The organism is Herbidospora sakaeratensis (genome assembly GCF_001570525.1).
GTDB classification, from domain to species: domain Bacteria; phylum Actinomycetota; class Actinomycetes; order Streptosporangiales; family Streptosporangiaceae; genus Herbidospora; species Herbidospora sakaeratensis.
In genome coordinates this window covers 56,747-101,893 of record NZ_BBXC01000025.1, presented here as the reverse complement: position 1 = coordinate 101,893, position 45,147 = coordinate 56,747, and the positions used below count along the sequence as shown (strand labels likewise).

General features: G+C 70.0%; 38 protein-coding genes (1 of these 38 running past the window's edge). 18 read left to right on the top strand and 20 right to left on the bottom strand.

Going from position 1 to position 45,147, the window contains the following annotated elements; all coding sequences use genetic code 11:
* Positions 1-366 precede the first annotated feature (366 nt).
* Both AW271_RS35125 and AW271_RS35120 read left to right on the top strand, forming a co-directional pair.
* Positions 367-1,398: an MBL fold metallo-hydrolase gene (locus AW271_RS35125; RefSeq protein ID WP_062342127.1), complete on the top strand. Its 1,032-nt coding sequence runs from the start codon at positions 367-369 to the stop codon at positions 1,396-1,398.
* A gap of 21 nt (positions 1,399-1,419) precedes the next feature.
* Complete coding sequence (locus tag AW271_RS35120; protein WP_369408512.1) at positions 1,420-2,100, top strand: FadR/GntR family transcriptional regulator; 681 nt, start codon at positions 1,420-1,422, stop codon at positions 2,098-2,100.
* 668 nt (positions 2,101-2,768) lie between these two features.
* On the opposite strand, the gene AW271_RS41750 is transcribed toward AW271_RS35120, so the two are convergent.
* The 6 genes from AW271_RS41750 to AW271_RS35090 form a co-directional block, all read right to left on the bottom strand.
* The gene (locus tag AW271_RS41750; protein ID WP_062342125.1) at positions 2,769-3,998 is read right to left on the bottom strand and encodes a C40 family peptidase; all 1,230 of its coding nucleotides are present in this window, start codon (positions 3,996-3,998) and stop codon (positions 2,769-2,771) included.
* Between the two features lie 94 nt (positions 3,999-4,092).
* Positions 4,093-4,926, bottom strand: a complete 834-nt coding sequence (locus tag AW271_RS35110; RefSeq protein ID WP_062342123.1) for an amidohydrolase family protein — start codon at positions 4,924-4,926, stop codon at positions 4,093-4,095.
* 2 nt (positions 4,927-4,928) lie between these two features.
* Positions 4,929-6,185 (bottom strand): aldo/keto reductase, encoded by a 1,257-nt coding sequence (locus AW271_RS35105; protein ID WP_083977688.1) that lies wholly within the window; start codon positions 6,183-6,185, stop codon positions 4,929-4,931.
* A gap of 3 nt (positions 6,186-6,188) precedes the next feature.
* Positions 6,189-6,935: an SDR family NAD(P)-dependent oxidoreductase gene (locus tag AW271_RS35100; RefSeq protein ID WP_062342121.1), complete on the bottom strand. Its 747-nt coding sequence runs from the start codon at positions 6,933-6,935 to the stop codon at positions 6,189-6,191.
* Positions 6,932-8,233, bottom strand: a complete 1,302-nt coding sequence (locus AW271_RS35095) for an L-fuconate dehydratase (RefSeq protein ID WP_245653352.1) — start codon at positions 8,231-8,233, stop codon at positions 6,932-6,934. Before AW271_RS35095 ends, AW271_RS35100 begins: the two co-directional genes overlap by 4 nt.
* Positions 8,230-9,039 (bottom strand): fumarylacetoacetate hydrolase family protein, encoded by an 810-nt coding sequence (locus AW271_RS35090; RefSeq protein ID WP_439649022.1) that lies wholly within the window; start codon positions 9,037-9,039, stop codon positions 8,230-8,232. The genes AW271_RS35095 and AW271_RS35090 overlap by 4 nt, the downstream gene beginning before the upstream one ends.
* Before the next feature lie 202 nt (positions 9,040-9,241).
* Between AW271_RS35090 and AW271_RS35085 the strand changes: the two genes are divergently transcribed.
* On the top strand, positions 9,242-10,444 hold the full coding sequence (locus AW271_RS35085; RefSeq protein ID WP_062342118.1) for a cytochrome P450: 1,203 nt from the start codon (positions 9,242-9,244) through the stop codon (positions 10,442-10,444).
* A 211-nt stretch (positions 10,445-10,655) separates the two neighbouring features.
* Here AW271_RS35085 and AW271_RS35080 read toward each other — a convergent pair whose 3' ends face one another.
* On the bottom strand, positions 10,656-11,108 hold the full coding sequence (locus AW271_RS35080) for a hypothetical protein (protein ID WP_062342116.1): 453 nt from the start codon (positions 11,106-11,108) through the stop codon (positions 10,656-10,658).
* A gap of 285 nt (positions 11,109-11,393) precedes the next feature.
* On the bottom strand, positions 11,394-12,386 hold the full coding sequence (locus AW271_RS35075) for a GDP-mannose 4,6-dehydratase (RefSeq protein WP_062342212.1): 993 nt from the start codon (positions 12,384-12,386) through the stop codon (positions 11,394-11,396).
* A 165-nt stretch (positions 12,387-12,551) separates the two neighbouring features.
* Between AW271_RS35075 and AW271_RS35070 the strand changes: the two genes are divergently transcribed.
* Genes AW271_RS35070 through AW271_RS35060 form a run of 3 tightly spaced genes read left to right on the top strand, consistent with a single transcriptional unit; the run spans position 12,552 to position 15,552 of the window.
* Complete coding sequence (locus tag AW271_RS35070) at positions 12,552-13,769, top strand: glycosyltransferase family 4 protein (protein WP_062342210.1); 1,218 nt, start codon at positions 12,552-12,554, stop codon at positions 13,767-13,769.
* 20 nt (positions 13,770-13,789) lie between these two features.
* On the top strand, positions 13,790-14,503 hold the full coding sequence (locus AW271_RS35065) for a class I SAM-dependent methyltransferase (RefSeq protein WP_062342114.1): 714 nt from the start codon (positions 13,790-13,792) through the stop codon (positions 14,501-14,503).
* Positions 14,500-15,552 (top strand): prenyltransferase, encoded by a 1,053-nt coding sequence (locus AW271_RS35060; protein WP_062342112.1) that lies wholly within the window; start codon positions 14,500-14,502, stop codon positions 15,550-15,552. Before AW271_RS35065 ends, AW271_RS35060 begins: the two co-directional genes overlap by 4 nt.
* On the opposite strand, the gene AW271_RS35055 is transcribed toward AW271_RS35060, so the two are convergent.
* Positions 15,549-16,163, bottom strand: a complete 615-nt coding sequence (locus AW271_RS35055) for a class I SAM-dependent methyltransferase (RefSeq protein WP_062342110.1) — start codon at positions 16,161-16,163, stop codon at positions 15,549-15,551. The two genes, AW271_RS35060 and AW271_RS35055, sit on opposite strands and share 4 nt — an antisense overlap.
* Positions 16,164-16,230: 67 nt before the next feature.
* On the opposite strand from AW271_RS35055, the gene AW271_RS35050 reads away from it, so the two are divergent.
* Genes AW271_RS35050 through AW271_RS35030 form a run of 5 tightly spaced genes read left to right on the top strand, consistent with a single transcriptional unit; the run spans position 16,231 to position 18,945 of the window.
* Positions 16,231-16,683: a pyridoxamine 5'-phosphate oxidase family protein gene (locus AW271_RS35050; protein ID WP_062342108.1), complete on the top strand. Its 453-nt coding sequence runs from the start codon at positions 16,231-16,233 to the stop codon at positions 16,681-16,683.
* A complete protein-coding gene (locus AW271_RS35045) occupies positions 16,683-16,880 on the top strand; it encodes a ferredoxin (RefSeq protein ID WP_062342106.1) in 198 nt (65 codons plus the stop codon). Before AW271_RS35050 ends, AW271_RS35045 begins: the two co-directional genes overlap by 1 nt.
* Before the next feature lie 18 nt (positions 16,881-16,898).
* Complete coding sequence (locus tag AW271_RS35040; protein WP_062342104.1) at positions 16,899-17,981, top strand: Zn-dependent alcohol dehydrogenase; 1,083 nt, start codon at positions 16,899-16,901, stop codon at positions 17,979-17,981.
* A gap of 26 nt (positions 17,982-18,007) precedes the next feature.
* The gene (locus AW271_RS35035; protein WP_062342102.1) at positions 18,008-18,349 is read left to right on the top strand and encodes an ArsR/SmtB family transcription factor; all 342 of its coding nucleotides are present in this window, start codon (positions 18,008-18,010) and stop codon (positions 18,347-18,349) included.
* On the top strand, positions 18,346-18,945 hold the full coding sequence (locus tag AW271_RS35030) for a cation efflux transmembrane domain-containing protein (protein WP_062342100.1): 600 nt from the start codon (positions 18,346-18,348) through the stop codon (positions 18,943-18,945). The genes AW271_RS35035 and AW271_RS35030 overlap by 4 nt, the downstream gene beginning before the upstream one ends.
* Here the strand turns inward: AW271_RS35030 and AW271_RS35025 are convergent.
* The gene (locus tag AW271_RS35025; protein ID WP_245653351.1) at positions 18,942-19,424 is read right to left on the bottom strand and encodes a GNAT family N-acetyltransferase; all 483 of its coding nucleotides are present in this window, start codon (positions 19,422-19,424) and stop codon (positions 18,942-18,944) included. The genes AW271_RS35030 and AW271_RS35025 overlap by 4 nt on opposite strands.
* 149 nt (positions 19,425-19,573) lie before the next feature.
* Here AW271_RS35025 and AW271_RS35020 point away from each other — a divergent pair, with 149 nt between their 5' ends.
* The gene (locus AW271_RS35020; protein WP_062342096.1) at positions 19,574-19,960 is read left to right on the top strand and encodes a nuclear transport factor 2 family protein; all 387 of its coding nucleotides are present in this window, start codon (positions 19,574-19,576) and stop codon (positions 19,958-19,960) included.
* On the opposite strand, the gene AW271_RS35015 is transcribed toward AW271_RS35020, so the two are convergent.
* From AW271_RS35015 to AW271_RS34975, 7 genes are all read right to left on the bottom strand, one after another.
* The gene (locus AW271_RS35015; RefSeq protein WP_062342094.1) at positions 19,957-20,784 is read right to left on the bottom strand and encodes an aldo/keto reductase; all 828 of its coding nucleotides are present in this window, start codon (positions 20,782-20,784) and stop codon (positions 19,957-19,959) included. The genes AW271_RS35020 and AW271_RS35015 overlap by 4 nt on opposite strands.
* Before the next feature lie 225 nt (positions 20,785-21,009).
* On the bottom strand, positions 21,010-22,995 hold the full coding sequence (locus AW271_RS39165; protein WP_083977684.1) for a PQQ-dependent sugar dehydrogenase: 1,986 nt from the start codon (positions 22,993-22,995) through the stop codon (positions 21,010-21,012).
* A gap of 225 nt (positions 22,996-23,220) precedes the next feature.
* Complete coding sequence (locus tag AW271_RS34995; RefSeq protein WP_062342087.1) at positions 23,221-24,225, bottom strand: sugar phosphate isomerase/epimerase family protein; 1,005 nt, start codon at positions 24,223-24,225, stop codon at positions 23,221-23,223.
* 177 nt (positions 24,226-24,402) lie between these two features.
* Complete coding sequence (locus tag AW271_RS34990; protein WP_062342208.1) at positions 24,403-25,542, bottom strand: Gfo/Idh/MocA family protein; 1,140 nt, start codon at positions 25,540-25,542, stop codon at positions 24,403-24,405.
* Between the two features lie 20 nt (positions 25,543-25,562).
* Positions 25,563-26,630 (bottom strand): substrate-binding domain-containing protein, encoded by a 1,068-nt coding sequence (locus tag AW271_RS34985; RefSeq protein WP_062342085.1) that lies wholly within the window; start codon positions 26,628-26,630, stop codon positions 25,563-25,565.
* Positions 26,631-26,721: 91 nt separating this feature from the next.
* Positions 26,722-27,777 (bottom strand): ABC transporter permease, encoded by a 1,056-nt coding sequence (locus tag AW271_RS34980; protein ID WP_062342083.1) that lies wholly within the window; start codon positions 27,775-27,777, stop codon positions 26,722-26,724.
* A 19-nt stretch (positions 27,778-27,796) separates the two neighbouring features.
* Positions 27,797-29,296: a sugar ABC transporter ATP-binding protein gene (locus AW271_RS34975; RefSeq protein WP_245653349.1), complete on the bottom strand. Its 1,500-nt coding sequence runs from the start codon at positions 29,294-29,296 to the stop codon at positions 27,797-27,799.
* Between the two features lie 165 nt (positions 29,297-29,461).
* On the opposite strand from AW271_RS34975, the gene AW271_RS34970 reads away from it, so the two are divergent.
* Complete coding sequence (locus AW271_RS34970) at positions 29,462-30,631, top strand: ROK family protein (protein WP_245653348.1); 1,170 nt, start codon at positions 29,462-29,464, stop codon at positions 30,629-30,631.
* 182 nt (positions 30,632-30,813) lie between these two features.
* Positions 30,814-34,689 carry a ThuA domain-containing protein gene (locus tag AW271_RS34965; protein ID WP_218008254.1) on the top strand — a complete coding sequence of 1,292 codons (3,876 nt, stop codon included), beginning with the start codon at positions 30,814-30,816 and terminating at the stop codon, positions 34,687-34,689.
* A gap of 66 nt (positions 34,690-34,755) precedes the next feature.
* Here the strand turns inward: AW271_RS34965 and AW271_RS34960 are convergent, their stop codons facing one another.
* Complete coding sequence (locus AW271_RS34960) at positions 34,756-35,667, bottom strand: SDR family oxidoreductase (RefSeq protein WP_062342079.1); 912 nt, start codon at positions 35,665-35,667, stop codon at positions 34,756-34,758.
* Positions 35,668-35,806: 139 nt separating this feature from the next.
* Here AW271_RS34960 and AW271_RS34955 point away from each other — a divergent pair, with 139 nt between their 5' ends.
* Positions 35,807-36,856, top strand: a complete 1,050-nt coding sequence (locus tag AW271_RS34955) for an NAD(P)H-dependent amine dehydrogenase family protein (protein WP_062342077.1) — start codon at positions 35,807-35,809, stop codon at positions 36,854-36,856.
* On the opposite strand, the gene AW271_RS34950 is transcribed toward AW271_RS34955, so the two are convergent.
* Both AW271_RS34950 and AW271_RS34945 read right to left on the bottom strand, forming a co-directional pair.
* On the bottom strand, positions 36,853-37,344 hold the full coding sequence (locus tag AW271_RS34950) for an NADPH-dependent FMN reductase (RefSeq protein WP_062342075.1): 492 nt from the start codon (positions 37,342-37,344) through the stop codon (positions 36,853-36,855). The genes AW271_RS34955 and AW271_RS34950 overlap by 4 nt on opposite strands.
* A 104-nt stretch (positions 37,345-37,448) precedes the next feature.
* Positions 37,449-38,480, bottom strand: coding sequence for an MBL fold metallo-hydrolase (locus tag AW271_RS34945; protein ID WP_062342073.1), 1,032 nt, complete (start codon positions 38,478-38,480; stop codon positions 37,449-37,451).
* Between the two features lie 187 nt (positions 38,481-38,667).
* On the opposite strand from AW271_RS34945, the gene AW271_RS34940 reads away from it, so the two are divergent.
* The 3 genes from AW271_RS34940 to AW271_RS34930 all read left to right on the top strand — a co-directional run.
* The gene (locus AW271_RS34940) at positions 38,668-41,205 is read left to right on the top strand and encodes a glycoside hydrolase family 9 protein (RefSeq protein ID WP_245653347.1); all 2,538 of its coding nucleotides are present in this window, start codon (positions 38,668-38,670) and stop codon (positions 41,203-41,205) included.
* Positions 41,206-41,261: 56 nt separating this feature from the next.
* A complete protein-coding gene (locus tag AW271_RS34935; RefSeq protein WP_062342200.1) occupies positions 41,262-41,903 on the top strand; it encodes a B3/B4 domain-containing protein in 642 nt (213 codons plus the stop codon).
* Between the two features lie 219 nt (positions 41,904-42,122).
* Positions 42,123-45,147, top strand: the 5' portion of a protein-coding gene (locus AW271_RS34930; protein WP_062342198.1) for a multifunctional oxoglutarate decarboxylase/oxoglutarate dehydrogenase thiamine pyrophosphate-binding subunit/dihydrolipoyllysine-residue succinyltransferase subunit. It continues 650 nt past the right edge of the window; only the first 3,025 of its 3,675 coding nucleotides appear in the window; the start codon lies at positions 42,123-42,125; its stop codon lies off the right edge, out of view.

Here is a 45,147-nt window from a genome sequence, read left to right as displayed (position 1 = left end):
ACACGAGTCACCCCGGTGCTCTACCGCCGGTACGGATCCAAAGCCATGTCCGCGCCCGGAGGCGCGCGACACACCTCGGCATTCTGCGGTTGGCATGGCTTCAAAGCCGTGTCCACATTCGGAGTCGCCTCGACGCTTGTCTGCCGTTGCCGTTCCGCGGCCGCGTCTGTCCTCAGCAGCGCGCAACTCACTCCGGCATTCGGCTTCGATTCCGAAGCCGTGACGCCAACCGTGTGTCGGACCACTTCGGTCGCCCTCTCGGAGGCGTGGTGACGTGGGGCGATGGCGTGAAAGGGGAGGGCGGAATGTGGTGGTCGTCTGGGTTTGGGACCATGGTCACGGTAACAAGCGCTTGATGGGGGCCGGATGAGTGAGCGGGATGTGCGGACGCGGCGTGCCTACTCGGCCCAGAAGGTCACCGATCTCGGTGACGGGGTGTGGAGCGTGCCGGTGCCCATACCGGGCAATCCGCTCGGGTACACGCTCGTCTACGCCGTCGAGTCGCCCACCGGGCCGGTCCTGATCGACGCCGGGTGGAACCACCCCGAGGCGTTCCAGGCGCTCGAGAGCGGGCTCGGGCAGGCGGGCATCGCGCTCGCCGACGTGCGCGGGGTCGTCGTGACGCACTACCACCCCGACCACGCCGGGCTCGCCGGGCAGGTCAGGGAGGCGTCCGGCGGGTGGATCGCGATGCACGAGGCCGACGCCGAGATGGTGCGCATGTTCCACGACATGGCGGCCGCCGAGGATCGTCCACGGATGCAGACCGACATGCTGCGCCGGGCGGGCGCCTCGCCCGAGGAACTGCCGGCCGCCATCATGGACGCCCCCACGCCCCCCGCGATCCCCGACGTCCACCTGGCCGACGGCGCGCTCGTCGACGTGCCGGGGCGGCGGTTGCGGACCGTCTGGACCCCCGGGCACTCCCCCGGGCACATCTGTCTCCATCTCGAAGACGGTGATCGGGTCTTCACCGGTGACCACGTGCTGCCGGGCATCACTCCCCATATCGGGATGTATCCCTACGATCGCACCGATATCGACCCACTCGGCGAGTTCCTGGCCTCCCTCGACAAGATCGCCATGTTCGGCCCGTTGGAGGCCCTCCCCGCCCACGAGTGGACGTTCGCCGACGTCGCCGCCCGCGCCGGAGAGATCGCCGATCACCACGAGGACAAGCTGACCAAGCTGCTGGCCTCGATGGTCGAGGCCGACCGGCCGCTGACGATCTGGACCGCCGCGTCGCTCATGACCTGGAACCGGCGCTGGGAGGACCTGGCCCCGATGTTGCGCGGGATGGCCGCCGGGGAGGCCGCGGCGCACCTGCGGACACTGGAGGTGCGGGGATTGGTCAGGCGCACGGGAGGTGATCCGGTCACGTTCGTCGTACACTCCTAGACATCGGATGTCTGAGGGTGGGTGCGAGGCGTGGCGGTAACCGATACGGCGATAGACCGGATCAAAGACATGATCCTCAACGGAGAGCTGGCGCCGGGAGCCCGGCTCCCCAAAGAGGCCGACCTCGCCGAACGGCTCGGACTCTCCCGGAACTCCCTGCGTGAGGCGGTGCGCGCGCTCGCGCTGATCAACGTCCTCGACGTGCGCCAGGGCGACGGCACCTACGTCACCAGCCTCGAACCCCGCCTGCTCCTCGACGCCCTCTCGTTCGTGGTCGACTTCCACCGCGACGACACCGTGCTTCAGTTCTTCGAGGTCCGCCGCATCCTCGAACCCGCCGCCACCTCCAAGGCCGCCGTCAACATGACCGACGCCGGCATCGAGGAACTCCGCAAGATCCTCGACTCCCTCCCCGAGAACCCCACGGTCGAACAGCTGGTCGCCAACGACCTCGAGTTCCACCAGCGCATCGCCGAGGGCTCCGGCAACGCGGTCCTCTGCTCCCTGATCGAGAGCCTGTCGGGCCCGACGACCCGGGCCCGCATCTGGCGCGGCCTGACCCAGTCGAACGCCCCGAGCAAGACCCTCGACCAGCACTACGCCATCTACGGCGCGATAGCGGCCCGCCAGCCCGAGGTGGCCCACTCGTGGGCGACGGTCCACATCGCCGACGTGGAGTCGTGGCTGCGTCAGGCACTCTGACGTTCAGCGAGTCCCACGAAGCGCGCCCGCCCTCTTGAAACGGGCGCGCTTCCGCCTTGTACGCCCCGTCTCTTGCGAACAGGTGCGCTTTCGCCTGGCACGCCCTCGTCAGGTCGCGCCCAGCCCTTACACACGGGCGCGCTTCCGTTTTGCACACCCCGGGGCGCGCCCGCCCCTCGCGAACGGGCACGTTTCCGTCTCACACACCCCAGATCGCACACCTCTCACGAACCGGACGCGCTTCCACTTGAACGCGGTCGCCAAATCACGCAACCCCTCACGAACGGGCACGCTTCCGTCGCGCACAGCCCTATGAGCGGGCGCCCTTTCGTCTTGCACGCTCTTCCGTGTCGCGCCCCATCTCTTGAGAGAGATAGCGCTCTCGTGCACGCTTGGGCCTGCCCTCGAAGGCTGTGCGCCCTCCGGCCAGCCGAGGGCGCTCATTTCTCGTGCGCAGCCGTCCCCTCCTACGCGCCCTCGGTTTGCACACCACCGTTCTCGTATTCAGGCAAAGCGTGGAGCCACCCGATGCGCGCGATGTCCGCAGACTCACGTCATATGCCGCGCCCGCCACAGGATCGGGCCAGCGAGAGCAGCCACCCGGCAGGGCCTGTCGTGCCGGGCATCTGCCCGTGATCGGAGACTCCACGACAGCCCGACGCCGGGCCTCACACCTTCGACGACGGCCGTTGGGGGCGGACCGCGCCCTGGAAGCGTTTCATCCAGACCGGGGCTGCCAGGACCTCGACGCGTTTGACGACGTCTCCCGTCTTGGGAGCGTGGATCATGTCGCCATCCCCCGCGTAGAGGCCGACGTGGGACGGGTCGGTCTTCGTCGCGCCGAAGAACAGCAGGTCGCCGGGGAGCAGGTCCTTGGTCTGCACGGATTTGCCCTGTTTGATCTGGGTGCCCGTGTAATGCCCCAGGGTCACGCCGGCCTTGGCCCAGGCCGCGAGGGTCAGACCCGAACAGTCGAAGCCGACCCGGCCCGCCCCCTTGCCGACGCCCCGGCTCGGCCCGTTGGCGTTGCCGCCGCCCCACACGTAGGGAATGCCGAGCCACTTGGTCGCGGCCCGCAACGCGATCGCTCCGGGGGTGGCGTCGCGGGGGGTGGTGTTCTCACCGTCCTTGCGCGGCTCGCGGTCATCCCGCTTCTTTCGGGGCTCGACGTCGACGCCGGGAGGCTCCTCCGACTTGCTCCGGGGACCGCGATCGTCAGACCTCGGTTTCCCGCCCTCGGGCTGCGAGCTGGTTTCCTCCTGCGGAGAACGCACCTCCGGGTCGAGAGTGACCACGCCGTCCTGCCCCGGACGCGCGACCCCGTCGAGGACGGCCCCACGATCCTGACCCGGTCGCGCACCCCCGTCCACGAGGGCGCCGCCAGCCTGACGCGGGCGCGCACCCCCGTCCACAAGAGCGCCGCCGTTCTGGGGCGGACGCGCGCCTCCGTCCACCAGCGCCCCGCCGTCTTGGAGCGGGCGCACACCCCCGTCTGCGGCTGACCCGCGCTCCTGACCCGGCCAGGTACGACCGTCGAGGATGGGCCAGCCGTCCTGCAGCGGGCGCCCTCCCCACGTCGAGGGGCGAGGGCCTCGGTCGGACGGGCCGAAGACGCCCCCGACGGTCTCACCGGGCTCGGCGAAGGGCTCGGCGAAGGCGAAGTCGTCCCAGGCTTCGGCCCACGGCCCATCGGCGGCCCACGGGTCGAAGCCGTCCCACTCCGGCGGCGGCCACGTGTGGCCCCAGCGTTCGGCCAGTTCGGCCAGGTCGATCAGTTCGTCCAGCTCGTCAGGTTCGTCCAGGTTGACGTACCGGAAGGAGGCCGGTGCCGGGCACGGCAGCGGCTCCGCGCCCGGGTGGGGGGTGCAGAGGATGGCGGTGAGGAGCGTTGTGAGCATCCGGAACTCCTGGGTCGGGAAAGACAGGGCGACCCAAGAGTCCGGGGGGTAACGCTGAGCGCGCGTCCTTGAACGCCGTTCTGTGGATAACCGCTTATGGCTTCAGGCGGTACACCTTCTGTGCCGTCGACTCGTAGATGTACGACTGTTCGTCTCCGCTCAGCCCACTGGTGAAATCCTTAGTTGTCTCCACTACCTCGCCATACGTCGCGGCAAGGAGGCAGACGGGCCAGTCTGAGCCGAACATGACCCTTTCCGCGCCGAAATATTCCAGCACGTGCTCCACGTAGGGCTGGAGCTGACCGGGGGTCCAGTCGGTCCAGCTGGCTTCGGTCACCAGGCCGGAGATCTTGCACGTCACGTTGTCGAGTTCGGCCAGGCCCTCGATCTCGGTCGCCCACGGTTCCATCAGCCCGCTGGCGACGGGCGGTTTGGCGGCGTGGTCGAGCACGAACCGGGCGTCGGGCAGGTCGGCCACGACCTGGCGGGCCGTCTTGAGCTGGTGGACGAGCACCAGCAGGTCGTACGCCAGCCCGGCCGACGCGACCGCGCGCAGGCCGCGCACGACGTCGGGGCGGGCCAGCCACTCGGGGTCGGGTTCGTCCTGGACCTGGTGGCGGATGCCGACCAGCAGGTGGCCTCCCGGGCCCTCCCGCAGTTCGGCCAGGACGTCGGCGACGTCGGGGGCGGTCAGGTCGACCCAGCCCACGACGCCCTTGATGAGTCCGTCGGACTCCAGCGCCGTCCGCAGGAACTCGCGGGTCTCCTCGACCGAGGAGACGGTCTGCACGAGCACGGTGCCGGTGGCGCCGGTGGCCCGCAGTTCGGGCAGGCCGAAGGGGCGCCTGATCGGCGCGAGCGCCGCGCCGGACATCCACGGGTAGTCGCGGCGGGACGGGTCCCAAAGGTGGTGATGCGCGTCGATCATGGTCAGAACCCCAGCTCCTCCCACAGAGCCTCGGGAACGGGCCGGGCGGCCAGTTCCATGTTCCCCCGAACCTCCTGCACGGATCTCATGCCCATGACGACCGTCGTCACCGCCGGGTGACGCAGCGGGAACGCCATGGCGGCCTGCGGCAGGGTCACGCCGTGCTTCTCGCACAGGTCGGCGATCTCCCGGGCGCGGGCGAGCACGTCGTCGGGGGCGGGCGCGTAGTTGAACGTGCCCCCGACGAGGTCGTGGCGGGCCAGCAGGCCGCTGTTGAAGACGCCTCCGGCGACCACCGACACGCCGCGCCGGACGCACAGCGGAAGCAGTTCGGCGGCGGCCGACTGGTCGAGCAGCGTGTGGCGGCCGGCCAGCAGGACAGTGTCGATGTCGGTCTCGCGGACGAAGTCGGCCAGCATCGGCCACTGGTTCATGCCGACGCCGACGGCCTTCACGACACCCTGGTCGCGGAGCTCCGCCAGGGCGGGGAACGCCTCCCCGACGGCTTGCGCCCAGTGGTGGTCGGGGTCGTGGATGAGGGCGACGTCGATGGAGTCGAGGCCGAGCCGTTCGAGCGACTCCTCCAGCGAGCGCAGCACGCCGTCGCGGGAGAAGTCCCAGACCCGGGTGTGGGTCTTCGGCACGTCGAAGCCGTCGTCGTCCTTGCCCACGCCGTCGGCCGGCACGAGCAGCCGGCCGACCTTCGTGGAGAGCACGAACTCGCCGCGCGGCTTGCCCGCCAGCACCTTCCCGAGCCGGCGCTCCGACAGGCCGAGCCCGTAGTGGGGCGCGGTGTCGAAGTAGCGGATCCCCGCGTCCCACGCCGCCTCGATCGTCGCCGACGCGTCGTCGTCGGTGAGGGCGGTGAAGAGGTTGCCTATCGGGGCGGCACCGAAGCCGTAGGTCGTCGTCACGCCGAAAACCGTAGAGAACGGAGCCCTCGGACGTACAGCCCCCGACATCTCCCACACTTTGTGCAGAGGCCCGGCGGACGGGTCGAAGTCGCCGTCGAGGTGGCGGTTCATCTGTTTCTGCCAGGCTTGGTTGATCGGGTCGCCGGCCAGCCGCGCCTGGAAGCCGGCGTAGTCGACGACCTCGACGTAGTGGAACAGGTCGAGGCCGTCGCGCCAGATCCGCCACACGCGGGCGCCGGCCTCGCGCATCGCCCGGTCGAGGCCGGGCAGCAGCCGCGCGTGCTCGGCGTCGTAGGCGGCCTCGCTGCCGGGCTTGAGCCGGGTGCGCAGGGCGATGCGCTGCATGTGTCAGCTCCTCGGCCGCAGGCGCAGGCCCTGCATGCCGCCGTCGACCGCCAGCGAGGTGCCGGTGGTGGCGGAGGCGAGCGGGCTGGCCAGGTAGGCCACCGCGTGGGCGACCTCCTCGGCGGAGACCAGGCGGCCCATCGGCTGGCGGGCGTTCAGCGCGGCCCGCTCGGCGGCCGGGTCGGCGGCGGCGTCGAGCAGCCGGCCGACCCACGGGGTGTCGGCGGTGCCCGGGTTGACGCAGTTGACCCTGATCCCGTCCTGTACGTGGTCGGCCGCCATCGCCAGCGTCAGCGAGTAGACGGCGCCCTTCGTCGCGCTGTAGAGCGCCCGCTGGGGCAACCCGGCCGTGGCCGCGATCGAGCAGGTGTTGACGATCGCGGCGTGGCCCGACTCGCGCAGGTGGGGCAGGGCGGCCCGGGTGACCCGGACCATGCCGACGACGTTGACGTCGTACACCCGCAACCATTCGGCGTCGTCGTTGTCGGCGACCGTGCCGGCCGCGCCGATCCCGGCGTTGTTGACGACGATGTCGAGCCCGCCGAGCTGCTCGGCGGCGGACGCGACGGCCGCGCGCACCGAGGCGTCGTCGGACACGTCGGCCTTGACGCCCACGAACGGGTCGCCGGGCGGGTTGAGGTCGAGGCAGGCCACGCGGGCGCCGCGCTCGGTCAGCAGCGTGGCGATGGCCAGGCCGATGCCCTGGCCGCCGCCGGTCACCAGGGCCCTGAGGCCCGCGAACTCGCTCATGCGTCCCTCCAGACCGGCCCGTCGGGGAACAGGTGGGCCGCGATCGACTCGGGCCGCATCTCGGCGCTGAACCCGGGCGCGGTCGGGGCCCGGTAGACGCCGTTCTCCACGACGACCGGGTCGGTGAAGTGCTCGTGCAGATGGTCGACGTACTCGATGACGCGGTTCTCCATGGTTCCGGTCACCGACACATAGTCGAACATCGACAGGTGCTGCACCAGTTCGCACAGGCCGACGCCGCCGGCGTGCGGGCAGACCGGCACGCCGAACTTGGCGGCCAGCAGCAGGATCGCGATGTTCTCGTTCACACCCGCGACGCGGGCGGCGTCCAGCTGGAGGTAGGAGAGCGCGCGCTTCTGCAGCAGCTGCTTGAAGATCACCCGGTTCTGGACGTGCTCGCCGGTGGCCACCGGGATCGGCGCGATGGCGCGCGCGATGGTGGCGTGGCCGAGCACGTCGTCGGGGCTGGTCGGCTCCTCGACCCAGTGGGGCGAGTAGGGGCTGAGCTCCTTGATCCAGTGGATCGCCGCGCCGACGTCCCAGCGCTGGTTGGCGTCGATGGCGATCGGGAAGCCCTCGCCGCAGACCTCGCGGGCGATGCGCATGCGGCGCACGTCGTCTTCCAGGTCGGCGCCGACCTTCAGCTTGATCTGCTTGAAGCCGTCGTCGAGGGCCTCCTTGCAGAGGCGGCGCAGCTTCTCGTCGTCGTAGCCGAGCCAGCCGGGCGAGGTCGTGTACGCCGGGTAGCCGGTCTCCAGCAGCTTCTCGATGCGCTCGGCGCGGCCGGGCTCGGCGCGGCGCAGGATCTCCAGCGCCTCGTCGGGGGTGAGCTCGTCGCCGATGTAGCGGAAGTCGACCAGGCCGACGATCTCCTCGGGCGACATCTCGGCCAGCAGCCGCCACAGGGGCTTGCCCTCGCGCTTGGCCTTCAGGTCCCACAGGGCGTTGACGACCGCGCTGATCGCCATGTGCATGACGCCCTTCTCGGGGCCCAGCCAGCGGAGCTGGCTGTCGTACACCATCTCCTTGTAGAGGGCGCCGAGGTCGCTGACGTCGCGGCCGAGCACGTAGGGCTCCAGCGCGCGGATCGCGGCGGTCTGGATGTCGTTGCCCCGGCCGATCGTGAACGCGAAGCCGTGGCCCTCGCACTCGCCGTCGGAGAGCACGACGTAGGCGGCCGAGTAGTCGGGGTCGGGGTTCATCGCGTCGGAGCCGTCGAGCTCCAGCGACGTCGGGAACCGGATGTCGAAGGTCTGGAACGACTGGATGGGCGGGTGGATCGGACGGGCCGTGGTCACGCCTGACCCACCGTCTGCCGCTGCCGGCCGAGACCGTCGATCTCGAGCTCCATGACGTCGCCTTCCTTCAGGTAGGGATGCAGGCCGCTCAGGGCGACCCCGGCGGGTGTGCCGGTGTTGATCACGTCCCCGGGTTCGAGGACCATGAACTGGCTGAGGTAACGCACGATCTCGGCCACGCCGAAGATCATGTTCTTGGTGTCGCCGTTCTGCTTCAGGTCGCCGTTCACCCAGAGGCGCAGCCCGAGCGCCTGGGGGTCGGCGACCTCGTCGGCGGTGACGAGCCACGGCCCGAGCGGCTGGAAGGTCTCGCAGGACTTGCCCTTGTCCCACTGACCGCCGCGCTCCAGCTGGAACTCCCGCTCCGACACGTCGTTGGAGACCGTGTAGCCGGCGACGGCCGCCAGCGCCTCCTCGTGCGAGGCGAGGTAGCGGCAGGTCGCGCCGATCACGATGGCGAGTTCGACTTCCCAGTCGGTCTTCACGCTGGCGCGGGGCACCAGGACCTCGTCGAAAGGTCCGACGACTGTGTTGGGGGCCTTCATGAAGACCACCGGCTCGGTCGGAACGGCGGCACCGGACTCCTCCGCGTGGTCGCGGTAGTTCAGTCCAATGCATACGATCTTTCCGGGCCGCGCGATGGGCGGACCGATACGCAGACCGTCCTGGTCGAGCTCCGGAAGGGGGTCGCCGGCCAGTGCCGCACGGACCCGGTCGAGGCCGCCCGAGGCGAAGAAGTCCGGGGTGAAATCGGCTCCGTTGAGGAATTCGCCCAGGTCGAGCAGCCGCTCGTCGTCTGTGAGCACGGCCGGGCGTTCCGCGCCTTTTCCACCTACTCGAAGCAGCCTCACGACTCCCCCTATACATCCGATGTTTGCATGAGGAAGCCTGATGCCCCGCCTGCCTCCATGTCAAGCTCAGACATCGGATGACCTGTAAGGCCGGAAAACATGCTTGGCTAGAACACGTTCCACCGTCACTTCCGCCCAACGATGATCGGGTGATCAGATGCACATCGACCTCGTCGACATGGATCGGTACGCGGCCTCCGGCGCCCCCCACGACCAGTTCGCCTGGTTGCGGGCCAACGCCCCGGTGTTCCGCCACGAGGGCGGGCAGATGGAGGGCTGGCCGCCCTTCTGGGCGCTGACCAAGCACTCCGACGTGGTGCACGTGTCGCGGCGCAGCGACCTGTTCTCCTCCCACCGGCGGCTGGCGCTGTTCCCGGAGCCGGGCGAGGCGGAGATCGAACTCCAGCGGCTGATGATGCTGAACCAGGACCCGCCGGAGCACACCCGCCGCCGCTCGCTGGTCAACCGCGGCTTCACCCCGCGCGCCATCTCCAAGCTGGAAGACCACATCCGCGACATCTGCCACGAACTCATCGACGAGGCCAAGGCGAAGCCGAGCGTCGACTTCGTCCGCGACATCGCCGCGCCGCTTCCCCTGTACGTCATCTGCGAGCTCCTCGGCGCGCCGGTCGAAGACCGGGCCAAGCTCTTCGAGTGGTCCAACCGCATGATCGGCATGGACGACCCCGACTACTCGGCCAGCCCGGAAGAGGGCCAGATGGCCCCGATGGAGGTCTACGCCTACGCCAACCAGCTGGCCGAGGCCCGCCGCGACGACCCCCGCGACGACCTGGTGACCAAGTTGCTCCAGCCCGGCGACGACGGCGAGGAGCTGAGCGTCGAGGAGTTCGACCTGTTCGTGCTGCTCCTGGTGGTGGCCGGCAACGAGACCACCCGCAACGCGGCCTCGGGCGGCATGCTGACCCTCTTCGAGAACCCCGGCGAGTGGGCCAAACTCGTCGCCGACCCGTCGGTGGCGAAGACGGCGGCCGACGAGATCGTCCGGTGGGTGGCCCCCGTCAACCTGTTCAAGCGCACGGCCACCCAGGACATGGAGCTGCGCGGCCAGCAGATCAAGGAGGGCGACAAGGTCGTCATCTTCTACGCCGGCGCCAACCGCGACGAGGAGGTCTTCGCCGACCCGGACGTCTTCGACGTCACCCGCGACCCCAACCCCCAGCTCGGCTTCGGCGGCGGCGGCGCCCACTTCTGCCTCGGCAACCACCTCGCCAAGATGGAGCTCCGCGTGCTGTTCGAGGTCCTGTCGGAGCGCGTCCCGAAGATCCAGCAGGCCGGCGAGGCCCGCCGCCTGAGGTCCTACTTCATCAACGGCATCAAGGACCTGCCGGTATCTCTCTAGCCCTGTTGATGGCCGCGCCTGTCTGACTGCCGCGCCTCCGCGCGGCGGCTCGCGTGTCTACTGCCGCGCCTCCGGCGCGGCGGCTCGCCCGCCTCATGCCCGTGCCTTCCCTCGTCGCTCCGGTTCGCTTCGCTCTCCTGCGCTCCTCAGTCCAGGCACGGGCGCGGGCGAGCAAGTCCCCCATACGACTGAGGGAAGGCGCCTGGCGTGGTCAGCAGGCGGCGAGGGTGGTGTAGGAGTCGGGGACGGCCACGGCGCCGAGGAGCGGCGAGAAGTACAGGACGTCCTTGACGGCGAAGGCGTAGGTGCCCTGGCCCTTGCACGCGAAGGTGAAGATCTGGTCGACGGCGACGCGGCCCTTGGGGTCGCTGGCCGCGCCGAACGGCCCCGACACGAGAAGATTGCCGTTCCGCTGGATCTCGAACCTGCCCCTGACCGAGCAGGGAACGGCGGTCCAGAAAGGCGCGGCGATCCGGCAGTCGGCCGTCAGGGTGCCGTGGGGCCAGTTGCCGTCTTCCAGGCAGAGCCGCCACACCACACTGGCGACACCCTTCCGCACTTCGAGCTGGGGCCCGCAGCCGGAGGCCCGAGCCTGGGCCGGCGATGTCGGCAGCGCCAAGAGCGCCGAACCGAGCACGATCAGCGACAGAACGTGTTTTCCCATGCACAAAAAGTAGCGATCTTCGGTGCCCGGTTCCCGATTAGTCGTTACGGCACGCCAAGAACCTGAGTCGTATGGGGGACGTGCTCGCCCGCGCCCGTGCCTGGACTGAGGAGCGCAGGAGAGCGAAGCGAACCGGAGCGACGAGGGAAGGCACGGGCATGAAGCGGGCGAGCCGCCGCGCCGGAGGCGCGGCCATCAACACAGCGAGCCGCCGCGCCGGAGGCGCGGCCATCAACACAGCGAGCCGCCGCGCCGGAGGCGCGGCCAAAGACACGCGCGGCCGCCTCACGGCCAGGAGGAGTCTTGGGGGTCGCCGCCTTCGCTCAGGAGGCGGAGGTCCGACTCGACCATCATCGCGATCAGCTCTTCGAACGGCACCGTCGGCTCCCAGCCGAGCTGGGTGCGGGCCTTCTTCGGGTCGGCGCAGAGCAGGTCGACCTCGGCCGGGCGGTGCAGCGTCTGGTCGGCGACGACGTAGCGTTCCCAGTCGAGGCCGGCCGCCGCGAAGGCCGCCTCGACGAGTTCGCGCACCGACTGGGTGCGGCCGGTGCCGATGACGTAGTCCTCCGGCTTGGCGGCCTGGAGCATCAGGTGCATAGCCCGGACGTAGTCGCCCGCGAAGCCCCAGTCGCGGCGGGCCTCCAGGTTGCCGAGGCGCAGCTCGGTGGCCAGGCCCAGTTTGATGCGGGCCACGCCGAGCGACACCTTGCGGGTGACGAACTCGGCTCCCCGGCGGGGCGACTCGTGGTTGAACAGGATGCCGGAGACGGCGTACATGCCGTAGGACTCGCGGTAGTTCTGGGTGAGGAAGTGGCCGTAGGCCTTGGCCACGCCGTAGGGCGAGCGCGGGTGGAAGGGCGTGACCTCGGTCTGCGGGGTCTCGCGGACCTGGCCGAACATCTCCGACGACGACGCCTGGTAGAAGCGGATCTCGCCGCCGCGCGAGGAGCAGACGCGGATCGCCTCCAGCATGCGCAGCACGCCCATGCCGGTGACCTCGGCGGTCAGTTCGGCCTGCTCCCACGACATGGGCACGAACGAGATGGCGCCCAGGTTGTAGACCTCGTCGGGCCGGACCTTCTCGACGGCCGAGATGAGCGACCCCTGGTCGAGCAGGTCGCCCCGGACCAGGTGGATGTTCTTCGGCAGCCGGGCGACGCGCGGGTTCGACTGGCCGCGGACCAGCCCCCACACCTCGTAGCCCTCGGCGAGCAGGTGTTCGGCGAGATAGGAGCCGTCCTGACCGGTGATGCCCGTGATCAACGCGCGTCTGGCCAACACGTCCTCCTCCGTACGCGAACTTTGTAGGCGAATGTACCCCGAAGGCCCTGACCGGGCCGCATTCGTAGAACACGTTCCACCGAACGGCATTCCACCCGCCTAGGCTAAGGTCATCTCAGGTGCCCCTACAGGGGCGGAAAGGGGTGCTTCGGGGTGGAGAGGCTGCGCGTCGCACTGCTGTCCTATCGCAGCAAACCCACCTGCGGCGGTCAGGGGGTGTATCTCCGCCACATCACCCGCGAGCTCGTGGCGATGGGTCACCACGTCGAGGTGTTCTCTGGTCAGCCCTATCCGGAGCTCGACGAGGGCGTGATCCTGAACAAGGTCCCGAGCCTCGACCTCTACCGGGACGAAGACCCTTTTCGCACTCCCAAGCTGGGCGAATACCGCGACTGGATCGACCTCCTCGAAGTCGGCACGATGTGGACGGCCGGCTTCCCCGAGCCGCTGACCTTCAGCCTCCGGGCCTACCGGGCGCTCAAGGAGCGGATCGGCGACTTCGACGTCGTCCAGGACAACCAGACGCTCGGATACGGCGTGCTGGGCATCCAGAAGCACTTCCCGGTGGTGGGCACGATCCACCACCCCATCAGCGTCGACCGGCGGATCGAACTGGCCGCCGCCGAGGGCTGGATGAAGGTCTCCAAACGGCGCTGGTACGGCTTCGTCCGCATGCAGGCCTACGTCGCCGCGCGGCTCAAGCCGATCCTGACCGTCAGCGAGTCGTCGGTGGCCGACATCCACCGCGACTTCCGCGTGCCGCAGTCGAACCTGCGCCTGATCCCGCTCGGCGTGGACACCCGGTTCTTCCACCCCCGCCCCGAGCTGCCCAAGCGCAAGGGCTCGATCGTGGCGGTGGCCAGCGCCGACTCCCCTATGAAGGGGGTCGCGACGCTCCTGCGCGCGGTCGCCAAGCTCTCCACCGAACGCGACGTGAACCTGACCGTCGTCAGCAAGCCGACCCCCGGCGGCCCGACCGAACAGCTCGTGGCAGAGCTCTCGCTGCACGACCGGGTGCGGTTCGTCCACGGCATCTCCGACGACGAGCTCGGCGAGCTGATCGCCACCTCCGAGATCTCCGTGGTCCCGTCCCTGTACGAGGGCTTCTCGCTCCCCGCCGTGGAGCACATGGCCTGCGGGACCCCGCTGATCGCGTCCCGGACCGGCGCCCTGCCCGAAGTGGTGGGCGACGCCGCGGTCCAGGTCGCCCCGGGCGACCCCGAGGAGCTGGCCGCCACGTTGCGCCGCCTGATCGACTCCCCCGACCTGCGGGAGGAGTACGGCAAGCGCGGCTTCGACCGCGTCATGGAGCGTTACGCGTGGCCCGTCGTGGCGCGCAAGACCGTTGAGGCCTACCGCGAGGCCATCGCCGCGCGCTGACCCGAAGGGTTCCCCGAGAGATGCTGACCGTCGATTTCGCCCGGCTGCCCGTCGGGCCCGGAGACCGTGTGCTCGACCTGGGCGCCGGTGGCGGCAGGCACGCCTTCGAGGTGCTGCGCCGGGGCGCCGACGTGGTCGCCTTCGACCTCGACCCGGCCGAGATGGAGTCGGTGGCGGCGATGTTCGCGGCCATGGACAAGGAGGGCGAGGTCCCCTACGGCGCGACCGCCGAGACCGTGGTCGGCACCGCGCTCGACATGCCCTTCCCCGACGCGTCGTTCGACCGGGTGATCGCCTCGGAGGTGCTGGAGCACATCCCCGAAGACATGGCGGCGATGCAGGAGATCGTCCGGGTGCTGAAGCCCGGCGGGCTGCTGGCCGTGACCGTGCCGGCCTTCCTGCCCGAGCGGGTCTGCTGGGCGCTCTCCGAGGCCTACCACACGGCCCCCGGCGGCCACATCCGGATCTACACGCTGGCCGAGTTGTCGGCCAAGCTCAAGTCGTCGGGCCTGGAGATCGGCGACCACCACCACGCCCACGGGCTGCACACGCCCTACTGGTGGATCAAGTGCGCCGTCGGGGTCGACAACAACGACCACCCGATCGCCAAGGCCTACCACGAGCTGCTGGTGTGGGACATCATGAAGCGCCCCGCCGTCACCCGGATCGCCGAGCAGATCCTCAACCCGGTGATCGGCAAGAGCGTGGTCCTCTACGCCCGGAAGCCCGCATGATCCCGGCGGTGCCCGGGGTCGTGACCGGCGACGAGATCGCCGCCACCGCAGCCAGCATCGCCGCCGTCCAGCTGCCCGACGGGGGCGTGCCGTGGCCCGAGGGTCACGTCGACGCCTGGAACCACGTCGAGTGCCTGATGGCGATGACCGCGGTCGGGCTGCGCGAGGCGTCGGCGCGCGGCTGGGAGTGGATCAGGCGGCACCAGCGGCCCGACGGCTCGTGGCCGATGAAGGTGCTGAACGGCGAGCCGCTCGAAGACCGGGGCGAGTCGAACCACGCGGCCTACGTGGCCGTCGGGGTCTGGCACGACCTGCTGGTCACCGGCGACGAGGCGTTCGCCCGGGAGATGTGGCCGGCGGTCGGCCGGGCCCTCGACTTCGTGACCGGGCTGCAGACCCGGCGCGGCGAGATCGTCTGGGAGGCGGCGCCCGGCTCCTACGCGCTGCTGACCGGCTGTTCGTCCATCTACCAGGGCCTGCGCTGCGGGGTGCGGCTGGCCGAACGCCTGGGCGACCCCCGGCCCGACTGGGAGCTGGCGGCCGACCGGCTGGGCCACGTGCTGCGGGAGCACCCCGAGGCGTTCGCCGACAAGAGCCGCTTCTCGATGGACTGGTACTACCCGGTGCTCGGCGGCGCCCTGCGCGGCGAGCGGGCGCTGCGCCGCCTCGACGACGACTGGGACCGCTTCGCGGTGGCCGGCCTCGGCATCCGCTGCGTCTCCGACCAGCCGTGGGTGACGGGCGCCGAGTCGTGCGAGCTGGTGCTGACCCTCGACGCGGTCGGCGACGACGACCGGGCCCTGAAGGTCTTCACCGAGATGCAGCACCTGCGCCACCCCGACGGCGGCTACTGGACCGGCTGGCAGTTCGTGAACGAGCGCCACTTCCCGAACGAGCGGTCGGCGTACACGGCGGCGGCGGTGGTCCTGGCCGCCGACGCGCTGTCGCGCACCACCCCGGCCAACGGCGTCTTCCGCGACGCGGGCGGCTTCGCCGAAGACCGGGCCTCGGCCGACTGCGGCTGCCAGCGGGCGGCCTCGCGCGCCTAGACCCTCTCCAGGGCCCGCAGGGAGCCGGTCACCCGGACCTCCTTGAAACCCTCGTCGAGGGCTCTGCGATAGATCTTGTACGGCGCCTGCCCGCCGTCGGCCGGATCGGGATAAACGTCATGGAAGATCAGCACTCCGCCCGGCACCACGTGGGGCGCCCAGCCCTCGTAGTCGCGGGTCACCGGGTCTTCGGAGTGGCCGCCGTCGACGAACAGCAGGCCCAGTGGGGTGTGCCAGTGGGCCGCCACGGTCGCCGACGCGCCGACGACCGCGACGACGACGTCTTCGAGACCGGCCGTGGCGATGGTGGTGCGGAAGAAGGGCAGCGAGTCCATCCGGCCGAAGCGGGGGTCGACCAGGGTGGGGTCGTGGTGGGCCCAGCCGGGCTGGATCTCCTCGGAGCCCCGGTGGTGGTCGACCGTGAACAGCACCGTGCCGGCCTCGCGGGCGGCGGCGCCCAGGTAGACGGCCGACTTGCCGCAGTAGGAGCCGATCTCGGCCATGGGGCCGCGGGAGCCGTACAGGCGACCGAGCTCGTAGAGGGCCTGGCCCTCGTCGGGGGGCATGAATCCTTTGGCCCGCTCGGCGGTGTGCCGCAAAAGTGCCGGCATCGGAGGGTGTGTCACCCGCCCGAGACTACCCTTGTCCCCGCAGGTGGAACGTGTTCTACTTCTGGTCGTGAACCAGCGCGCGCGGATCGTGATGACCGGCGAAGAGGTGGCCACCCTGCTGAAAGAGGGCCGCAAACTCCAGCTCGCCACGATCAACCAAGACGGCACGCCCCACCTGGTGACCATGTTCTACGGGTTGTCCGACGACGGCCGGTTGATCTTCTGGACCTACGGCAAGGCGCAGAAGTCCCGCAACATCGACCGCGACCCCCGGGTGACCTGCCTGGTCGAGGTGGGCGACGACTACGCCGAGCTGCGCGGCACGACGATCTACGGCACCGCGCTCCCCTATGACGACGTGATGGACGCCGGCATGCGCATCACGGCCCGGATGACGGGCCAGGACCCCGAACCGATGCGCCCATATGTGGAGCTGACCGGACGCAAGCGCGTCGCCTACATCGTCGAGCCGGGGCGCGTAGTCTCCTGGGATCACCGCAAACTGCACGGGAGCTCCTGATGCCGAAGGTCATTGTCGACTACCTCGTCTGTGAGGCCAACGGGGTCTGCGTGGGCCTGGCCCCCGAGGTGTTCGACCTCGACGACGACGACAACCTGCACGTTCTGCTGGAAGACCCCCCCGCCGAGATGATCGACCGGGTCAGGCACGCGGTCCGGTCATGCCCGAAGGCGGCACTTTCGCTCGAAGAAGAGTAAAAACCACCGGAGGTTCCCATGCGCGGCGCTCTGCTGCACACCATCGGCGCGGACAAGCTCGACATCCGCGACGACCTGACCCTCATCCCGGTCGGCCCGTCGGACGTCCGGGTCCGGATCAGGGCGACCGGCGTCTGCCACTCCGACCTGTCGGCCATCTCGGGGGTGCTCCCCCAGCCCGCGCCCCTGGTGCCGGGCCACGAGGGGGCCGGCGAGGTCGTCGAGGTCGGCGACCACGTGACGAGCGTCGCGCCCGGTGACCACGTGATCATCAACTGGACCCCGGCCTGCGGGTCGTGCCCCAGTTGCTCCCACGGCCAGCCGCACCTGTGCATGACCTCGGTCGTGCGCGGCTTCACCGAGCCCGCCTTCAAGTTCGACGGCGACAAGCCCGCCTTCGGCATGGCCGGCTGCGGCACCTGGGCCGAGGAGATCGTGGTGCCCGCCGGCGGCGCGATCAAGGTCGACGCCGACGTCCCGTTCGAGATGGCGGCCCTGATCGGCTGCGGCATCACCACGGGCGTCGGGGCCGCGCTGAACACCGCCAAGGTCCGCCCCGGCACGTCGGTGGCCGTCGTCGGCTGCGGCGGCGTGGGCCTGTCGGTGATCCAGGGCGCCCGCATCTCCGGCGCGACCACGATCCTGGCGATCGACCCCTTGGAGTCGAAGCACGAACTGGCCAAGAAGGTCGGCGCCACCCACGCCTGCACCCCCGACCAGCTCATGGACGCCATCGGCACGCTCACCGGCGGCCAGGGCTTCGACTACGGCTTCGAGGTCGTCGGCAAGTCCCAGGCCATCATGACCGCCTGGCAGGCCACCCGCCGCGGCGGCGACGTGATCGTGGTGGGCGCCGGCGCGATGGACGACATGGTCCCCTTCAACGCCTTCAGCCTCCTGTTCGACGGCAAGAACCTCCTCAGTTCCCTGTACGGGGGCAGCGACGTCCGCCGCGACTTCCCGTTCTTCGCGGGGCTCTACAAGGCGGGCAAGCTCGACCTGGAGAGCATGATCAGCTCCCGCATCCAGCTGACCGACCTCAACGACGCGGTGACGGCGCTGAGGGGCGGCGAAGTGCTCCGGCAGATCGTCCTGCTCTGATCGACGAAGCGGGCTATCATCGCCATATGGCGATCGATAGTCGTTGTGTCAGTGCCGACATCGCGTCCGGCGTCACCCCCGCCGCCGCGCTCTTCCACTCGCTCGCCGACGAGACGCGGCTGCGCATCGTGCGGCGGCTCGCCGGCGGCGAGGCCCGGGTGGTCGACCTGACCGGGGAACTGGGCCTGGCCCAGTCGACCGTGTCGAAGCACCTGGCGTGCCTGCGCGGCTGCGGGCTGGTCGACTTCCGGACCGAGGGGCGGCAGTCCTTCTACGCGCTCACCCGCCCCGAGCTGATGGACCTGCTGGCCTCGGCCGAGCAGCTGCTCCAGGCCACCGGCCACGAGATCGTGTTGCGGCCGTCATGACGGCCGTCGCGGTCCGCCGGATCCGGTGGCTGGTCGGGGCCACGATCACCTACAACGTCGTCGAGGCCGGGGTCGCGCTCACCGCCGGGACCGTCGCCTCCTCGGCGGCGCTCATCGGCTTCGGCCTCGACTCGGTCGTGGAGGTCGCCTCGGCCACCGCGGTGGCGTGGCAGTTCTCCTCGGCCGACCACGAGCGGCGCGAGAAGACCGCGTTACGGGTCATCGCGGTGTCGTTCTTCGCCCTGGCCGCCTACGTCGCCTTCGACGCCATCCGGGCGCTGCTGGGCGCGGGCGAGGCCGACCACTCGACCGTGGGCCTGGTGCTGGCGGCCGTGTCCCTGGTCGTCATGCCGGTGTTGTCGTACGCGCAACGCCGCGCGGCCAGGGAGATCGGTTCGGCCAGCGCCCTGGCCGACTCCAAGCAGACCCTGTTGTGCACCTACCTGTCGGCCGTCCTGCTGGTGGGCCTGGCGCTCAACAGCCTCTTCGGCTGGACGTGGGCCGACCCGCTGGCCGCCCTGGTCATCGCCGCCGTGGCGGTGAAGGAGGGGCGCGACGCCTGGCGCGGCGACGCCTGCGGCTGCTGCGCGAGCTAGGCCGTGAACGAGATCCAGGTGTCGGGCGGCAGGTCGGGCCGCCCCGGCACCGGCCGCCGTTCCTCCGTCCAGGCGGGCCCGGCGACCGTCGCGGCGGCCCGCCGCCAGAAGGCGACGGCGGGCAGGTTGACGTCCTGGAAGGCGACGTCCCAGGCGCCCGGGTGGCGGGAGACGACGTCCAGGACGGCCCGCAGACCGATGCCCGAACGGCGGGCCGCGCGCACGACGAAGAAGCTGTTCAGCACCCTGGTCGGGGCGTTCAGGGCCCGGACGAAGGCGAAGCCGAGCGGGGCCCGTTCTCGCTCGATCAGGTAGGGCGCCCAGTCGGGGTCGGTGAAGGCGGCGTGCACACGTTCACTGCGGAAGGCGCCGTCGGGATTGGGCACGACGCCGACGAACTCGGACAGGTCGTGGCGGAACATGAGCCAGAGATTCTCGACCGTGGGCCGGTCGGCGGCGGTGGCGAGGCGGACGTGCACGGGGGCTCCTGAGGGCATGAAAAAAGCCTCCCCGGCGGACCGGAGAGGCACATGATGATCGAAGTATATCGTCCCGGCACATACGCCGCAGAACGCTTCCCTCCGTATCGTCCCCCTCAGTGGCAGTGATCACGTGAGGGAGGATCGGTATGTCCGACGATGAGGCGCGGCGCGTCTTCGACGTTGTCGACGCGTTCGACCCCGACGAGTTCGTCCAGCTCCTGGCCGAGGACGCCACGATGCGCTTCGGCAACGCCGACCCCACCCAGGGCCGCGAGGCCACCGCGGCCGCCCTGCGCGGCTTCTTCTCCACCATCGCCGGCCTGCGGCACCGGATCGTGCGCGCCTGGACGGCCGGGGCCGACACCGTCGCCGAGACCGAGGTGACCTACACCCGGCTCGACGACAGCGAGGTCGGCGTGGTGGCCGTGTCGATCTGGACGAAGGGCGACGACGGCCTGATCACCGACTACCGCGTCTTCGTCGACCTGGCCCCCCTCTACGCGCCGCAGACCTCAGTGGTGACGACGATCTAGAACTCCTCGTGCGTCTCGGGGTCGAGCCGCACGGGCTTCCCGGTGTCGAGCGCGGTGATCGCCGCGACGTCGGCGGCGTCGAGGCCGAAGTCGAAGAGGTCGATGTTCTCCCGCTGCCGGCGGGCGTCCCCCGACTTCGGCACCACGCCGATCCCCCGGTCGAGCAACCACCGCAACACCACCTGCGAGGGGGCCTTGCCCACCCGCCGGGCGATCTCGACGATCACCGGGTGCTCCAGGATGCCCGTGTTCCGCTCCAGCGGACTCCAGGCCTGCAGCACCGTCGGATCGCCCTGCGTGGCGTCGACGAGCGCCTGCTGAGCGTGGGTGGGCGACACCTGCCGCTGGTTGACAGCGGGATGGACCCCGGTCTCCTTGACCACGGCGTCGAGATGCTCAGGCGTGAAGTTCGACACCCCCACCGACCGGATGAGCCCCTCCCGCGCCAGTTCGAGCAGCGCGACGTAGGTCTCGACATAGAGCCCGAGCCGGGGCAGCGGCCAGTGGATGAGATAGAGATCGACATAGTCGAGCCCAAGGCGCTCCAACGACCCTTCGAGCGCGGCCCGCGCCTTGGCGGCCCCGTGGTCCTCCCCGCGAAGCTTGGTCGTGACGAAGAAGTCCTTCCGCGGCAACCCCGACTCGCGCACCCCGGCCCCGACGGCGGCCTCGTTGCCATAACTGGCGGCCGTGTCGAGAAGCCGATATCCGGCGTCGACCGCCGTGAGCACGGCGTCGACGGCCGTCCGGCCCTGGAGGGGGTAGGTGCCAAGTCCGACGAGGGGCATGGAGTGCCCGGTGTTGAGAGTCACGTGAGTAGACATGACTCCATAGTGGTGCCGGGGATGTGCGAGGCCGCGTCCGGGCCTGGGCGAACACGACTTCGCGGGTGGGATGCCCGGTGACCCGTGACGTCTTGGGTGCGTGCCGGTGGAACCCCGGTCGGGCGTCAGCGGGAGTGGTGATCTCCTCGTGCACGCGGCACGATCACCTTCGGCGTCCAGAAGTGATCGGGGCATCGGCCCCGCCTCGATCCCCTGGCCGAGGCGTCACCTGGCCGTGCAGGTGATGGGCGAGGGAGTCGCGACGTTGCCACCGGCCCAGCCGACCGGGAATGACACGGTCACCGAATTGCCCGGCGGCAACAACCCGCTCTGGGTGACGGTCACCGTGGCTCCTGGCAGGTGGTAGCCGCCCAACTGCAGGTAGGTCAGCCCGTTGGGAACCTTGAAGCTGACGGTCCACGAGGTGATGGGCAACGTTCCCGTGTTGCGCACCGTCAGCTCGCCCCAGGAAGCCGTCGTCCACTGCAGAAAGAACCGGATCGTCGCTTCGCAGGAGCGCGTACCCGTAGACGGCGACGGACTGGGCGAGGGTGATGCGCTGGGCGAAGGGCTGGGTGAGGGCGAGGGGCACGGTGATGGGCTCGGTGATGGGGACGGGCTGGGCGAAGCGCTGGGCGAAACGCTGGGCGACGGCGAAGGGCTAGGCATTGGCGAGAGGCACGGTGATGGGCTGGGCGAAGGCGAAGGGCTGGGCGACGGACTGGGCGACGGACTGGGCGACGGACTGGGCGACGGACTGGGCGACGGCGACGGGCTAGGCGTTGGCGAGGGGCACGGTGATGGGGAGGGGCCGTCCGGTGACGGTGACGGGCTAGGCGACGGCGATGCGCTAGGCGAGGGCGAGGGGCTGGGCGAGGGCGAGGGGCTGGGCGAAGGGCTGGGCGACGGGGAGGCGCTGGGCGAGGGGGAGGCGCTGGGGGACGGCGACGGGCTGGGAGACGGCGACGGGCTGGGAGACGGCGACGGGCTGGGAGACGGCGACGGGCTGGGAGACGGCGACGGGCTGGGAGACGGCGACGGGCTGGGAGACGGCGAAAGGCATGGGGAGGGGCCGTCCGGTGACGGTGACGGGCTGGTCGACGGGGATACCCCCGGGCCGGATGGTGAGGGTGACGGGCCGGATGGGCCGGCGGGCGGGATGCGGATGATCAGGTCGTCGCCGGGGCGGACCGTGCCCCGGCCGTCGCGGTTGCTCGTCGTCACCCAGAGCCAGCCGTCCGGGCCGAGCGCCACGGTGCGCAGGCGGCCCGGCTGTTCCTGCAGTTCGGCCACCGGGGCGCCCACCATGGCGCCGCCGCTGACCGGCACCGTCCACAGGCGTTTGCCGGCGAGGGCGGCGGCGAAGAGCGTGTTGTTGGCGTACGCCAGGCCGCTGGGGGACGCCTCGGCGGCGCTCCAGGTCACCAGGGGGTTCGTGAAGCTCGGGCTGCTGCACGGGCCCTCGCAGGCGGGCCAGCCGTAGTTGTGACCCGGGCGGATGAAGTTGATCTCGTCCAGGAGGTTCTGACCGAATTCCGTGGCGTACAGCCGGCCGGCCTCGTCCCAGGCGAGGCCCTGCACGTTGCTGTGGCCGTAGCTGTAGACCGGTGAGCCGGCGAACGGGTTGTTCGCAGGGACCGCGCCGTCGCGGGTGATACGCAGGATCTTGCCGCCGAGGCTCGTGCTCTGGGCGTGCGGAGGATAGCCCACGTCGCCCGTGGCCACGTACAGCATGCCGTCGGGGCCGAACGCGATGCGCCCGCCGTTGCGGGTCTGGCCCCGGGGGATGCCGGCGATGATCACCTGCTGGATATGCGGAGCGCTGAGCCGGAAGCGGACCACCCGGTTGTCGGAGGCGGAGCTGATGTACGCGTAGACGTACTGGTCCTGCGCGAACGTGGGAGAGAGCGCGATGCCGAGCAGGCCCCCCTCGCCTCCGTGGTACACGTTCGGGACCGTGGTCACCGGTACGGGCGAGGTGCCGGGACGCACCCGCGCGAGGATCGCGGTGTCGCGTTCGGAGACGAGGGCGCTGCCGTCGGGGAGGAAGGCCATGCCCCAGGGAACCCGCAGCCCCACGGCGACGACCTGTGCCCGGGTGAAGTCGAACCCGCCCGTCTCCGCCGCGGCGGGCCGGGTCACGACGAGCGCCGTGGCGGCGAGCACGGCGCAGAGGACGACGGAGAGTGCCGAGGACAGGTGCTTGGGCATCGCGCGCTCCCGGGTGGGACGGGACTACCGGCTCGTCCCCATCGAAAGCGCCGTCCGCCCCGGGGGCAATCATCGGGCCGGCGCCCGCTCGCCGATCTGCGCATACACCGCCGGGCTCGCCCGGGGCCGGGAAACTTTCACGACCCGGCGTCAGCGCCCTCGGGCATGAGAAAGGCAGGCCTGCGCCCCTGACCTCGGAAACGCAGACCTGCCTCGTTCAGGGGATCACTCGGAGCTGAAAGCGGCGTCGAACGCCGCCGCCGGCGGGGTGATCGCGTTGAGCTTGGAGATGTACGCCAGGGCCTCGGGCGCGCCCATGAGGCGGTCCATGCCGGCGTCCTCCCACTCGATGGAGATGGGGCCGTCGTAGCCGATGTGGTTGAGGGCGCGGAAGCAGTCCTCCCACGGCACGTCGCCGCGGCCGGTGGAGACGAAGTCCCAGCCGCGCTTGGGGTCGGCCCACGCGAGGTGCGAGGACAGGATGCCGCGGCGGCCGTCGCCGATGCGGACCTTGGCGTCCTTGCAGTCGACGTGGTAGATCCGGTCGGCGAAGTCGAGGATGAAGCCGGCCGGGTCGAGCTGCTGCCACACCATGTGCGACGGGTCCCAGTTGAGGCCGAAGGAGGCCCGGTGGCCGATGGCCTCCAGGGTCTTGACCGTCGTGTGGTAGTCGTAGGCGATCTCGCTCGGGTGGACCTCGTGGGCGAAGCGCACGCCCTCCTGCTCGAACACGTCGAGGATGGGGTTGAAGCGCTCGGCGAAGTCCTCGTAGCCGCGGTCGATCATGGCCTGGCTGGCCGGCGGGAACATGGCCACGGTGTGCCAGATCGAGGAGCCGGTGAAGCCGACCACCGTGCTGGCGCCCAGGAGGGCCGCGACGCGGGCGGTGTTCTTGGTCTCCTCGGCGGCGTTCTGCCGGACCTGCTCGGCGTCGTCCGACCACAGGCGCGAGGGCAGGATGCCCTTGTGCCGCTCGTCGATCGGGTGGTCGCAGATGGCCTGGCTGATCAGGTGGTTGGAGATCGTCCAGACCTTGAGGTTGTACTTCTCCAGGGTCTCGAGCTTGCGCTTGACGTACCCGGGGTCGCTCAGGGCCTTGTCGATCTCGAGGTGGTCGCCCCACGTGGCGATCTCGAGGCCTTCGTAGCCCCATTCGGAGGCGAGGCGGCAGACCTCCTCGAAGGGCAGGTCGGCCCACTGGCCGGTGAAGAGGGTGATCGGTCGCGTCATGATCGTCTGTCTCCGTCAGTCTCCTGGGATGGGGTCTGCCCCTTCCGCCCGGAACGCGAAACGGCTCGGGTGGCACTCACGTGTACGTCGCCTCGGCGCGACGGCGTACCCGCGACCGTGCCGGTCGCGTTCCGGGCGGCCGGGAACCCCGGTCCCCCCGAAAAGGTGTGCGTGGTCTTAGACAGTCGTCCAGCGGCTGTCGTCGCCGGCGCTGCGCTCGACCGCGTCGAGCACCTTCTGCACTTGGAGTCCGTCGTCGAACGAGGGCGTGGGGTCCGCCCCGGCCGAGATGGCCTCCAGGAAGTCCTTCACCTCGTGGGTGAACGTGTTCTCGTAGCCGAGTCCGTGGCCCGGGGGCCACCACGCGCCCGCGTAGGGGTGTCCGGCCTCGGTGACGAGCACCCGCCGGAAGCCGCCTTCCTCCGCGGCGAGCGTGTGGTCGTGGAACCACAACTCGTTGAGCGACTCGAAGTCGAACGAGATGCTGCCGAGCGACCCGTTGACCTCGATGCGCAGCGCGTTCTTGCGGCCGGTGGCGAAGCGCGTGGCCTCGAAGGAGGCGATGGCGCCGCCGCCGAAGCGGCCGGTGAAGATCGCGGCGTCGTCGACGGTGACCTGGCCCATCTCGGCGCCGCCCTGGGCGGAGAGCCCGGCGGAGGCGTCGGCGAGGGGCCGCTCCTTGACGAACGTCTCGGTGATGGCCGAGACGCCCGTCAGGTGTTCACCGAGGATGAACTGCGCGGTGTCGATGATGTGCGCGCCGATGTCACCGAGCGCACCCGATCCGGCCTTGTCCTTCTGCAGACGCCAGACGAGCGGGAAATCGGGGTCGACGATCCAGTCCTGGAGGTACTGGGCGCGTACGTGACGGATGGTCCCGAGACGACCCTCGGCGACGAGCTGGCGGGCCAGCGCGACGGCGGGGACGCGACGGTAGTTGAAGGCGACCATGCTGCGCACGCCCCGGGCCGCGGCCGCGCGGGCGGCGGCGGCCATGGCCTCCGCCTCCTCGACGGTGTTGGCCAGGGGCTTCTCGCACAGCACGTGCTTGCCCGCCTCGAGCGCGGCGATGGCGATCTCGGCGTGCGAGTCACCGGGCGTGCAGATGTCGACCAAGTGCACGTCGTCGCGCTTGACGAGTTCCTTCCAGTCCGTCTCGACGGACGCCCAGCCCATGGACTCGGCGGCCGCCTCGGTGTTCGCCCGCGACCGGCCGGACAAGACCGCCATGGACGGCTTGACCGGCAGGTCGAAGAACGCACCGACGCTGCGCCAGGCCTGGGAGTGCACGCGTCCCATGAACGCGTACCCAACCATGCCAACCCCGATGACCGGCTTCACGACTCGAAGCCCAGCGGCAGGTACTCGGCGGCGTTCTCCTTCGTGATGGTCTCGGAGGCCAGGGTGATGGACTGCGGGACCTGGTGCTCCAGAAGGTCGCTCATGCCCTTGCCCTGCGCGATCAGGCGGGCGAGCTTGATCGCGGAGGCGGCCATGGTGGGCGAGTAGGTGACGGTCGCCTTGAGGACGCCCGAGTCGGCCTGGATGTCACGCATGGCGTTGGCCGAACCGGCGCCGCCGACCATGAAGAACTCGGAGCGGTTGGCCTCCTTGATGGCGGCCAGCACGCCGATGCCCTGGTCGTCGTCGTGGTTCCAGATGGCGTCGATCTTCGGGTGCGCCTGGAGCAGGTTGGCGGCGACCTCGGTGCCCGACTCGACGGTGAACTGCGCGTCCTGCTTGGCGGTCACCGAGAAGCCGTAGCTCTTGAGGGCGTCCTCGAAGCCCTTGCTGCGGTCCTGGGTCAGCGGCAGCGTGGCGATGCCCTGGATCTCGAGGATGACCGGGTCGGCGGTGCCGGCGTCCTTGAGGCGCTTGCCGATGAAGTGGCCGGCGGCCACGCCCATGCCGTAGTTGTCGCCGCCGATCCAGGTCCGGTACGACAGCTTGTCCGGGAACACGCGGTCGAGGTTGACGACCGGGATGCCGGCGTCGGTGGCGGTACGGGCGATCTGGTTCAGCTGGGCGCCGTCGTTCGGCAGCATGACGATGACGTTGACCTTGGCGGCGATCAGCGTCTCGACGGCGGAGATCTGCTGGTTGATGTCGTTGGTCGGCTCGACGGCCTTGAACTCGACATCGGAGTACTGCTTGGCGGCGTCGGCGGCGTTCTTGGCGATGGCCGCGATCCAGCCGTGGTCGGCGGCGGGGGCCGAGAAGCCGATGACGACCTTGTCGCCAGGGGCGTCGTTCCCGCCGGCCGGGGCCGGCGCGGGGGCGGCGGCGGCCGTGGTGGCGGCCGGAGCCGCGGCGGGCTCGTTGCTGGTGCAGGCCGAAACGAGCGCACCGGCGCCGATGACGGCACCGCCGAGGAGGAATCCGCGGCGACCCGGGGTCTGGGTCATGTTGTTCTCCCTTGGAGAGTTATTTCCGGCAGTGAGGGACCCGGGCCGCGGCGGTACGGATGCCGCGGCCCAGCAGGGGGGTGAGAACTTGCTATGTACTTGCTTTGAGGCTGCGCCGCTGAAGGAGGACGGCGGCCACGATGATCAGACCCTTGGCGATGAGCTGGTCACTGGTGTTCAGCCCATTCAGGATGAAGAGGTTGGTGATCACGGTGAAGATGAGCAGACCGAGGATGGCGCCCACGATGGTGCCCCGCCCGCCGGTCAGAAGCGTGCCGCCGATGATGACCGCGGCGATCGCGTCCAGTTCGTACAGGTCGCCGTGGGTGGACGACCCGGTCGTGGTGCGCGCCATGATGATGATCGCGGCGATGCCGCAGCAGAACCCGGACAGGGCGTAGAGCATCATCGTGTGGCGTCGCACGTTGATGCCGGCCAGCCGGGCGGCCTCGGGGTTGCCGCCGACGGCGTAGGTGCGGCGGCCGAAGGTGGTGCGGTTGAGGATCAGCCAGCCGATGATGACGACCACGGCGAAGATGTAGACCAGCACCGGCAGTTCGAGGATGCGAGTGGTCGACAGGTCGACGATCAGCGAGTTGTCCGGCTGCACCAGCTGGGTGCGCCGCTCGGACATGCGCTGGGCCAGGCCACGGGCGGCCACCAGCATCGCCAGCGTGGCGATGAAGGGCACCATCCGCCCGTACGAGATCAGGAAGCCGTTGAGCAGCCCGGCGCCGGTTCCCACCAGGATGGCGCAGATCATCATCACCCACGGCCCGTAGGCCTGGGTCGCCAGCGTGGTGGCCCAGACGGAGGCCAGGGCCATCACCGCGCCGACCGACAGGTCGATGCCGCCGCCGATGATGACGAACGTCGCGCCGACGGTGATGACGCCGATGGTCGAGGCCAGGGCCAGGATCGACACCATGTTCGATCCGGTGGCGAAGGTGTCGGGCACCGTGACGAGACCGACGGCGGCCAGGATCACCAGGGCCAGCACGAGGCCGAGGTGGGGGATCTCGCCGATGGCGCCGAGGCCGAGTCGCGGTCCGCCGCCGGAAGGTGTGGCGACGGCCGCGTGGGCCTTCGCCTTGCCGGTTTCGTCCGCCTTGGGTGCGGACACCTGTTGCGGATTCACCTCTGTCATGGAACGGGCTCCTGCTCGATCAGTCGTGGGAGGGGGCGGACACCGGGTGGGCGTCCATGACGAGGTCCAGCACGGTGTGCTCATCGAGCTCTCCGGCGCCGGCCTCTCGGACGATGCGGCCTTCGCGGATCACCAGCACGCGGTCGGCGAGGCCGAGGACCTCGGGGACCTCACTGGAGACCAGCAACACACCGACGCCTTCGTCGGCCAGCTTGCGGATGAGGGCGTAGATCTCGGCGCGGGCGCCGACGTCGACACCGCGGGTCGGCTCATCGAGTAGCAGCAGCTTGCGGCCCTCTCCGACCAGCCAGCGGCCGATGACCGCCTTCTGCTGGTTGCCGCCGGAGAGGGTCTTGATGACCCGGTTGGGGTCGGGCGGGCGGATGTCGAGCGCCTTCACCAGGTGCGCGGCCTCCTCCGCCTCCTTCTTGCGGTTGATCCACCCGAAGGTGGAGTACCGCTCCATGCTCGCCAGGGTGATGTTGCGGGCGACGGTCTGGCCGAGGAGGAGACCCTGGGCCTTGCGCTCTTCGGGGGCCAGGCCCATGCCGAGCCCGACGCTCCGGGTGGTGTTCCCGGCCTTGACGACCTCGCCGTTCAGCGTGATCTTGCCGGCGAACCTCCGGGCGCCGTACACGGCCTCGATGATCTCCGAGCGGCCGGAGCCGACCAGGCCCGCGAGGCCGACGATCTCGCCGGCGCGGACCGAGAACGTCACGTCGCGGACCATGCCGGCCACGGAGCAGTTCTCGATCTTGAGGATCTCGTCCCCGAAGCCGCCGTCAGGGCGCGGCGGGAACACGTATTCGACGTTGCGGCCGGTCATCAGCGACACGACCTTGTTCGTGGGGGTGTCCTTCGCGGGCAGTCCGACCGCGACGGTGCGGCCGTCCTTGAGCACGGTGACCCGGTCGCCGATCTCGCGGATCTCCTCCAGGCGGTGGGAGATGTAGATGACGGCGACGCCCTGGGCGGTGACCTCCCGGATGATCCGGAAGAGGTTGCTCACCTCGTCGTGCGCCAGCGCGGCCGAGGGCTCGTCCATGACGATGATCCGCGCGTCGTGCGACAGCGCCCGCGCCATGGAGACGACCTGCTTGCCGGCCGGGGAGAGCCGGCCCACTTCGGTCGTCGGGCGGATCTCGCCGTGCCCGAGTCGCTCCAGGATCTTCCTGGTGGCGGCGTTGGTCGCGCCCCGGCGGGTGAACCCCATCGTGGCGTGCTCGTGCCCGAGGAACACGTTCTCGGCGACGCTGAGGCCGTCGACGAGGTCGAGCTCCTGATAGATCGTGGCGACGCCCAGCTTCATAGCGGCCGTCGGGGTCGTCAGTTTCACCGGTTCGCCGTTCATCAGCACCTCGCCGGAGTCCGGCTGGTGGGCGCCCGCGAGCACCTTGATGAGGGTCGACTTCCCGGCCCCGTTCTGTCCCAATAGACAGTGGACCTCGCCGGCGCGGACGTCGAGGTCCACCCCGTCGAGTGCACGCACGCCGGGGAACTGCTTGACGATGTCCCGCATTGCAAGCAACGGCGGGGTTTCCGACTGCTCCCGGCTTATGTCCTCCATGTTTCCGGATGCTAAGGACGACTTATGCTGACGGTCAAGCAAAAGTGGATGTCCTGATGTCATAATGAGATCTGGAATCATCGGATGCGGTGAAGGGAGGCGATGTTGACTCAGGGGATGCTGAGCGAGTCCAGCGGCTCGGTCACCGGAGCGGGAGCACTGCTCTCGATCCTTCGTGACGGCCAGGCCCGCACTCGGGCCGAGCTCGTGCAGCTCACGGGTCTCGCCAGGTCCACAGTTTCGCAGCGGCTCGACGCGCTGCTCTCGCATCAATGGATCGTGCCCGCCGACGACGCGATCTCCTCAGGAGGGCGGCCCGCGACCGCCTTCACCTTCAACCGGGGCGCCCGGGTCGTCGCGGCGGCCGATCTCGGGGCGACCCACGCACGAGTGGCGGTGACCGACCTCGCCTCGACCGTCCTGGCCGAGCGCAGGGTCGACCTGCCGATCGACCGAGGCCCCGAAGAGGTCCTCGGCTGGCTGGTGGTAACGCTAAAAGAGCTGCTCGTCGAGACCGGCGGAGAGCTCTGCGGCGTGGGTGTCGGCCTTCCCGGGCCGGTCTCCCATTCCAGCGGCCGTCCGGTCAACCCGCCGATAATGCCCGGATGGGATGGGTTCCCAGTGCCTGACTGGCTGGGATCTCGTCTCGGTGCACCAGTGCTCGTGGACAACGATGTCAACATCATGGCGCTGGGCGAACACTGGGCGGCCAGGCGTGACGTCGAGCATCTCGTGTTCGTCAAGATCGGCACCGGTATCGGATGCGGCATCATCTCCGAGCGGCGGCTCCACCGCGGCGCTCAGGGTGCGGCCGGCGACATCGGGCACATCAGGGTGACCGCCAACGACGAGGTTGTCTGCCGGTGTGGCAACAGCGGATGTCTCGAAGCGGTCGCCAGCGGTGCGGCCATCGCGAACCAGCTCGACGCGGCCGGGGTCGAGGCCCACGGCAGCCGCGACGTGGTCAACCTGGTTCGGCAGGGCAACACGATGGCCGTGCAGTTCGCACGGCAGGCCGGGCGCGAGATCGGCGACGTCCTGGCGTCCATCGTGAACTTCTTCAATCCGTCGGTGATAGTGATCGGCGGAGACATGGCCGAGGCCGGGGAGCACATCCTGGCCGGCGTGCGAGAGGTGATCTACAGCCGCTCGCTCCCGCTGGCGACGCAACACCTGAGCATCCGGGCCACCGAGCTCGGTGATCGGGCGGGCATCATCGGCGCGGCGGTCATGGTCATCGAGCACGTCCTGTCCCCGGAGGCAGTGGATCTGGTGGTCTCGTCCTGAGAGCGCTCTCTTGACGGAGCCGTGACAAGGCAGCAACATTACGGGCGGGTCCCACTCGATCCGGTCAGCGGTGGCACGCTGACCAACCGGTGAGAGCGCTTCCCATCTGACGCGTTCGGCGCACGCGTTCCGGCACCCCCCTCCGAAAGGAACGCCCTGTGCGCCCCTTCATCCGTGTCGTCTTGAGCGCCTTACTGGTGCTGGCGGGCGTGGTCGTCACCACACCGCCGGCTCACGCGGCAGACTTCAGCGTCCTGGTCTTCTCCAAGACCGCCGGCTTCCGGCACGGCTCCATCGGCCCCGGCATCACCGCCATCCAGCAACTCGGCGCCGCCAACAACTTCACGGTCGAGGCGACCGAGGACGCGGCCCAGTTCACCGACGCCAACCTGGCCCGCTTCCAGGCGGTCATCTGGCTCTCCACCACCGGTGACGTGCTCAACGCCGCCCAGCAGGCCGCCTTCGAGCGCTACATCGCGGCGGGCGGCGGCTACGCCGGCGTCCACGCCGCCGCCGACACCGAGTACGACTGGGCCTGGTACGGCAACCTCGTCGGCGCCTACTTCCAGCAGCACCCCGCCGAGCAGACCGCGACCGTGCGGGTCTCCGACCGGGTGCACCCCTCCACCGCGCACCTGCCGCACCGCTGGAGCCGGTTCGACGAGTGGTACAGCTACCGCGCCAACCCGCGCGGCAAGGTCCACGTGCTGGCCACCCTCGACGAGACCACCTACTCCGGCGGCGGGATGGGCATCGACCACCCGATCTCGTGGTGCCAGGACTACGCGGGCGGCCGCTCCTGGTACACCGGCATGGGGCACACCGACGCCTCCTACAGCGACGCCAACTTCCGCAACCACCTGCTCGGCGGCATCCGCACCGCGGCCGGCTTCGCGGCGGCCGACTGCGGGGCCACGGTGACGGGCAACTTCCAGCAGATCGAGCTGGCCAAGGGCGTCGCCGAGGTCGGCGAGCCGATGAGCCTGTCGGTCACCCCCGACGGCGGCGTCTTCCACACCGCCCGCACCGGCGCGGTCCGCTACACCGACGGCGCCGGCAACACCAAGGTCGCCGCCACCATCCCCGTCTACACCCACGACGAGGAGGGCCTGCAGGGCGTCGCGGTCGACCCCGGTTACGCCACCAACCGGTGGATCTACCTGTTCTACGCGCCGCCGCTGTCGACCCCCGGGGGCGACGCCCCGGCCAGCGGCACCGCCGCCCAGCTCGCCCCGTTCAACGGGGTGAACCGCCTGTCCCGGTTCACGGTGAACGCCGACAACACCCTCAACCTCGCCTCCGAACGGACCGTGCTCGACGTGCCGACCAGCCGTGGCATGTGCTGCCACGTGGGCGGCGACATGGACTTCGACGCGGCCGGCAACCTCTACCTGTCGACGGGTGACGACACCAACCCGTTCGACTCGGCCGGGTTCTCCCCGATCGACGAGCGGGCGGGCCGCAACCCGGCGTTCGACGCCCAGCGCACCAGCGCCAACAGCAACGACCTGCGCGGCAAGGTGCTGCGCATCAAGCCGACGGCCACGGGCTCGCCGGCGTACACGATCCCGACGGGCAACATGTTCGCCCCCGGGACCGCCAACACCAAGCCCGAGATCTACGCCATGGGCTTCCGCAACCCGTTCCGGATGAGCGTCGACAAGGCGACCGGCATCGTCTACCTGGGCGACTACGGTCCCGACGCGGGCACCGCCGACCCGAACCGCGGCCCGGCCGGTCAGGTCTCCTTCGACCGGATCACCGCCCCCGGCTTCTACGGCTGGCCCTACTGCTCGTCGTTCAACGACGCGTACAACGAGTACACCTTCCCGTCGGGCCCGTCGGGCGCGAAGTACAACTGCGCGGGCGGACCGACCAACAACTCGCCGAACAACACCGGCATCACGACGCTGCCGCCGTCGCAGCGCGGCTGGATCCCCTACACCGGCTCGACCCCGGCGGAGTTCACCGGCGGCGGCCTGTCGCCGATGGGCGGCCCGGTCTACCGCTACGACGCGGCCTCGACCTCGGCGATCAAGTTCCCCCGCTACTACGACGGGACCTTCTTCGCCGGTGAGTTCGGCCGCCGCTGGATCAAGAACATCGTGCCCGACTCGGCCGGGCAGTGGCTGACGATCAACCCGTTCCCGTGGACGGGCACCCAGGTCATGGACATGGAGTTCGGCAAGAACGGCGCGCTCTACGTCCTCGACTACGGCACCGGCTGGTTCAACGGCGACGGCAACTCGGCCCTCTACCGGATCGAGTACGCCGCCGACGGCCACGCCCCCAGGGCCGTGATCACGCCCAGCCGGACGAGCGGCCCGGCGCCGCTGACGGTCGCCTTCTCCTCGGCCGGCACCGTCGACCCCGACGGCGACCCGATCACGCTGGCCTGGGACTTCGACGGCAACGGCACGACCGACTCGACGGCGGCCAACCCCTCGTACACGTACACGGCCAACGGCACCTACAACCCGACGTTGACGGTGCGCGACTCGACCGGGAAGTCGTCGTCGGCGTCGACGGTGATCACGGTCGGCAACACCGCGCCGACGGTGGTGGTGAACACGCCGGTCAACGGCGGCCTGTTCTCCTTCGGCGACGCGATCCCGTTCACGGTGACCGTCACCGACCCGGAGGACGGCACGATCGCCTGCTCGCGGGTCAAGGTCAGCTTCATCCTCGGCCACGACTCCCACGGCCACCCGATGACCAGCGCGAACGGCTGCTCGGGCGTCCTGCAGACGACGACCGACGGTGAGCACGACTCCGCCGCGAACATCTACGGCGTCATCGACGCCGAGTACACCGACAACGGCGGCCTGACCACGCACACCCAGGCCCAGCTGCAGCCGAGGTTGCGCCAGGCCGAGCACTTCTCGTCGCAGAGCGGCGTGCAGGCGGTCGCCGGGGCGGCCCCGCACGGCGGCGCGGCGGTCGGCTACATCGACAACAACGACTGGATCGCGTTCACCCCGTACAACCTGAGCGGGGCGACCAGCTTCACGGCGCGGGTCGGCGCGGTCGCCGGCGGCAACACGCTGGAGGTGCGGACCGGTTCGCAGACGGGCCCGCTCGTGGCCACGGTGACCGTCCCGGCCACCGGCGGGTACGCCACCTTCCAGGACGTCACCGTCCCGATCACCAACCCGCCGACCACCACCGGCCAGCTCTACCTGGTGTTCAAGGGCGCGACCGGCGGCGGCCTGTTCGACGTCGACGACTTCACGTTCGGCACCGGGAGCGGGCCGCAGCAGCCCACGGGCAACCTGGCGCTGAACAAGCCGGTCGTGGTGACCAGCACCGAGGCCGCCGTCTACCCGGGTTCGGCCGCGGTCGACGGCAGCGGCACCACCCGCTGGGCCAGCGCGTTCTCCGACCCGCAGTCGATCACGGTCGACCTCGGGGCGTCGTACGACATCAACCGGGTCAGGCTGAGCTGGGAGGCGGCCTACGGGTCGGCGTACACGATCGCGACCTCGCCCAACAACACCACGTGGACGACGGTCAAGACCGTGACCGGCGAGAACGGCGGCGTCGACGACCACACCGGCCTGAGCGCCACCGGCCGGTACGTCCGCATCACCGGAACGACCCGCGCCACCGCGTGGGGCTACTCGCTCTGGGAGTTCGAGGTCTACGGCAACAGCGGCCCGACCAACCCGACGCCGACCAACGTGGCGCAGGGCAAGACGGCCACCGCCTCCAGCCAGGAGGCGGCCTACACCCCGGCCATGGCCGTCGACGGCTCCGGCACCACCCGCTGGTCGAGCGCGTTCTCCGACCCGCAGTGGATCCAGGTCGACCTCGGCCAGACCTACGCCATCAGCAGGGTGCGGCTGAGCTGGGAGGCCGCCTACGGCAGCGGCTACCAGATCCAGACCTCGCCCAACGGCACGACCTGGACGACGATCAAGACGGTGACCGGTGAGAACGGCGGCGTCGACGACCACACGGGCCTGAGCAACAGCGCCCGCTACGTCCGCATCAACGGCACGGCACGCGGAACGGCCTGGGGCTACTCGCTCTGGGAGTTCGAGGTGTACGGCAGCTAGGAACCACCCCTCGGAAACACCGCAGGGCCCGGCGTGTTCCCCCCCACGCCGGGCCCTGCCGGGTTCCTACGGCTTGAGCATCGCCTGCAGCGAGGCGGTCGCCTGCTTGCCGATCTCGGTCGGCTGGAGGTGGGGCTGCTCGGCCAGGACGGCCTCCCAGTTGGCCGCGATCCCCTCGACGGTGAGCCCGCCGTCGGCGTGCCAGCCCGGCCCCTCGGCCACGAACACCCGGGCCACCCGCCCGGCGCCGACGGAGAACACCTCGCCGCTCGTGGCGCAGCTCTCGTGGACGAGGTAGGCGACCAGGGGGCTGACGTTCTCGGGGCCGAACTTCGCCTCGAACTCGGCCGGCAGCAGCGACTCGGTCATCCGGGTCCAGGCGATGGGGGCGATGGCGTTGGCGGTGATGCCCGAGCGGGCGCCCTCGATCGCTGTCGACTTGGTCAGCCCGACGAGGCCCATCTTGGCCGTGGAGTAGTTGGCCTGCCCGAAGTTGCCGAACAGCCCGGCGGGCGAGGAGGTGTTGACGATCCGGCCGTAGCCGCGCTCCTTCATGTGCGGGTAGGCGGCCCGGGTGACGAGGAAGGAGCCGCGCACGTGCACGGCGAGCACCGCGTCGAAGTCCTCGACGGAGATCTTCCCGAGCGACCGGTCGCGCAGGATCCCGGCGTTGTTGACCACGATGTCGAGCTGCCCGAACGTCTCGACGGCCTGCCGCACGATCGCCTCGGCCCCCTCGGGCGTGGCCACGTTGTCACCGTTGGCGACGGCCTCGCCGCCGTTCTTGACGATCAGCTCCGCCACCTCGGCGGCCGGGCCGGCGGAGGCCCCGGTGCCGTCGAGCGCCCCGCCGAGGTCGTTGACGACGACCTTGGCCCCGCGCTCGGCGAGCAGCAGCGCGTGCGACCGGCCGAGACCGTGTCCGGCGCCGGTGACGACGGCCACCCGGCCGTCGTACCTGAGGAGATCATCCGGCATTCTCGCCCACACCCTTCCAAGGAGAACAAAATTCTGGACTAGCGCACCATACCAAACGGGACGTAGCGGACAGTGATCGGGCGAGTGAGTTTCTGATATGGTTTCGCCGCCGTCGCACCCCTGGCTGGAGGCCGTGTCAATGCGCACTCTCCGCGTGGTTCAGTGGGCCACCGGCGCCGTGGGGGGATACGCGCTTCGCGGTGTTGTCGAGCGTCCCGAGTTCGAGCTCGCCGGAGTCCTGGTCTACGACCCCGACAAGATCGGCCTCGATGCCGGTCCGCTCGTCGGTCTCCCCGAAACGGGAGTCGTCTGCACCGACGACGTCGACGCCATCATGGCGCTCGACGCCGACTGCGTGCTGCACATGCCGCTGCCGGCGACCTTCTTCGGCGGCGACCAGAGCCACGACGTCGACACGATCTGCAAGCTGCTCGCGTCGGGCAAGAACGTCATCACGACGACCGGCTTCGTCTACCCCCTGGCCTACGGCACCGGGGTCGTCGACCGGATCGAGAAGGCCTGCCAGGAGGGCGGCACCACGCTCCACGGCACCGGCATCAACCCCGGCTTCGTGAGCGACGTGCTCCCCCTCACGCTGACCGGCCTGTCGTCGCGGCTCGACCACATCTACGTGCGCGAGACCTCCGACTACCGGGGTCACCCGTCCCACCACATCGTCACCGACCTGATCGGCTTCGCCCGCACGCCGAAAGACTACGTGACGGCGGTGCGGCCGTTCCGCGCCTTCCAGCGGGCCCTGTTCACCGAGAGCGTGCAGCTGGTGTCGGCGGCGCTCGGCGTCGAACTCGACGAGATCGAGGAGATGGACGAGTTCGAGCTCGCCGCCGACGACTTCGAGATCGCCTCCGGCACGGTGCGCCAGGGCACGGTGGCGGCCTCGCGCTGGGTCTTCTCCGGTCTGGTGCGCGGGCGGCCCTTCATGACCGTCGAGTGCGTCTACAAGGCCGACGCCGCCAAGGTGCCGCGCTGGGCCGATCCGGGCTTCTCGATCCACATCGAGGGGCGGCCGACGATCGTGGTGAACCTCAACGAGGTCAACCACGGGCTCGCCGGGGCCGCCGCCCACGCGGTCAACACCATCCGCGCGGTGGTGATGGCCGAGCCCGGCATCCGCACCATCCTCGACCTGCCGATGGTGACGGGCCGGGGCACGGCCCGGCTGGCCTAGACCCCGGCGGGCAGCTGGCCCTCCAGCTGCGCAACCCACGGCTTGAGCACGGCGTCCAGATCGGCGATCTGGCTCTCCAGCACGGCCAGGCCCGGCGTCGGCACGATCGCGCCCAGCTCCACCAGCAGCGGCCGGAAGTGCACCTCCACCGCCAGGGCGTGGTGGGCGCCGCCCATCACCAGGATCGGCAGCGCGTGCTTCCCGGCCAGCGCCCGGGGCGGCAGGCGGTCGAGGAAGGCCTTGAGCAGCCCCGTGTAGGTCCCTTTGTACGTCGGGCTCGCCACCACCAGCACATCGGCGTCCTTGACCAGGTCGAGCGCCACCTCGACGGCCGCGACCGGCTGGGGCGCGAACAGGTGGGGGGCCAGACCGGCGAGGTCGACCACGTCGCCCGCCGAGCCGACGGCCGCCTCGGCGGCGCGGACGGCCACGGTCGCCGTGCGCGATCCGCTCCGGGGGTTGCCGACCAGGGTCACGATGCTGCCCATCAGACGTCCTCCTCGTACTCTTCGGCCTCGTCGTCGGGGAGGTCGTACCAGAAGACGTCGCCGGGATACTCCAGGCTCATGGCGACGAATGTAGCACTTATTCCCTATCTGTAATATAGGTAATTCTCCTCGCGCAACCGGCCTTTCGCCTGCAGATAGATCAGGTGGGCGAGCGTCTCGTTGTTGGCCGCCCGGAGCTGGAAGCCCCCGATCGACTCCCACGGCCGCGACCAGGTCAGCCGGGTCGCGATCTGCCAGCAGGTGAGGCCCGGCTCGGCGGCCACGACCCTCTCGATCTCGGCCAGCCGGTCGTGGTGGTGGGAGATCACGTACTCGACGCGGCCGAGCAGGTCGGGGAAGCGGTACTCGTGGGCGGGCAGCACCTCCTCGACGTCGAGGCGGCCGACCGCGCGCAGGGCGTCAAGGTAGTCGGCGAGCGGGTTGGGCGCCGACTGCGGATGGAAGGCCACCATCGGGGTGATCTTGGCGAGCACGTGGTCGCCCGAGAACAGCAGCCCGTCGCCGGCGAAGCACAGGTGGCCGGGCGAGTGGCCCGGCGTCCAGATCGCGGTCAGGTCCCAGCCCGGCAGGTCGAGCTTGGCGCCGTGCTCGATGAGCCGGTCGGGGGCGCCGGCCGAGACCAGTTTGCGGATCGCCGTCGACGCGCCCGCCAGCTCGCGGGCCGTCTCCTCCGGGACCCCGCTGCGGAGCAGCAGGCCGAGCTCCCGTTCCGACAGGTCGCCGGGGTCGTCGTAGCGGCCGCGCAGCAGCCGGGCGTCGGCGGGGTGCAGGCCGATCCAGGCGCCCGAGTCCTCCCTGACCCGGCCGGCCAGGCCGTAGTGGTCGGGGTGCATGTGGGTGACCACGACCGCCCGGACGTCGGCGACGTCGTAGCCCGCCGTCTTCAGTCCCGCCGTCAGGGCCGTGTACGCCTCCTCGGTGTCCCACCCCGCGTCGATCAGCGCCACGCCGCCGGGCAGTTCGAGGGCGTAGACGAGCACGTACCGGAGCGGCGTGTTCGGCAGCGGGACGGGGATCGACCAGAGGCCGGGGCGCACACGTTCGACCTCGGGGAGGCGGCCGGCCAGCCAGGCGGCGTGCTGGGCGGGGGCGGCCGGTTCGGTGGGTCTTCTCACGGGGTCGATTGTGTCCGACGTACCGAACAAGATTCTAGTAGCTGAAATTTTCATCGGACAATCCGGACGCGCGGCAGGTCGCCCACCTGCGCCGACCTGCGATTCTTGACCCTCGGCGAAACCCGTTGGAAACATCGGGTGGACCTGAGCCATGGGAGCGCTCCCATACCTGCTGACGAGGTGCATTTTGACGCGACCCTCCCGCCTCACCGCCGTGCTCGCCGCGGCGGCCCTGTTCCTGTTACCGGTGACCACCGCGTACGCCGACGAGGGCCCCGAGCAGATCCCCAACGGGACGTTCGAGACCTCCACCGCGCCCTGGTGGAACACCGGCAACGTCACCGTCGAACTGGAGGACGGCCGCCTGTGCGCCGACATCCCCGGCTCGACCACCAACCCGTGGGACGCGATCATCGGCCTCGACGGCATCCCGCTGGTCGCCGGTGAGACCTACGCCTACCGCTTCTTCGCCTCGGCCACGCCCTCGCGCGTGGGCCGGGCGCTGATCCAGCTCCCGGTCGACCCGTGGACGCAGTTCTTCGCGGCCAACCCCGAGATGAGCGTGTCGGGCAACTCCTACGAGTTCACCTTCACCGCGCCCACCAGCCTGCCGAACGCCCAGATCGCCTTCCAGCTCGGCGGCAGCGCGACCCCGTGGCGCTTCTGCCTCGACGACGTGTCGCTGCGCGGCGGCGCCGAGCCCGAGGTCTACGAGCCCGACACCGGCCCCCGGGTGCGCGTCAACCAGGTGGCCTACCTGCCCCAGGGCCCCAAGAACGCCACCGTCGTGACCGACGCGACCGAGGCCGTCGCCTGGCAGCTCAAGAACGCGGGCGGCACGGTCGTGGCGAACGGCTCGACCACCCCGCGCGGCCTCGACGGAAGCTCGGGCCAGAACGTGCACAGCATCGACTTCGGCTCGTACACGACCGCCGGCGAGGGCTACACGCTGACCGCCGACGGCGAGACCAGCCGTCCGTTCGACATCTCGGCGAGCGCGTACGCCGCGCTCAAGCTGGACGCGCTGAAGTTCTACTACACCCAGCGCAGCGGCATCGCGATCGACGACGCGCTGCGCCCCGGCTACGGCCGCCCGGCCGGGCACGTCGGCGTGGCGCCCAACCAGGGCGACACGAACGTCCCGTGCCAGCCCGGCGTGTGCGACTACTCCCTCGATGTCTCCGGCGGCTGGTACGACGCCGGCGACCACGGCAAGTACGTCGTCAACGGCGGCATCTCCGCCTGGCAGCTGATGAGCGAGTTCGAGCGCACCAAGAACGCCGCCACCGCCAAGACCATCGGCTCGCTGGCGATCCCGGAGAGCGGCGACGCCGTCCCCGACATCCTGGACGAGGCCCGCTGGGAGCAGGAGTTCCTGCTCAAGATGCAGCGCCCCGACGGCATGGCCCACCACAAGATCCACGACGCCGCGTGGACCGGCCTGCCGCTGATGCCGCACCTCGACCCGCAGGCCCGTGAGCTCCACCCGGTCTCCACGGCCGCCACGCTGAACCTCGCGGCCACCGCCGCCCAGGCCGCCCGCCTGTTCGCGCCCTACGACGCGGCGTTCGCGGCCAAGAACCTGGCCGCCGCCCGCAAGGCCTGGACGGCCGCCAAGGCCAACCCGGCGATCTACGCCTCCGCCAACGACGGCGTGGGCGGCGGCGCCTACAACGACGACAACGTCACCGACGAGTTCTACTGGGCCGCGGCCGAGCTCTACATCACCACCGGCGAGGCGGCCTTCCGCGACGCCGTGGTGAACTCGCCGCTGCACACCTCGGACGTGTGGCGCGAGCGCGGCTTCGACTGGGCCTCGACCGCCCAGCTCGGCCGCCTCGACCTGGCCACGGTGCCCAACAACCTGCCCGGCCGGGCGGCGGTCCGCGCGTCGGTCCTGGAAGGCGCCGACAAGTACCTCGCCACGCTGGACGCCCACCCGTACGGCCTGGCCTACAACCCGCCCGACTTCGACTGGGGCTCCAACAACCTCGTCCTGAACAACATGGTCGTGATGGCGGCGGCGTACGACATCTCCGGCCAGAAGAAGTACCTCGACGGCGTGCTGGAGGGCATCGACTACATCCTCGGCCGCAACGCCCTGAACATCTCGTACGTGACGGGCTACGGCGAGGTCGACGCGCACAACCAGCACTCCCGCTGGTACGCCAACCAGCTCAACCCCGACCTGCCCAACCCGCCCAAGGGCACCCTGTCGGGCGGCCCGAACTCGGCCATCCAGGACCCGGTCGCGCAGGCCAACCTGCAGGGCTGCAAGCCCCAGTTCTGCTACATCGACCACATCGAGTCGTGGTCGACCAACGAGCTGACGATCAACTGGAACGCCCCGCTGTCGTGGATCTCGGCCTTCATCGCCGACCAGGGCGACGGCGCGGTGACCGCCCCCGGCTCGTGTGACGTGACCTACCAGATCCACGGCACGTGGCCGACCGGCTTCTCGACCCAGGTGACGATCAAGAACACCGGGGCGACGGCCATCGACGGCTGGAACCTCAAGTGGTCGTTCCTGGGCGGGCAGAAGCTCGACCACGGCTGGAACGCCGACTACACGCAGTCGGGCGCGACCCTGACCGCGAAGAACCTCTCGCACAACAAGAAGATCCACCCCGGCTCGTCGATCACCTTCGGCTTCAACGGCGTCGGCGCCCCGGGCGCCAACCCGGTGCCGGACCTGTTCCTCCTGAACGGCAAGGCCTGCGCCTAGCCGGCCCCGGGCCCGTGGCTCTTCCGGGGGAGCCACGGGCCCTTACTCTTTTGCACGTGCTGAACGACATCCACGTCGACGAGGCGGTCCGCGCGCTGCGGCCCGACTTCGCCGTGCTCCTGGTCGAGGCCGTCGGCTTCGTCAACGGCCCCTCCGACGACCGGTCGCGGAAATGGCTGGCCGAGGCGTCGGCGCAGGCCGCGCCGCTCGACCACGAGAAGATCGAGGCCTGGCGCGAGGCCTACCGCGCCTTCGGCGCCAAGCCCCAGCGCACCCGCCCGTCGGTCGACGCCCTGATCCGCCGCATGCCGCTGCCCGAGATCAACCTGGTCGTCGACGCCTACAACTCCATCTCGGTACGCCACACGCTCCCCATCGGCGGCGAGGACCTGCGCCGCTACGAGGGCCCCGCGCGGCTGGTCCGCGCCACGGGCGACGAGAAGGCCGACGAGGTGCTGGGCGACCCCGCCCCGGGCGAGGTCGTGTGGCGCGACGACGCCGGGGTGACGTGCCGCCGCTGGAACTGGCGGCAGGGCGTGCGCACCAGAATCACCGAAGACACGGTCGACGCGATTTTCATCCTCGAACGCCTGGCCCCGATGACCATGGAGGAACTGGCCACGGCCGGTGCCGAACTGGTCACATTGCTGCAGGTGATCAGCCCTGAGGTCCGAACTTCAACCCGCACAATCGGCTAGAATTACGACCAATATGACGAAAAGGGGACCTCGCCCTGACCAGCCGGTGAGGGTGCCTCTACCATCCTGGGGGGCTACCCGTGCGTGACCAGTTCGGACAGTCCTGGGAGCATAAGCGGGAGCCACGCGCCGGACGGCTCTCGTCACCTGGCTGGACGAGTAGCCTTGGACAGGTTCCTTTACATCAACGCCGATCTGCGGAAGAGGGCGATTTCCGCCGTGTCGTCTGAGTCGTCGCGGACAAACCCGCTGGCAAGCTTCGGACAGAACGAATGGCTTGTCGACGAGCTGTACCAAAAGTACCTTCAGGATCCCGAGTCGGTAGACAAGGCCTGGTGGCACTTCTTCGCTGATTACAACGGGCAGGGCAAGGTCGCCCCGCCGGGCGACGCGACGCAGGCCGCCGCTCCCGCACCCGCAGCACCGGCCGCGCCTCCGCAGCCGCCGAAGGCCCCCGCGCCTGAGAAGAAGGCCCCCGCCGCCCCGGCAGCAAAGCCCGCCGCGAAGGCCGAGGCGCCCAAGGCGCCCGCCGGAGCGGTCGAGGAGAAGCTGCGCGGCGCCGCCGCCCGCACCGCCCTCAACATGGAGGCGTCGCTGGCGATCCCGACCGCGACCAGCGTGCGGGCCGTTCCGGCCAAGCTGCTGATCGACAACCGGATCGTGATCAACAACCACCTCTCCCGCGGGCGCGGTGGCAAGATCTCCTTCACCCACCTCATCGGCTACGCCATCGTGCGCGCCCTCGAGGCCATGCCGGAGATGAACCACGCCTACGGCGAGATCGACGGCAAGCCGGCGATCGTCAAGCCCGAGCACGTCGGGCTGGGGCTGGCGATCGACGTCCAGAAGAGCGACGGAACGCGCCAATTGCTGGTGCCGTCGATCAAGGCCGCCGAGACGCTCGACTTCCAGCACTTCTGGATGGCCTATGAAGACATCGTCCGCAAGGCCCGCTCGGGCAAGCTCGGCGTCGACGACTTCCAGGGCACCTCGATCTCGCTGACCAACCCGGGCACCATCGGCACGGTCCACTCGGTGCCGCGCCTGATGCCCGGCCAGGGCACCATCATCGGCGTCGGCGCGATGGAATACCCGGCCGAATACCAGGGCGCCTCGGGCGAGACGCTCTCGCGGCTGGCCATCAGCAAGGTGATGACGCTCACCAGCACCTACGACCACCGCATCATCCAGGGTGCGCAGTCGGGTGACTTCCTGCGGCGCATCCACCAGCTGCTGCTGGGCGCCGACAATTTCTACGACGACATCTTCGAGTCGCTGCGGATCCCCTACGAGCCGGTCCGCTGGACCGCCGACGTCTCGGCCTCCCACGACGACGACGTCGCCAAGTCGGCCCGCGTCATCGAGCTGATCCACGCCTACCGCGTGCGCGGCCACCTGATGGCCGACACCGACCCGCTCGAATACCGTCAGCGCAAGCACCCCGACCTCGACATCACCAAGCACGGCCTCACCCTGTGGGACCTGGAGCGCGAGTTCCCGACCGGTGGTTTCGGCGGCCGGGCGCTGATGACGCTGCGCGAGGTCCTCGGCGTGCTGCGCGACTCCTACTGCCGCACCGTCGGCATCGAGTACATGCACATCCAGAACCCCGAGGAGCGGGCCTGGATCCAGGCGCGGGTCGAGAAGCCCCACGCCAAGCCCGACCGCGACGAGCAGCTCCACGTGCTGGCGCGGCTCAACACCGCCGAGGCGTTCGAGACCTTCCTGCAGACCAAGTACGTCGGCCAGAAGCGGTTCTCGCTCGAAGGCGGCGAGTCGCTGATCCCGCTGCTCGACTCGGTGATCGCGTCCGCGGCCGACGAGTCGCTCGACGAGGTCGTCATCGGCATGGCCCACCGCGGCCGTCTCAACGTGCTGGCCAACATCGTCGGCAAGTCCTACGCCCAGGTGTTCGGCGAGTTCGAGGGCAACCTCGACCCGCGCAGCGCCCACGGCTCGGGCGACGTGAAGTACCACCTGGGCGCCAACGGCGACTTCGTGTCGCCGTCGGGCAAGCGGATCAAGGCGTCGGTCGTCGCCAACCCGTCCCACCTCGAGGCGGTCGACCCCGTGCTCGAAGGCGTCGTGCGCGCCAAGCAGGACCTGCTGGAGATGGGCCCCGAGGGCTTCACCGTCCTGCCGGTGCTGATCCACGGCGACGCGGCCTTCGCGGGCCAGGGCGTGGTGGCCGAGACGCTGCACCTGTCGCAGCTGCGCGGCTACCGCACCGGCGGCACCGTCCACATCGTGGTCAACAACCAGGTCGGCTTCACCACCAGCCCGGAGGCGTCGCGGTCGTCGGTCTACGCGACCGACGTCGCGCGCATGATCCAGGCGCCGATCTTCCACGTGAACGGCGACGACCCCGAGGCGGTCGTCCGGGTCGGCAAGCTGGCCTACGAATACCGCCAGGCGTTCCGCAAGGACGTCGTGATCGACATGATCTGCTACCGGCGCCGCGGCCACAACGAGGCCGACAACCCGAGCTTCACCCAGCCGCTCATGTACGACCTCATCGACGCCAAGCGGTCCACCCGCAAGCTCTACACCGAGGCCCTGATCGGCCGCGGCGACATCACGGTCGAAGAGGCCGAGCAGGCGCTGCGCGACTACCAGGAGCAGCTGGAGCGGGCCTTCACCGAGACCCGCGAGGCCGCCAAGAAGCCGCTCGAGGAGGGCGCGGTCGTCAAGCCGCCCACCGACGAGCTCATCGTGTGGAGCCACGACGACACCAAGACGGCCATCTCCGAGGAGACCGTCAAGCGGGTCATCGACACGCAGCTCACGCTGCCCGAGGGCTTCACCGTCCACCCGAGGCTCAACCCGGTGCTCCAGCGGCGCGGCGCGATGATCGAGGAGGACGCGATCGACTGGGCGACCGGCGAGACGCTGGCGTTCGGTTCGCTCCTGCTCGACGGCCACCCCGTCCGCCTGGCGGGCCAGGACTCGCGGCGCGGCACCTTCGGCCAGCGCCACGCGGTGCTGGTCGACCGGGTCACCGGCGAAGACCACACCCCGCTGAAGACGTTCAACGAGGGCGTCACGAAGTTCTACGTCTACGACTCGCTGCTGAGCGAGTTCGCGGCGCTGGGCTTCGAATACGGCTACAGCGTGGTCCGGCCCGAGGCGCTGGTCATGTGGGAGGCGCAGTTCGGCGACTTCGTCAACGGCGCCCAGTCGATCATCGACGAGTTCATCTCGTCCGGTGAGCAGAAGTGGGGGCAGCGTTCGTCGGTCGTGCTGC

Coding starts and splice junctions, on each gene's coding strand:
- AW271_RS35125 (WP_062342127.1), top strand. CDS start 367: ATGAGTGAGCGGGATGTGCGGACGCGGCGTGCCTACTCGGCCCAGAAG.
- AW271_RS41750 (WP_062342125.1), bottom strand. CDS start 3,998: ATGCTCACAACGCTCCTCACCGCCATCCTCTGCACCCCCCACCCGGGC.
- AW271_RS35110 (WP_062342123.1), bottom strand. CDS start 4,926: ATGATCGACGCGCATCACCACCTTTGGGACCCGTCCCGCCGCGACTAC.
- AW271_RS35105 (WP_083977688.1), bottom strand. CDS start 6,185: ATGCAGCGCATCGCCCTGCGCACCCGGCTCAAGCCCGGCAGCGAGGCC.
- AW271_RS35100 (WP_062342121.1), bottom strand. CDS start 6,935: ATGAGCGAGTTCGCGGGCCTCAGGGCCCTGGTGACCGGCGGCGGCCAG.
- AW271_RS35085 (WP_062342118.1), top strand. CDS start 9,242: ATGCACATCGACCTCGTCGACATGGATCGGTACGCGGCCTCCGGCGCC.
- AW271_RS35080 (WP_062342116.1), bottom strand. CDS start 11,108: ATGGGAAAACACGTTCTGTCGCTGATCGTGCTCGGTTCGGCGCTCTTG.
- AW271_RS35065 (WP_062342114.1), top strand. CDS start 13,790: ATGCTGACCGTCGATTTCGCCCGGCTGCCCGTCGGGCCCGGAGACCGT.
- AW271_RS35060 (WP_062342112.1), top strand. CDS start 14,500: ATGATCCCGGCGGTGCCCGGGGTCGTGACCGGCGACGAGATCGCCGCC.
- AW271_RS35055 (WP_062342110.1), bottom strand. CDS start 16,163: ATGCCGGCACTTTTGCGGCACACCGCCGAGCGGGCCAAAGGATTCATG.
- AW271_RS35045 (WP_062342106.1), top strand. CDS start 16,683: ATGCCGAAGGTCATTGTCGACTACCTCGTCTGTGAGGCCAACGGGGTC.
- AW271_RS35040 (WP_062342104.1), top strand. CDS start 16,899: ATGCGCGGCGCTCTGCTGCACACCATCGGCGCGGACAAGCTCGACATC.
- AW271_RS35035 (WP_062342102.1), top strand. CDS start 18,008: ATGGCGATCGATAGTCGTTGTGTCAGTGCCGACATCGCGTCCGGCGTC.
- AW271_RS35030 (WP_062342100.1), top strand. CDS start 18,346: ATGACGGCCGTCGCGGTCCGCCGGATCCGGTGGCTGGTCGGGGCCACG.
- AW271_RS35020 (WP_062342096.1), top strand. CDS start 19,574: ATGTCCGACGATGAGGCGCGGCGCGTCTTCGACGTTGTCGACGCGTTC.
- AW271_RS35015 (WP_062342094.1), bottom strand. CDS start 20,784: ATGTCTACTCACGTGACTCTCAACACCGGGCACTCCATGCCCCTCGTC.
- AW271_RS39165 (WP_083977684.1), bottom strand. CDS start 22,995: ATGCCCAAGCACCTGTCCTCGGCACTCTCCGTCGTCCTCTGCGCCGTG.
- AW271_RS34995 (WP_062342087.1), bottom strand. CDS start 24,225: ATGACGCGACCGATCACCCTCTTCACCGGCCAGTGGGCCGACCTGCCC.
- AW271_RS34990 (WP_062342208.1), bottom strand. CDS start 25,542: ATGGTTGGGTACGCGTTCATGGGACGCGTGCACTCCCAGGCCTGGCGC.
- AW271_RS34985 (WP_062342085.1), bottom strand. CDS start 26,630: ATGACCCAGACCCCGGGTCGCCGCGGATTCCTCCTCGGCGGTGCCGTC.
- AW271_RS34980 (WP_062342083.1), bottom strand. CDS start 27,777: ATGACAGAGGTGAATCCGCAACAGGTGTCCGCACCCAAGGCGGACGAA.
- AW271_RS34975 (WP_245653349.1), bottom strand. CDS start 29,296: ATGCGGGACATCGTCAAGCAGTTCCCCGGCGTGCGTGCACTCGACGGG.
- AW271_RS34970 (WP_245653348.1), top strand. CDS start 29,462: ATGCTGAGCGAGTCCAGCGGCTCGGTCACCGGAGCGGGAGCACTGCTC.
- AW271_RS34960 (WP_062342079.1), bottom strand. CDS start 35,667: ATGCCGGATGATCTCCTCAGGTACGACGGCCGGGTGGCCGTCGTCACC.
- AW271_RS34955 (WP_062342077.1), top strand. CDS start 35,807: ATGCGCACTCTCCGCGTGGTTCAGTGGGCCACCGGCGCCGTGGGGGGA.
- AW271_RS34950 (WP_062342075.1), bottom strand. CDS start 37,344: ATGGGCAGCATCGTGACCCTGGTCGGCAACCCCCGGAGCGGATCGCGC.